This window comes from Streptomyces olivochromogenes (assembly GCF_001514115.1).
Classification (GTDB): Bacteria; Actinomycetota; Actinomycetes; order Streptomycetales; family Streptomycetaceae; genus Streptomyces; species Streptomyces olivochromogenes.
Genome location: NZ_KQ948468.1, coordinates 1 through 55,723 on the forward strand (window position 1 = coordinate 1; position 55,723 = coordinate 55,723).

At 69.9% G+C, this 55,723-nt stretch carries 52 protein-coding genes and 2 pseudogenes (1 of these 54 cut by a window edge); 24 read left to right on the forward strand and 30 right to left on the reverse strand.

Going from position 1 to position 55,723, the window contains the following annotated elements; all coding sequences use genetic code 11:
• The 3 genes and pseudogenes from AQJ27_RS57530 to AQJ27_RS36800 form a co-directional block, all read right to left on the reverse strand.
• Positions 1-197, reverse strand: a pseudogene (locus AQJ27_RS57530) (hypothetical protein); the annotation flags it as partial.
• Positions 113-955 (reverse strand): M20/M25/M40 family metallo-hydrolase, encoded by an 843-nt coding sequence (locus tag AQJ27_RS60925; RefSeq protein ID WP_079065515.1) that lies wholly within the window; start codon positions 953-955, stop codon positions 113-115. The gene AQJ27_RS60925 and the pseudogene AQJ27_RS57530, both read right to left, overlap by 85 nt.
• Before the next feature lie 296 nt (positions 956-1,251).
• The gene (locus AQJ27_RS36800; RefSeq protein WP_067378579.1) at positions 1,252-1,998 is read right to left on the reverse strand and encodes a 2OG-Fe dioxygenase family protein; all 747 of its coding nucleotides are present in this window, start codon (positions 1,996-1,998) and stop codon (positions 1,252-1,254) included.
• 97 nt (positions 1,999-2,095) lie between these two features.
• Between AQJ27_RS36800 and AQJ27_RS60930 the strand changes: the two genes are divergently transcribed.
• Entirely contained in the window at positions 2,096-2,458 is a 363-nt protein-coding gene (locus tag AQJ27_RS60930) for a response regulator transcription factor (protein WP_425275253.1), read from the forward strand.
• Positions 2,459-2,546: 88 nt separating this feature from the next.
• Here the strand turns inward: AQJ27_RS60930 and AQJ27_RS36805 are convergent, their stop codons facing one another.
• From AQJ27_RS36805 to AQJ27_RS56630, 10 genes are all read right to left on the reverse strand, one after another.
• Positions 2,547-3,833, reverse strand: coding sequence for an ATP-grasp domain-containing protein (locus AQJ27_RS36805; protein ID WP_067378583.1), 1,287 nt, complete (start codon positions 3,831-3,833; stop codon positions 2,547-2,549).
• Positions 3,834-4,070: 237 nt separating this feature from the next.
• On the reverse strand, positions 4,071-5,903 hold the full coding sequence (locus tag AQJ27_RS36810; RefSeq protein ID WP_067378585.1) for an AfsR/SARP family transcriptional regulator: 1,833 nt from the start codon (positions 5,901-5,903) through the stop codon (positions 4,071-4,073).
• A 111-nt stretch (positions 5,904-6,014) separates the two neighbouring features.
• Positions 6,015-7,040 carry an isopenicillin N synthase family dioxygenase gene (locus AQJ27_RS36815; protein ID WP_067378588.1) on the reverse strand — a complete coding sequence of 342 codons (1,026 nt, stop codon included), beginning with the start codon at positions 7,038-7,040 and terminating at the stop codon, positions 6,015-6,017.
• Positions 7,037-7,726, reverse strand: coding sequence for a 7-cyano-7-deazaguanine synthase (locus AQJ27_RS36820; RefSeq protein ID WP_067378590.1), 690 nt, complete (start codon positions 7,724-7,726; stop codon positions 7,037-7,039). Before AQJ27_RS36820 ends, AQJ27_RS36815 begins: the two co-directional genes overlap by 4 nt.
• A gap of 102 nt (positions 7,727-7,828) precedes the next feature.
• Complete coding sequence (locus tag AQJ27_RS36825) at positions 7,829-8,809, reverse strand: aspartyl/asparaginyl beta-hydroxylase domain-containing protein (RefSeq protein WP_067378593.1); 981 nt, start codon at positions 8,807-8,809, stop codon at positions 7,829-7,831.
• Between the two features lie 970 nt (positions 8,810-9,779).
• Complete coding sequence (gene folE, locus AQJ27_RS36830; RefSeq protein ID WP_067378596.1) at positions 9,780-10,370, reverse strand: GTP cyclohydrolase I; 591 nt, start codon at positions 10,368-10,370, stop codon at positions 9,780-9,782.
• 37 nt (positions 10,371-10,407) lie between these two features.
• The gene (locus AQJ27_RS36835) at positions 10,408-10,770 is read right to left on the reverse strand and encodes a 6-pyruvoyl trahydropterin synthase family protein (RefSeq protein WP_067378598.1); all 363 of its coding nucleotides are present in this window, start codon (positions 10,768-10,770) and stop codon (positions 10,408-10,410) included.
• Positions 10,771-10,807: 37 nt separating this feature from the next.
• Positions 10,808-11,521: a 7-carboxy-7-deazaguanine synthase QueE gene (locus AQJ27_RS36840; RefSeq protein ID WP_067378600.1), complete on the reverse strand. Its 714-nt coding sequence runs from the start codon at positions 11,519-11,521 to the stop codon at positions 10,808-10,810.
• A gap of 13 nt (positions 11,522-11,534) precedes the next feature.
• On the reverse strand, positions 11,535-12,317 hold the full coding sequence (locus AQJ27_RS36845; protein ID WP_067378603.1) for a class I SAM-dependent methyltransferase: 783 nt from the start codon (positions 12,315-12,317) through the stop codon (positions 11,535-11,537).
• Entirely contained in the window at positions 12,314-12,508 is a 195-nt protein-coding gene (locus AQJ27_RS56630; protein WP_159064474.1) for a hypothetical protein, read from the reverse strand. Before AQJ27_RS56630 ends, AQJ27_RS36845 begins: the two co-directional genes overlap by 4 nt.
• Before the next feature lie 250 nt (positions 12,509-12,758).
• On the opposite strand from AQJ27_RS56630, the gene AQJ27_RS56635 reads away from it, so the two are divergent.
• A complete protein-coding gene (locus tag AQJ27_RS56635) occupies positions 12,759-12,914 on the forward strand; it encodes a hypothetical protein (protein WP_159064475.1) in 156 nt (51 codons plus the stop codon).
• 22 nt (positions 12,915-12,936) lie between these two features.
• Here AQJ27_RS56635 and AQJ27_RS36850 read toward each other — a convergent pair whose 3' ends face one another.
• From AQJ27_RS36850 to AQJ27_RS36870, 5 genes and pseudogenes are all read right to left on the reverse strand, one after another.
• Positions 12,937-15,852 carry an AfsR/SARP family transcriptional regulator gene (locus tag AQJ27_RS36850; RefSeq protein ID WP_067379103.1) on the reverse strand — a complete coding sequence of 972 codons (2,916 nt, stop codon included), beginning with the start codon at positions 15,850-15,852 and terminating at the stop codon, positions 12,937-12,939.
• A gap of 741 nt (positions 15,853-16,593) precedes the next feature.
• Positions 16,594-16,917: pseudogene (locus tag AQJ27_RS36855) on the reverse strand (DDE-type integrase/transposase/recombinase); the annotation flags it as partial.
• Between the two features lie 409 nt (positions 16,918-17,326).
• Positions 17,327-18,052: an SDR family NAD(P)-dependent oxidoreductase gene (locus tag AQJ27_RS36860; RefSeq protein WP_067378607.1), complete on the reverse strand. Its 726-nt coding sequence runs from the start codon at positions 18,050-18,052 to the stop codon at positions 17,327-17,329.
• A 479-nt stretch (positions 18,053-18,531) separates the two neighbouring features.
• Entirely contained in the window at positions 18,532-18,762 is a 231-nt protein-coding gene (locus AQJ27_RS36865) for a hypothetical protein (RefSeq protein ID WP_067378610.1), read from the reverse strand.
• Positions 18,763-18,883: 121 nt separating this feature from the next.
• On the reverse strand, positions 18,884-19,489 hold the full coding sequence (locus AQJ27_RS36870) for a TetR/AcrR family transcriptional regulator (protein ID WP_067378613.1): 606 nt from the start codon (positions 19,487-19,489) through the stop codon (positions 18,884-18,886).
• A 124-nt stretch (positions 19,490-19,613) separates the two neighbouring features.
• Here AQJ27_RS36870 and AQJ27_RS36875 point away from each other — a divergent pair, with 124 nt between their 5' ends.
• The 4 genes from AQJ27_RS36875 (at position 19,614) to AQJ27_RS36890 (ending at position 24,178) form a co-directional block, all read left to right on the forward strand.
• On the forward strand, positions 19,614-20,072 hold the full coding sequence (locus tag AQJ27_RS36875; RefSeq protein ID WP_067378616.1) for a cupin domain-containing protein: 459 nt from the start codon (positions 19,614-19,616) through the stop codon (positions 20,070-20,072).
• A 46-nt stretch (positions 20,073-20,118) separates the two neighbouring features.
• Positions 20,119-20,928 (forward strand): alpha/beta fold hydrolase, encoded by an 810-nt coding sequence (locus AQJ27_RS36880; RefSeq protein WP_067378620.1) that lies wholly within the window; start codon positions 20,119-20,121, stop codon positions 20,926-20,928.
• A gap of 34 nt (positions 20,929-20,962) precedes the next feature.
• Complete coding sequence (locus AQJ27_RS36885; RefSeq protein WP_067378623.1) at positions 20,963-22,381, forward strand: DHA2 family efflux MFS transporter permease subunit; 1,419 nt, start codon at positions 20,963-20,965, stop codon at positions 22,379-22,381.
• Between the two features lie 231 nt (positions 22,382-22,612).
• Complete coding sequence (locus AQJ27_RS36890; protein ID WP_159064476.1) at positions 22,613-24,178, forward strand: protein kinase domain-containing protein; 1,566 nt, start codon at positions 22,613-22,615, stop codon at positions 24,176-24,178.
• Positions 24,179-24,743: 565 nt separating this feature from the next.
• Here the strand turns inward: AQJ27_RS36890 and AQJ27_RS36895 are convergent.
• Together AQJ27_RS36895 and AQJ27_RS36900 are read right to left on the reverse strand one after the other, a co-directional pair.
• Positions 24,744-26,204, reverse strand: a complete 1,461-nt coding sequence (locus tag AQJ27_RS36895; RefSeq protein ID WP_079065519.1) for a HupE/UreJ family protein — start codon at positions 26,202-26,204, stop codon at positions 24,744-24,746.
• Positions 26,201-27,370 (reverse strand): DUF3500 domain-containing protein, encoded by a 1,170-nt coding sequence (locus tag AQJ27_RS36900; RefSeq protein ID WP_235613713.1) that lies wholly within the window; start codon positions 27,368-27,370, stop codon positions 26,201-26,203. The genes AQJ27_RS36895 and AQJ27_RS36900 overlap by 4 nt, the downstream gene beginning before the upstream one ends.
• 840 nt (positions 27,371-28,210) lie before the next feature.
• Between AQJ27_RS36900 and AQJ27_RS36905 the strand changes: the two genes are divergently transcribed.
• Together AQJ27_RS36905 and AQJ27_RS36910 are read left to right on the forward strand one after the other, a co-directional pair.
• On the forward strand, positions 28,211-28,585 hold the full coding sequence (locus tag AQJ27_RS36905; RefSeq protein WP_067378635.1) for a DUF779 domain-containing protein: 375 nt from the start codon (positions 28,211-28,213) through the stop codon (positions 28,583-28,585).
• 75 nt (positions 28,586-28,660) lie between these two features.
• Positions 28,661-29,935, forward strand: coding sequence for a phosphodiester glycosidase family protein (locus tag AQJ27_RS36910; RefSeq protein WP_079065520.1), 1,275 nt, complete (start codon positions 28,661-28,663; stop codon positions 29,933-29,935).
• Positions 29,936-29,962: 27 nt separating this feature from the next.
• Here AQJ27_RS36910 and AQJ27_RS36915 read toward each other — a convergent pair whose 3' ends face one another.
• The 6 genes from AQJ27_RS36915 to AQJ27_RS36940 form a co-directional block, all read right to left on the reverse strand.
• Positions 29,963-30,157 carry a hypothetical protein gene (locus AQJ27_RS36915; RefSeq protein WP_054228939.1) on the reverse strand — a complete coding sequence of 65 codons (195 nt, stop codon included), beginning with the start codon at positions 30,155-30,157 and terminating at the stop codon, positions 29,963-29,965.
• 147 nt (positions 30,158-30,304) lie between these two features.
• Positions 30,305-31,162 (reverse strand): phosphatidylinositol-specific phospholipase C/glycerophosphodiester phosphodiesterase family protein, encoded by an 858-nt coding sequence (locus AQJ27_RS36920; RefSeq protein WP_067378639.1) that lies wholly within the window; start codon positions 31,160-31,162, stop codon positions 30,305-30,307.
• 175 nt (positions 31,163-31,337) lie between these two features.
• Entirely contained in the window at positions 31,338-32,450 is a 1,113-nt protein-coding gene (locus AQJ27_RS36925; protein ID WP_244313881.1) for an acyl-CoA dehydrogenase family protein, read from the reverse strand.
• Positions 32,447-33,628, reverse strand: coding sequence for an acyl-CoA dehydrogenase family protein (locus tag AQJ27_RS36930; RefSeq protein ID WP_067378642.1), 1,182 nt, complete (start codon positions 33,626-33,628; stop codon positions 32,447-32,449). Before AQJ27_RS36930 ends, AQJ27_RS36925 begins: the two co-directional genes overlap by 4 nt.
• Positions 33,625-34,602 (reverse strand): NADPH:quinone oxidoreductase family protein, encoded by a 978-nt coding sequence (locus AQJ27_RS36935; protein WP_067378645.1) that lies wholly within the window; start codon positions 34,600-34,602, stop codon positions 33,625-33,627. Before AQJ27_RS36935 ends, AQJ27_RS36930 begins: the two co-directional genes overlap by 4 nt.
• A gap of 94 nt (positions 34,603-34,696) precedes the next feature.
• Positions 34,697-35,281 (reverse strand): helix-turn-helix domain-containing protein, encoded by a 585-nt coding sequence (locus tag AQJ27_RS36940; RefSeq protein ID WP_067379113.1) that lies wholly within the window; start codon positions 35,279-35,281, stop codon positions 34,697-34,699.
• A gap of 99 nt (positions 35,282-35,380) precedes the next feature.
• Between AQJ27_RS36940 and AQJ27_RS36945 the strand changes: the two genes are divergently transcribed.
• From AQJ27_RS36945 to AQJ27_RS36965, 5 genes are read left to right on the forward strand one after another with little or no spacing between them, the layout of a single operon-like run.
• Entirely contained in the window at positions 35,381-36,331 is a 951-nt protein-coding gene (locus tag AQJ27_RS36945; RefSeq protein ID WP_067379114.1) for an NAD(P)/FAD-dependent oxidoreductase, read from the forward strand.
• A 44-nt stretch (positions 36,332-36,375) separates the two neighbouring features.
• A complete protein-coding gene (locus AQJ27_RS36950; protein ID WP_067378648.1) occupies positions 36,376-37,914 on the forward strand; it encodes an ATP-dependent DNA ligase in 1,539 nt (512 codons plus the stop codon).
• Positions 37,911-38,378, forward strand: coding sequence for an NUDIX hydrolase (locus AQJ27_RS36955; RefSeq protein WP_067378651.1), 468 nt, complete (start codon positions 37,911-37,913; stop codon positions 38,376-38,378). The genes AQJ27_RS36950 and AQJ27_RS36955 overlap by 4 nt, the downstream gene beginning before the upstream one ends.
• A 53-nt stretch (positions 38,379-38,431) precedes the next feature.
• Positions 38,432-39,826 (forward strand): NADP-dependent succinic semialdehyde dehydrogenase, encoded by a 1,395-nt coding sequence (locus tag AQJ27_RS36960; protein ID WP_067378654.1) that lies wholly within the window; start codon positions 38,432-38,434, stop codon positions 39,824-39,826.
• Positions 39,827-39,850: 24 nt separating this feature from the next.
• Positions 39,851-40,090, forward strand: coding sequence for a DUF6213 family protein (locus AQJ27_RS36965; protein ID WP_054228947.1), 240 nt, complete (start codon positions 39,851-39,853; stop codon positions 40,088-40,090).
• Positions 40,091-40,132: 42 nt separating this feature from the next.
• Here the strand turns inward: AQJ27_RS36965 and AQJ27_RS36970 are convergent, their stop codons facing one another.
• The gene (locus tag AQJ27_RS36970) at positions 40,133-40,807 is read right to left on the reverse strand and encodes a transcriptional regulator (RefSeq protein WP_067378657.1); all 675 of its coding nucleotides are present in this window, start codon (positions 40,805-40,807) and stop codon (positions 40,133-40,135) included.
• Between the two features lie 213 nt (positions 40,808-41,020).
• On the opposite strand from AQJ27_RS36970, the gene AQJ27_RS36975 reads away from it, so the two are divergent.
• The 3 genes from AQJ27_RS36975 to AQJ27_RS36985 are packed head-to-tail and all read left to right on the forward strand — an operon-like array spanning position 41,021 to position 43,832.
• On the forward strand, positions 41,021-42,085 hold the full coding sequence (locus tag AQJ27_RS36975; protein ID WP_067378660.1) for a type III polyketide synthase: 1,065 nt from the start codon (positions 41,021-41,023) through the stop codon (positions 42,083-42,085).
• 5 nt (positions 42,086-42,090) lie between these two features.
• Positions 42,091-43,305 (forward strand): cytochrome P450, encoded by a 1,215-nt coding sequence (locus tag AQJ27_RS36980; RefSeq protein ID WP_067379117.1) that lies wholly within the window; start codon positions 42,091-42,093, stop codon positions 43,303-43,305.
• A 5-nt stretch (positions 43,306-43,310) separates the two neighbouring features.
• A complete protein-coding gene (locus AQJ27_RS36985) occupies positions 43,311-43,832 on the forward strand; it encodes a cupin domain-containing protein (RefSeq protein WP_067378663.1) in 522 nt (173 codons plus the stop codon).
• 16 nt (positions 43,833-43,848) lie between these two features.
• Here AQJ27_RS36985 and AQJ27_RS36990 read toward each other — a convergent pair whose 3' ends face one another.
• Positions 43,849-45,078, reverse strand: coding sequence for an acyl-CoA dehydrogenase family protein (locus AQJ27_RS36990; protein WP_067378666.1), 1,230 nt, complete (start codon positions 45,076-45,078; stop codon positions 43,849-43,851).
• A gap of 169 nt (positions 45,079-45,247) precedes the next feature.
• Between AQJ27_RS36990 and AQJ27_RS36995 the strand changes: the two genes are divergently transcribed.
• The gene (locus tag AQJ27_RS36995) at positions 45,248-45,892 is read left to right on the forward strand and encodes a TetR/AcrR family transcriptional regulator (protein WP_054228952.1); all 645 of its coding nucleotides are present in this window, start codon (positions 45,248-45,250) and stop codon (positions 45,890-45,892) included.
• Positions 45,893-46,036: 144 nt separating this feature from the next.
• On the opposite strand, the gene def is transcribed toward AQJ27_RS36995, so the two are convergent.
• Positions 46,037-46,576 carry a peptide deformylase gene (gene def / locus AQJ27_RS37000; protein WP_067378669.1) on the reverse strand — a complete coding sequence of 180 codons (540 nt, stop codon included), beginning with the start codon at positions 46,574-46,576 and terminating at the stop codon, positions 46,037-46,039.
• Positions 46,577-46,730: 154 nt separating this feature from the next.
• On the opposite strand from def, the gene AQJ27_RS37005 reads away from it, so the two are divergent.
• From AQJ27_RS37005 to AQJ27_RS57535, 7 genes are all read left to right on the forward strand, one after another.
• Complete coding sequence (locus tag AQJ27_RS37005; protein WP_054228954.1) at positions 46,731-47,969, forward strand: MurT ligase domain-containing protein; 1,239 nt, start codon at positions 46,731-46,733, stop codon at positions 47,967-47,969.
• Between the two features lie 22 nt (positions 47,970-47,991).
• Complete coding sequence (locus tag AQJ27_RS37010; RefSeq protein WP_054228955.1) at positions 47,992-48,720, forward strand: type 1 glutamine amidotransferase; 729 nt, start codon at positions 47,992-47,994, stop codon at positions 48,718-48,720.
• A 259-nt stretch (positions 48,721-48,979) separates the two neighbouring features.
• A complete protein-coding gene (locus AQJ27_RS37015; protein ID WP_054228956.1) occupies positions 48,980-50,005 on the forward strand; it encodes a 6-phosphofructokinase in 1,026 nt (341 codons plus the stop codon).
• A gap of 103 nt (positions 50,006-50,108) precedes the next feature.
• On the forward strand, positions 50,109-51,062 hold the full coding sequence (locus AQJ27_RS37020) for a cytochrome c oxidase assembly protein (RefSeq protein ID WP_067378672.1): 954 nt from the start codon (positions 50,109-50,111) through the stop codon (positions 51,060-51,062).
• 86 nt (positions 51,063-51,148) lie between these two features.
• Positions 51,149-52,747, forward strand: coding sequence for a PASTA domain-containing protein (locus AQJ27_RS37025; protein ID WP_067378674.1), 1,599 nt, complete (start codon positions 51,149-51,151; stop codon positions 52,745-52,747).
• Positions 52,748-52,783: 36 nt separating this feature from the next.
• Positions 52,784-54,949, forward strand: coding sequence for a serine/threonine-protein kinase (locus AQJ27_RS37030; RefSeq protein ID WP_201264395.1), 2,166 nt, complete (start codon positions 52,784-52,786; stop codon positions 54,947-54,949).
• A 95-nt stretch (positions 54,950-55,044) separates the two neighbouring features.
• On the forward strand, positions 55,045-55,203 hold the full coding sequence (locus AQJ27_RS57535) for a hypothetical protein (protein WP_167552139.1): 159 nt from the start codon (positions 55,045-55,047) through the stop codon (positions 55,201-55,203).
• Between the two features lie 16 nt (positions 55,204-55,219).
• On the opposite strand, the gene AQJ27_RS37035 is transcribed toward AQJ27_RS57535, so the two are convergent.
• Positions 55,220-55,723: the end of a sensor histidine kinase gene (locus AQJ27_RS37035; protein ID WP_067378680.1), read on the reverse strand. 702 nt of this gene lie beyond the right edge of the window; 504 of the gene's 1,206 nt are visible here — the last part of the coding sequence; its start codon lies beyond the right edge, outside the window; the stop codon is at positions 55,220-55,222.

Sequence of the window (55,723 nt, forward strand, 5' to 3'; positions counted from 1 at the left end):
AAGACCTGTCGGAGAAAGGAGAAGGGCTGTTCATCGTCCACTTCGAGCGGGCCGTCCAGGGGCAGCACGAGGTGCCGCGTGTCGACCTGTTCGAAGTCGACCTCGCGGCGGGTCAGTTCCCGCAGGATCGGCCGCTCCTCCAGGCGGATCCGCGAGGTGAGGACGGCCGGCGGCCGCTTGTGGTCGGCCGGGGGCACGAGGTGCCTCCAGTTCTGCCCGGGCCGCTGGCGCGGGCGGGTTCGGCGCGGGCGAACTCGCCCAGGGCGGGCTCGCTTACCGCCGAGGCCTGCCGCGGCAGCGGCGAGGCCGGCACGTCGACGGCGGCCCGGAATTCGGTACGCCCCAGGCGAGGCCGACCACGATCCGATCGGCGGTGCCCAGCTTGAGCTTGGGCACCGGCCGTGCGCCGTTCTCGCGGATCGCGGCGCTCAGCGCGCGGACCACGGTCGGTACGCACCGAGCGCACCGCCGGCATGTGCTCCGACACCGTGACCCGGTGCTCGCCGGTGGGCAGCTCGCGCAGGAACTGCCCTCGCTGGTCCGCCTCGGCGGCGACATCCACGAGGCCATCGTCGAGGTGGCCTGCCAGCTGCCCGTCAGCTTCGACGTCGACCGCCTGGTCGAACAGGGCCGGGCCGCCGTGCCGCAAGTTCCAGCGTGCGAAGCGCTCCTGGGCGGTGGCCCACGGCTCGGCGGCGACCTCGACCGCGCCCGCGGCGGGTGAGCTGGTGTGCGCCGCGGACACGCTGACGCCGACGCTGAAGCGCAGGTTGCCCTTGTGGCCGACGCCCACGCAGGACGAGCCGCCGGGTTCCCCGATCATCACGGCGTCCGGCCGCATCCGGTCGACCAGGTAGCGGGAGCCCGCCGAGTGGCGTTCCTCGTCGACGGCGCCGACCACGACGACGCGGGCCTGCGGGTCGGATCGGGCGAACCGCGCGGCCGCGCAGATCATGGCCGCCCGCGAGCCCTTGGCGTCGACCGCGGCCCCGGCCGTGCTGGACGCCGTCGGCGAGCCGCACCGTCGGCCCGCCCGGCACGGTGTCGGCGTGGCCGAGCAGCAGGAGCTCGGGTCCGTCCGGGCCGCCGGCCTCGCCGCGCAGGTTGCCGGCCCCGTCGATCGAGGTCCGGAAGCCGAGTGCGGACATACGTCAGGCCAGAAAGCCGGTGAGGGCGCACTCGGAGCCCGGCACCGACGGGATGCGCACCATGGCGTGCGGCAGCTCCGCCTCGTTCGCCCGGTCCTTGGGCTCAGGTCACCGGGTTGAAGTCGATCTGGAGCATGTCACGCACGCCCGAGGCGCCCTCGGAGACGGTCGGCGAGACCTCGTGGGTGATCATGTTGTCGTCGAAGAATATGGAGTCGAGCGGCTGGAGCAGGGTGGTCTGCACGATGTCGCTGCCGTCGTTGGGGTGGACGGTGGACAGGCCGCCGGTGACGCCGTCGCGGCGCATCAGGTGCAAGCCGACGCAGGAATGGCCGTCGCGGTGGCGACCCTCGGGGGTGGGCAGGCCATCGGCGCCGGCGCGGGCGACGACGCGGACCAGGTGAACCCCGACCTTCCACGAGGTGTTGCCGTTGACCGCGGTCGCCATCCGGGCGTCGAAACCGACCAGGGCGCGCAAACCGGCGCTGAGCAGGACGTCCTCGGCGACCGGCTCGAAGACCCGGTCCTTGCCCTGCCAGAGCGGGATGGAGTCCTGGCGGAAGACGGCGTTGGGCAGGACCTCGAAGGTGACGGTGTCACCGTCGACGTCGACGCGCAGCCGACCGTAGCGGCGCTCGCGGTAGACGTCGACGCCGTCGACCTGAGTGTCGACCGGCAGATTCTCCCAGGCGCCGCGGAGTTCCTCGAGGTCGGCGTCGCTGATCAGCCCGGCGAGCTCCTGCTTGCGCATGACGACGAAGCCGGTGCGGCGGACCTGCTCCGAGAAGGTGGGCACGCCGTCACGGAGCTGCTGTCCGGTGGTCGGCGTGCTGCTGATGATGTCGGTCATGGTGTTTCCCCTCTGCACGGGTGTCCCGGCGGGGCCGGCGTTTCCGGCCGGGCCGGGTGCAGTTGATGTCGGATGCGGTTGATGTCGGATGCGACCGATGGTCCGGTCACGCCCGGTGACGACGGTCGCCGAATTGGCCGTCTCGGGTCTGATCACCCGAGAGATCGCCGATCGACTGCACATTTCAGTACGAACGGTGTCCGGCCACCTGTACCGGATGTTCGACAAGATCGAAGTGACGTCGCACGCCCCGCTGCCGGCTGCACTCACGCCTGGCGGCGGCCGGGGCGGGCATCCTGACCGGATCTCGGCACCAGGGAATCCCCAGGACTCCCCTGACTTGAGTTCTGACGTGCCGCTGGGTCGCATGGAACGCCTGCCGTCCGGCGGACACGCTCCCGGCCGGCACCCCGTCCAAAGGCCCTCAAGCAGCTCAACGCCCACCACAGGATGCCCGTGAGCACCAGGCCCTCGGAGCGGGCCGTGCCGAGAAGCCACGTTCGGTGGTCAGGTAGATCGCCAGAGGCGTTGTGTGTCGTGGCGTGTGCTCAGTCCTGCTCCTCGTACTCGACGTGCAGCGTCCGGGCGAGGTGGTCGAGGTAAGCCACGGCCTCCGCATCCGACTTGTGGTGGGAGAGCACGACCGCCGGGTTTCCGGACCAGTCCGGGTAGGGAAGCAGCTGTGCGCCGGGGCCCGCGGTCTGCACGACGTAGTCCACCTGCGGGTCGGTACGCACCGCGTCCAGGCCGCGTATCCGCTTGACCCGTCCGCCGCTGCCGATCGGCACCAGATAGGCCGCCGCGTGGCCGGCCGGTGCCGGCTCCTCACGCCAGCAGAGCGGCTCCCGGCCGAGGTGGATGCGCAGCGCCTCGGCGGCCAGGTCGATCCCGCTGCTGACGTGGACGAGGTGGTGCATATTGCCCCCGCCGCCGAGGCGCGCGGTCATCTCCAGCAGCACCGGCCGCACCCCGCCGACCAGCCGCAGTTCGGTGTGCGTGGTGCCTTCCGTGACGCCGAAGGCGTGGTGGGCACCGATCACCTCCGCCTCGATCGCGGCGAGTATCTCGGCGGGCAGTTGGGCGGGGGCCCGCAACGTGGTCTCCTCGAAGTAGGGCCCCGTCAATTCCCCCTTCCAGCTGATGGCACAGACCCGTGCCTGCCCGCGGTACACGAGGGATTCGGCGGAGATCTCCGGCCCGTCCAGGTACTCCTCGACCAGCACACTGGTTTCTGAGTCCGATCCGTTTTCTGAGTCCGATCCGTCGGCGGCGCCCAGGTGGGTTTCGACGAGCTTCCAGGTGCGGGCCACGGCCTGCTCCAGGCTGTCCCTGTCGTCCGCACGGATCACACCGAAGCTGGAGTGGCCGTTCGCTGGTTTGACCACGACGGGGAACCGCAAGGTCAGCGCGTCGGTCCAGCTGTCCGGATCCTTGATGACCACGAAGCCGGGCACGCCCAGACCCGCTTCCAGCAGGCGTTGGCGCATGCTGCGCTTGTCGCGCACCACGGCCGCCGCCTCCTCGGTCAGCCCGGTGAGGCCCAGCTCCCGAGCGGCGCGCGCCACGAACGGTATGACCCTTTCGTTGCCCGACATGATGCCGCCGAAGGGCTCCCGCCGGTAGCGGTCGGCGAGCGCGGACAACGCACCGTCCGGGTTTGCGTCGATGTCCAGTGGCAGCAGTTCGACCACCGCTTTGGCCCGCCCGGCGGCCTCAGTGGTGTCGTCCCCCCTGGGGATGAGGATCAGGTCGATACCGGCCCGCTCGGCGGCCTCGAACACCCAGGGAAATGTGGACAATTGACCGGCGAGGACGAGTTTCGGGCGCTGTGGCATGACGGTTCTCCAAGGTTCGGTTGCTTGGGCGGGTTCGGGCAAGGCGCGCCGGCCGGTACGGTCCTGCGTGAGATCACCCCGGTGATCGGTGTCCCCACTGCTGAAAGCTTCGCCTCTGAGCTGGGCGTTCGACGTCGACTCGCTGGAGCGGCCGCCGCGCACCACCCGCTGGAGACGGGCGATACGGCGGGCAAGGTCGTCCTGGAGCCGTGATCGTCAGGCCTGGAGCCGTGACCGTCAGGCGGAGCACATGACCGGCGCGTTGCTCTGCCGCGCCGCGAACGGGCGTATCCCAGGCTCCCATTCGTAGGAGAACCGGCCGTTCACGCACGGGTGCTGCGCGCGCAGCAGGTAGCTCTCCGACAGTTCCTCCAGCAGGTCCTCGGCCTGCTGATCGCTGATCCCCAGGGCCGCGGCGGCAAGCGCCGGCGTGAGCCGATCGGGGACGCCGGGAGACAACAGCGCGTACGCCAGGGACCGCGACTCGGCGGGCAGCGTCGCGAGCGTCCGGTCCAATCCGGCCCGCACGCCCAGCGGATCGCTGTCGGCGCCGCCGGACGCGAGGACCCAGGCAGTGGCCTGCCGGGCCGTCCAGTGCGGGCGGCGGCGCAACTGCGAAGCGACCGCGAAGAGCGCGCCCGGCAGCCCCCGGCACAACCCGGCCAGCCGTCGCAGCCCCTCCGGGTCCATGGTGGCCCGGTGGCTCGGCACGGAGGATGCCAGCAGGTGCAGACAGTCGTCGAAGGGCAGTCCCGCCAGTTCGACGTGGACCGCCGACGATGACACGAACAGCCGCCGTCGGCTGCCGATCACCACGCCGCAGCCGCCGCCGGACGGCAGCAGCGGCGTCAAGTCCCGTACGTCGCACACGTCGTCGAGCACCACCAGGACGCGTAGGTCGGCGGTCCAGCTACGGAACAGCAGGCTCAGGTCGGTCGTGCCCAGTCGCAACTGCTCCTCCGTCGCGCCGAGTCCGCGCAGGAACGAGCGGAGGATCTCGGCGGGCCGCACCCGCCGGCCGGCGCCGTCGCGCAGGCGCGCGTAGAGCCGTCCGTCCGGGTAGTGACCGCTCACCTGATGCGCGGCGTGCAGGCACAGCTCGCTCTTCCCCGTGCCGGGAGCGCCCCCCACGATCACGAGTGGCCGCTCCGTCCGCGCCCGGCCGGCCAGCACCCCGGTGAGGCGCGCCAGTTGGTCGGCGCGTCCGGTCAGACGTTCGCGCGGGGCGGGCAGATGGCAGGGCGCCCGGGTGGCGGCGGTCACGGCCGTGAGCCGCCCGGCGGGGCGCAGCAGTTCCTCGTCCGACATGAGCATGGCCGTGTGCAGGGCCTGGAGTTCGGGGGAAGGGTCGAGACCCAGCTCGGTGGCTATCCGCTCGCGTGCCCGCTGGTAGACCTGGAGCGCCTCCACCCGCCGGTCCATGCGGTAGAGAGCCGTCATCAGATTGCGCTGGGCCCACTCGTTCGTGGGTTCCCGCCCGGCCATCGAGGTGAGTTCGCCGAGCACCTCGTGGTGTCGGCCGAGGTGGAGGTCGGCTTCGATCCGCAGGTGGTGTGCGCTCGTACGCAACTCCTTCAGGCGGACCGCCTCGGCCTGCAGCGCGGGCCCCTTGCGCACGTCCACCAGGGCATCGTCCCGCCACAGCTGCAGCGCCGCGGCGGCCGTGTCACGGGCCCGTGCGAAGTCCTCGTCACGGAACTCCGCGCGGGCACGGGCGAGCAGCGGCTCGCACCGGAAGACGTCCACGTGGTCGGCCGGCAGCGACAGCTGGTAGCCGCCGTCGACCGTGCCCAGCAGCGGGCCGGCCGCCCGTACCGCGCCGCCGCTCCTCGGATTGCCGAGGGAGAACCGCTTCCTGAGCTGGTACACATACGTCTGCAGAGCGGTGTGCGCGCTGGTCGGCGGGTCGGCGTCCCACAGCTCGTCCATGAGTTGCTCGAAGCGCACCACCCGGCCCGCGTTCAGCACGAGCAGTGCCAGTGTCTGACGTACTTTCTGGGCGGCCGGCGCCAGGTCGACGCGGTGATCGTCCCCGTAGGCCTGGAGCGGCCCGAGAAGGTTGATTCTCATGAAATTCGCCCTGCCTCATGTTCGTTCGGTCCCCGTCAGACCGGCCAGCGACGCCACCGCCAGGCCCGACCACTCGGGCCGGGCGGTGAGGATGTGCTCGGCCGCCCGGTGTCAGGAACTCCTGGACCCGGCACCCGCGGCCAGGCTCGGGTGGTGTCGGGCAACGATGTCGGGGAAGGAGCGGATCAGCCCTTTCATGACGTTGTCGCCGTAGAGGGCGAACAACGGGTTGCCGGCGACGTCGATGACTCCGCCGGCGCCCTCGACGTATGGGCTGGGCAATGGCTGCATCGTGGCGTCCAGCCGAGGGTTGTAGAAGAAGGGAATGGAGTAACGGTTGACCCCCGGGGCGGGCCGGACCACCCGGTGGAGGGTGGCACGCACGTAGCCCCTCGTCGCCACCTCCAGCAGCTCTCCCAGATTGACCACGAACGCCCCCGGGATCACCGGCACATCGGCGAACTTGCCGTCCTCGACCGCGACCTGGAGGCCGCCGTTGCCGTCCTGGACGAGCAGGGTGAGCAGCCCGAGGTCGTTGTGAATGCCGGTCCCCTGGCCCTCGCCCACGTCCTCGCTCGCCTGCGCGGGACCGGGGTAGTGCAGGAGTTTGAGGTGGATCTGCGGATCCGGATCGACCACATCGTCCAGGAACCCGGCGGGGGCGTCGAGCGACTCGAGCAGCAGCCGCAGCAGTCGATGTGACAGATCGGTCAGCCGGGTGATCCATGACTCGATGGCCGGGCGCAGCTCGGGCATCGCCGCGGGCCACTGGTTCCGGCCGATCAGGCACCGGTAGGCGGGATCGCCGGGCTCGGGCTGCCGCTCGGGCTGCTCCGGCCCGATATCCAGTTGCCGGCGCTGGTCGGGCACACCCCGGGTGTGTTCGCGGCCGAGTTCGGAGTAGCCGCGGAACAGCGGCGAGTCAAGGATGTTCAGCGCGAGCCGATCGGCCTCGGGCAGGGCGAAGAACCGGCGGGTGAGCTCGAGCATGTCGTCGGCGTCCTCGACGCCGTGGCCGACGAGCTGGAAGAAGCCGATCTCGTGCACGGCCTTGCGCAACCGGTTCAGGAACTCTGCCCGGGCTTCTTCCGAACCGGCGGCGTCACGGAGGTCGAGCACGGGAAAGGGGTCGGTCATCGCAGCTCCTTCGAATCGCTGGTCTGGTAGGTCGTCGGGTCGGTCACGCCGGCGTCCCGGAATGCTTCCTGCCGCTCCCTGCAGGCGGCGCACCGTCCGCACTGGAGCGCATCGCCGCGAAAGCAGCTCCAGGTCTCGGTCCAGGGGACGCCGAGTTCCTCACCGAGCGACACCACGTCGCTCTTGCGCAGCCTGACCAGCGGCGCTGTCAGGGTCAGGTCGGGGTGCGCGTATCCGCGGGTCGCGATCCGCTCCATGGCGAGGAAGGAATCGATGAACGCGGCATTGCTGTCGGGCGCGGCCTGCAGGTCGTCGACCACCCCGACGGCCACCGCTTCCGCCTTCTCGGCCACGGCGACCGCGAAGGCGACGGACAGCAGAAGGGCATTGCGGTTGGGCACGACGTTCGGGCTCTCGCCGGACGACCCGCTCTTGTGATCCGGCACGTCAACGGTCGGGTCGGTGAGCGAGGAGCCGCTCAGGAGCTTGCCGACGGGGCTGAGATCGACGACGTCGTGCGGCACCCCGAGCGATCGAGCCGCCTTCACGGCGAACTCATGCTCGACGAGATGACGTTGGCCGTAGTTCACGGACAACAGGTGGAGTGTGTGTCCTTGCGCCTGGAGGTGGTAGGCCATGGTGACCGAGTCCAGGCCACCGGACACGATTGCGACAGTTTTCGGCATGCGCCGCCTTCCGGCAGACGGAAATGGAGGGAGGATCAGTACTTGGGGATCAGGGCCCCGGTGTGCTGTGCGCCGAAACAGCGGCGGACGTGCGGGCGTCCGTCACGACGCCGGCGTGGCCGGGACGAGCAGCTGGGTCGATCGGTGGCCCTTGCGGTAGGTCAGTTCGACTTCGGGCCGCGGACCGTCCAGCCTCGTGGTGACGGTTCGCTCCTCGCTCCACCCGACCAAGCGGTACTCGTGTCCGCCGAGGGCCACCAGCGGGAAGAGGTGGTCCTGGGGAGATCGCATGGCAAGGCCCGTGCCGGTGTCGACGATGCTGAAGGTGGCCTGCGGCTGCGGGCCGGTGAGCGACCCGAACACCTCTATCTCCAGCAGGTGCGCCGGCGCGTCGAACGAACACCGCGCAGCTTCCCGCTCTCGGTCGGTCGTGGCCACGGCCGGACGGTTGTAGAGCACATCCGAGCCGTTGAAGTAGTCGGCCCAGTCAGCCGGGAACAGCTGTGCGAGCTCCGGTGTGACGAGCACGTCCACGACGAGATGCACCCGATGCTCGGGACCGAGGTTCTGGATCTGGTGCTTGCGGCTGAAGTCGCCGAACCAGAACTCACCGGGCTGCCAGCGATGAATCCCCCCGTCAAGGTCCAGCGAGGCTTCCTCGTGGGTGATGACCGGGATGTGCAGCCGGGCCATACCCCAGTCCGGGGCGAACTTGGGATCGGAATGGCGGTATCCGACGACGCCGGGTCCGAGATCCATGAATCGGGCCGCGTAGAGGGGTCCGGGAATCGAGCGCAGGACCTCCCGCACGTACGGCATGTGGTCCAGCCACTCGGTGTCGGCGAACTCCGCACTGCCAGGGCCCCCTGGGTCGGTACGTGTCTTGTCACCACCGGGGCTGCGCACCGAGAGGCAGCGCCAGTCCTGTTCGGCCCACCTGGACACTCGCCCGTTCTCGTACGAGCTCTGCTCGTCCCACAGGTGGTCGCGCGCGGTCATGAGGTCGGCCACCAGCCGGTCGGCGTCCAGCACGGGGAGCAGCCGAACCGCTTCCGCAGGCGTCGAAGAATCATCTACGTTCATCGTTGTCCTTTCATGTCGACCGGACCGGATTCGTATGTGTGTCGAAGAGAACGGCCTCGGTTCGTGGCTCTCCGAGCTCTCCGAGCTCTCCGATGCGGATGCAGCCGATAGCTGTCACGATCACCGGCACGGCGAGCAAGTGGGCCCAGTACGGAGGTGATCGATGCGCCGGAGGATGTCCCGACGGCGAAGCCGGCGGGGACGGCGCTCGTGCCCCGGCTCTGGATCTCGTTGACGCGTCCGGTCGGTGCGGGATGCACCGACGGCAAGGAACAGAGCCGAGAAGATCGCACCGATCACAGCGCCTGCGAGCGGGCAGACGACGAGCGCAGCGCAGACGACAAGAGCAGCAAGGGGAGACCAGGACGTAGCCGTTGGGGCCACGGCCGTTCCGACAAGGAATGCCGCGAGTAGCCACGGCGTGGTGATACGCATGCGGATCGCGGGCGTAAGAGCTCCAGAACCCATCGCTGCGACGATGCCGGCGGTCGACAGTCCTGCCGGACAAGAATCCAGTACAACCCCGCCGGGATGCTTTGCCATCGGCCGTCCGCGTCGGGCACGGCCGATGATCCAGCGATCGCGCGACCGCGCGATCCGAGCAACACGACGAGAACCAGGCCTGTCATACCGGCGAGATAGCCGGCCAGGCAGCGCCCAAGCACTCGACTCCGTCGGCCGCGATCGACCAGTCCGCCCCGCAGCGGTCCGGAGATCGCGCTCGTGAGCGGCATCGCGCACGTCCCGAGCGCCGCGCCGGACGCGGAGTACCCGGGCGACGCGAACAGGAGGACAGCGATCGAGAACATCGCGGCGGGGTACTTCGACCGCGGCAAGACCGCGACGGTCCCGCGGGCACCTGGCAGGGCCAGGAGTTCGCGATGGCCCTGCAGCGCTCCCGAGCCGTGCGATCCCGTCGCCGCACCACCTGGATCGCTCACTGCTTTCACTTTCGGGGTCGAATGGCTCGTCACGCCCGGAGCAAGTCGAACAGCTCGGCCCGGAGCCCGGAGTCCGTGCTGAACTCCCCGCGATATGCGGTCGATGTCATCTGCGCGGCAGCCTTGATGCCGCGCATCGACATGCAAAGGTGCTCGCCCTTCGCTATGACCGCGACGTCCGGGGTGCCGCTCAGGGTGCTGATCTCGAGCGCGATCTGGTCCACGAGGCGCTCCTGGACCTGCAGCCTGTGCGCGTACTGATGGGCGACCCTGGCGAACTTCGACAAGCCGAGCAGTTGCCCCGTCGGGCGGTACGCGATCGTCACGGAGCAGTTGAACGGCAGGAGGTGATGCTCGCACAGCGACCAGACCTGAATGTCTGAGACGACCACGAGCTGGCTCGTGCCGATGGACTCGAAAAGCGTGCCCAGCGAACCCGGGTCGTAGTTGATGAACTCTCGCCACCAGCGAGCGAACCGCGCAGGTGTGTCGCGCAGTCCGTCGCGATTCGGGTCCTCGCCGATCTCCGCCAACAGTTGGCGGGCGATCTCGACCAGTGGGTCCTCGGTCGTCCTCGACGCCGCCGAGTCACCATCGAGGTCCAATTCTGTCACCGACATGCGGTCACCTTTCGTTCGGGCTTCGGAGTTACTGACCTCACGGCCGGTACTCGGCCCAGGTCTTGGGAGTTTCTGAGATACGAACGCAGGTCAATTCGGGGAACTCCATCGACCAGGTCTTGTAGACCCACGCTGCCATGTTCTCAGCCGTCGGATTTTCGTCCATCACATCGTTCAGATGCCGATGATCAAGATGATTGTCGAGCCACACCTTGAACGCGGACAATTCTCCGTAGTCTCGAACGAAGCCCACGGGCGACAGATCCTTGTCGTCGGCTCCGAGCTCCAACTCGATCACGTAGTTGTGCCCGTGCATTCGGGCACATTGGTGCTCAGGAGCAAGGCCGGTGAGCTGATGACTGGCCGAGAATTCAAATTTCTTCGAGATTCGAAATGTCATCGATCCGAGTTCCGTTCTTCTTTGCGTGTGCCGTTGTTCACACGCCGCGTTTTTCGTCCCACAACAAGGTGTGCAACCTGGTCGTCAGATTCCAGCCGCGCTTTACCACCGCGTCGGCCAACTCGCTCATGTGTTTTGTGACATCGTCGGCCGTACGCCCGATCGGCATGATCCATACCGAGGGCAGGTCGAAGGTGGCAACCAGCTGGGCCACTTCGTCGAGATCTCGGGTGTTCTGGCAGACGAACTTGAACGTGCTACCCGGAAGTGCCGAAAGACTGGCGAGTGCGGCAGGGACGATCCTGCGCTGCAGGGCGTCGCCCGAGTGCGACAGCTTCGGCGAGACGTTGAACCTGACGCCGGCGGCGATGAGTTCGGGGTGCGCGGCGTGCGTCCCGTTGGTCTCGATCTCGATCTCTTTACCGCGTCCGGTCAGTGCTGTCACCAGAGGAATCAGTCGCTCTTGCTGACCCAGGGGCTCACCGCCGGAAATGACGATCAGCTCGGTGTCGAATGCGAGCAACTCCGCGAGGACATCATCGACCGGGCGACGGTGCAGCTCCTTGCGCGGATCGTGGGCGACCCCGCTCTCACCGGCTCCGGTCCAGTCCCACGTGTATGGCGTATCGCACCACGAGCACGACAGGTTGCACCCGCCGAGTCGCAGGAACGCGCACCTGCGTCCGAGGGACCGGCCCTCGCCCTGGACGGTCGGACCGAAGATTTCGTTGACTACGAGATCCTGCTCCATGGCGCACCGTTTCCTATGAGTGGGAGGGCTCGACGGCTGCCGGCTTCTGCGCCTGCACGATGAACCAATGCCGGCTCAGCCGGACGCCCTGATCGACGGTCACCGCGGCGACATATCGATCGAATGCCTCCTTGTCCGCCGCCGGATCGTAGTTGTCGACGATCGGCACTTGGTGCAGAAAAGTGTCGAGATCGGCCGCCGAGTGGTAGAACTCCTCGAACCGGAACGCCTGGTTTCTTGTCACGATGAAGCCTGCATCGGAGAGCTCTTGAGCAATCTCCTCCGACAAGGGCGTGCCGTTCCAGCTGTCGAAGTTCTGGCCGCGACCGAACGTTTCCTTCAGCTCGCGCGCGTCCTGCTCCCCGATCCCCATGTACATCACGACCCCACCGGGGCGCAGCACCCGCTCGAACTCACCGGCGATCAGCGGACCGCGGCGGGAAGTGACCACATCGGCGTACCCATCGGGCAGCCCCGTGTGGGCGGCGTCGCACAGCTCGAACGTGACGTGCGACAGACCTGCCTCCGCTCGATACCGCGCGGCGCATTCCAGCATCGACGGCGACAGATCTATCCCGGTCACGGCGCCGTACGCACGAGAGATGCGCAACAAACTACGCCCGTCGGCGCAGCCGACATCCAGCAGTCGGGCGTGCGGCGCTCCCAGTGCGGTCGCCAGTTCATCGAAGACGGTGTCCGGGCGGCCGTCGGCGAATACGTCGGTGCTCCGCGCATCGCTGAAGTAGCCGCCGAACCGCTCGGCCACCCGGGAGTAGAACTCCGCGTCCATCGTCATCCGTGCACCTTCCCCTGAGCCACGGTCAAAGAGAGGCCCTGGAGCGCACGCACCGGTTCCTTTCTCTTCCGTGGGAACTCGCTGACAAGGTCTACCGCTGCTGTCGCAGGGGTCTTTGTACTGCGCTGCGATTCGGTTTCCGGGACGCCGAACGCGGCGGGCGTCACCGCGTCCCGGGTCACTACGGTCATTCGGACCACTCCTTGAGGGCCGTCCCCCTGAAGGGGCGCCGAGGTCGGCAGGACCCAATCTCCGGTGTCGCCCTATCGGCCCGGCATCACGGCCCATCCACGGCGCGACGGGGCCGGGATAAGGCGGTGATAGCGCGAGCATGCGGCCGCGATGGGCACCTGGTTCACACTGGATTTCAGCAACGCCCGGACGGATTGCGAAACGGGTTGCGAAAACGCCCGGACGGGTTGCGAAGCGAGGAGAACCGAGATGGCCATCAAGAAGTCCATCAAGAAGTTACTGGCCGCCGCGGGGGCCGTCGTCGTGTTGGCCCTGGCCTCTGCAGGACATCAGCACGGCGTGGAGCAGCGCCCCGCCGGCGTGACGCTGACCAACGAAACACCCCGCAACACGCCGTGGACGTGACGGACCAGCATGCCTCCTGGTATCAGCAGACCGACGTCATCGGTCTGCCCAGGATGGCAACGATGTCGGCCCGTACGGCAGCGGCCCCGCTGTGGTCCAGGATCCGCTCCCGAATCCTGGCCGATTGCGAGTAGTACTGGACGGCCTGTTCCACGCGACGCAGGTGGGCATAGACCCGGCCGAGGTCGTGCAGCACATACCCCTCTCCGACCAGGTCGCCGCTCGCCCCGACCATGGCGAGGACCTCGAGCAGGGTCCGTTCCGCCGCCTCGTACCGCTGCTCGTACATCAGCATCTGGCCCAGCCGCCGCAGTGCGAGGGCTTGGCCACGGTCGAAACCGGCTGACCGGCAGATCCCGAGAGCCTCGTCGAGATACGAACGGGTTCGCGCGAAGTCCGCTCGCCGCATCGTGATCTGTGCCATCTCGCCCAGCACGTACGCCCGGCCGATGACGTCCTGCGCCCGCGCGAAGTTGCGCTCGGCGATCTCGTAGAGGGCCAGCGCCCGATCGTCGTCACCGTGGTGCCGCTCGATGCGCGCCAGGTCACGCAGGCACAGCGCTTGGCCACTCAGCTCCCCCATCCGCTCGAAGATCTCCAAAGCGGTGCTGAGGTAAGGGCGTGCTGCCTCATGCTCGCCCCGGTACAGGTGCAGGGTCCCCAACGAGCCGAGTACCGCCGCCTGGCCCCGTTCGTTGCCGGCCTCCTGTACCGCGGTCAGCGCTATCTGATGTGTGCGCTCCCAGAGCTCGGGATAGCCACGGGCCTCGAAGAGCGTCACCAGAGTCGTGGCCAGCTCCCAGCACAACTCGTCCAGCCCGGACCGGGCCGCCAACTCGACCGCGTTCAAAAGGTTGGTCTGCTCGCTCTCCAGCCACCCGAGCGGGTCGCGAAGGCATCGCCGGACATGCTCCTCCGGCGGATGCCACCGTTCGCCCCGGCCCGCCACGATGGTGTACGCACCGCCGTAGATCTCTTTGTGCGCCCTCTCCGCGAGCGCCATCCAGCCACCGACCATACGCCGGACCGCTCCGGCGCGTTCTGCCTCGGGAATCTCCGCGGGCAGCCGTTCGTGCACGAACATCCGTACGATCTGCGGCAGTCCGCATCGGAACTCCCCGCCCTGGTCCATGGCGGTGCTGTCGAGGAGCCGCATGTCGATGAGCGGCTCCAGCAGGTCAGCGGGGTGCGGTGTGCGGTCGTCGATGAGGGCGCCACCCAACCAGCTCGGAATCTCCGTCCCCTCGGCCAGGCTGATCAGGCACAACAGGCGACGGTCGGCCGCCGCCAGGCCGTCGTAGCTGAGCGAAAGGCTTGCCCGGATGGACAGTTCACCGTGTGCCAGCTCGTCCAACCGGCGGTGCTCGTTCTCGAGCCGGTGCCACATGGAGGTCAGTGACCAGTGCGGGCGCGCGGCCAGGCGCGCGCCGATGATGCGCAGCGCGAGGGGCAACCCTCCCACCAAGCGTATGAGGGCCCGCGCCGCCTCCCGCTCGTTCTCCACGCGGTGCTCTCCGATGATCCGCCCCAGGAACTGGATGGCCTGTTCCGGGCTCAGCGGCTCCAAGTCGAACCGGCGTGTGCCCGGCAACGCCGTGAGCTGGCCGCGGCTGGTGACCAGCACCCCGCTGCTGCCGGTTCCGGGCAGCAGCGGCATCACCTGCGACTCGCTCACCGCGTCGTCCAGCAACACCAGGATCCGGCGATCGGCCAGCAGACTGCGGTACATCTCCGCGCGCTCGTCGAGCGCATCGGGTATGGCCTGGCCCGGTACGCCCAGCGCTCGGAGGAACCGCCCCAACGCCTGGGCGGGGCCCACCGGTTGTCCGCCCGGCCCTCGGAGGTCGCAGTAGAGCTGTCCGTCCGGGAAGTACTCGGTTGCGAGTCGGTGCGCCACGTGCCTGGCCAACGTGCTTTTGCCGACACCAGGTCGACCAAGCACCAGGACCACGTTCAGCAGCCCCTTCTCCTGCCCCTCGGTGACGGCGTCGCAGACCGCTGAAACGATCCTGTCGTCGGCTACGAGGTCGCCGATGTCGGCGGGAAGTTGCCTTGGGGTGACGACCGGGTCGGGCTCGGCACTGCGCTCTTGAACCGCCTCGGAGAGCGGCGTCGCCGCGAGAGAACGCGGTTCGGCCGGTTCGGCGAGTGCCAGGTCGGCGTCGTGGGTCAGGATTGCCTGCGCCAGGTCGCGCAGTTCCCTTCCCGGGTCCAGGCCCAGTTCCTCGGTGAGCATCGCGCGGCCCTGGTGGTAGGTGTCCAGCGCCTCCGCCTGCCGGCCCGAGCGATATAAGGCCACCATGAGATGCCCCCGCAGCCGCTCGCGCAGCGGGTGGTTGGCGACAAGGTGCTGCAGTTCGCCGACCAGGTGCTCGTGACGGCCGAGCTCCAACTCCAGCCGCATGCAGGTCTCCACCGCTTCCAGGCGGCTCTCGTCCAACTGCGCCGCCGTGCCGGCCAGCCCTTCACTGGGTACACCGGCCAGGCACCGGCCCCGCCACAGGCCTATCGCCGGGCGGAGCGTGTCCACCGCAGGCGCCTTCAGACCATCACGGGCCAGGGCATGCGCCTCTGATACCAGGCGACGGAAGTTGCCGACGTCGGTCGCATCCTCCGGCGCGCTCAGCATGTACCCACGAGCGCGGGTCTCGATGGTGGCGTCGACTCCCCCGTCCGACAGCGCCTTGCGGAGCCGGGAGACGCAGATCTGCACCTGGGTGCGTGCGGTCTTGGGCGGATCGTGAGCCCAGATGACATCCACCAGATAGCTCGTCTCCACCACCCGGTTCAGTTCCATTATCAGAGCCCCGAGAACGATCTCCTGTCGCCCCGGTGCCACATACACGGCACCCCGCTCGCCTCTCACCTCAAGCGGCCCTAGCACCCGGAAAGAAGCCGCCGCAACGCCACTGCCGTCGTAGCCTACCGAGGCTGTCATGTACACCCTGTTTCTGTGGTACCCGCCAGGCCATGTGATCTGGCTCTCGCAATTGAGCAGCGGAACTCACGCCGACCTGGCTACTCAGTCGCAACCGTTGGCCAACGCAAGTGCTGCCCCAATCAGGTACATGCACGCCTGACACTAAAGGTTCCATGACTGGTCATGGATATGGCGAGGCCGCTTGGGGCGACGTGCCGTGCTTCTCGGGGCACTTTTCATGGCACATTCGGCCAGGCCATTGACCAGTACGGTGGATTGGCCGCGTGGGCGATACGCTTCGACGGACAGTCGCGAGGTCAGGACATCCCCGCACCTGGGATGCGTGTCCGCCCCGTCCGGGCCCTCTTTGAGGGTCTCCCGCGCAGCCGCCTCAGCGCGACCACGAGCGCCCGGTGCACCCGCCGGCGCGAACCGGTGCGCGACAGCGACCCCACGAGGCCGGCACCGGCACCCGTGACAACTGTCACGCGGCCTGAACATCAGCGCCTCAAGCAAGCGTCGCAGCAGCGAACGTGTGGGACCGGGCGGCGATGAACAGCACTGGAGCGGAGGCGAACGGGGCCATCGAGGCGTTGTCCCTGGACACCATCATCCCGGGCGCCGTACCGCGCGGGTTCGACGCCTTATTACGCCAGCGGGAGAGGCAGATCGGCGACGGCTTCCCACAACCGACCTACGGCCCGGCCACGATCGGTGACTTCCGGGTCAGGGCCCGCGCCACCAGGGTGAGCGACGTGGGCCCTTGTGCGAGCGGTGCTCCACCGAGGGCATCACCGTGCGGTGGGCGGCGCTGTCACTGCGGAACTCGTCGGTGACGATCATCCTCGGCCCCGACCGGGTCTTCTTCAGCGGTTTCCGGATGAAGCGCCTGGCCGCGGCCTCGTCGCGCCGGTTCCGCAGCAGGACGTCGAGCACGTTCCCGTCCTGGTCGACGGCCCGCCACAGGTGCTTCTGCACTCCGTTGTTCTTGACGAAGACCTCGTCGAGATGCCGTTTGTCGCCCGGCCTCGGACGGCGCCCGCCCAGGGGCGCGGCGTAGGCGGGACCGAACCGGCGCGTCCACCCCGACCAGACGGATAATCACGTCATCGGAGAAAGCCCTCCTCACCCTGACCTGACAACGTCCCAAGAGCTTGTGCGAAGGAGTGGCTGCCGACCTCACTGACTGTGACAACGGCGCGGCCGTGGGTGGGAGTTCGGCACCCCGCAGACGGATCGATGAGCTGCGGGGTGTCCCCGTCGGCGCTCGGCCGGCGGCTCCCGGCCGAGCCCGAGTCGGCGTCGGTGGATTCCTCCGCTCCCCGAACGAAACAGCCGACGCCTACAGCGACGCCCCGAGTTCAGCGCCGCTCTCTTGTTCGAGGACTCTGCTCACGCGCCCACTGCGGCGAGAGACAGCGTCCGAAGGCGCTCGGCCGCGTTCGGGTCAAGTGCGAACGGAGCTACGCCGCCTGAGGAGGTTCCCACTGCCTCAGGTGTCAGTACCCCCGCCTCGTTGCAGTCCTCGAAGTAGCGACCGCATGCCCTCCACCTGGGGAGAGGTCGCGACCAGCACGCTCGTCGCGGCGCCTTGGGCGGTCGTCTTGAACCGGAACGGCGCGCCGCGGATCTCCCCGGGCTCCCCGGCCTCCGCGAGGGTGCGCAGATGCGCGGCCTGTTCCGGGTCCATGTGGCGAGACAGGTTCGTGTCCATGATCACGCCGGGGTGGACGGCGTCGGCGGTGATCCCGTCGGCTGCCCAGTGGCTGGTCGCTCCGACAGCGAAGAGGACGTTGGCGGTCTTCGACTGCCCATAGGCCGGCGACGGGTCGTACGGGCGGGAGCTGAAGTCGACGTCGTCGAACTCGACCGGCGAGGCGTGGTGGCCGTGGGAACTCAGCGACACGAAGCGCGCGTTGTCGGCTGCCGCGAGCACGTCGTGGAGGCCGAGCGCGAGCGCGAAGTGGCCGAGATGGTTGGCCGCGAACTGCTCCTCCCAGCCGTCCGGCGTGAGATCGAGCGTCGGCAGCGCCATCACTCCGGCGTTGTTGACCAGGATGTGCAGCGGCGCGGCTCGGTTGCTCGTGAAGGCGGCGATCGACGCCTGGTCGACGAGGTCGAGTCGTCGTACATGGACGGCGTCGTTGCCGGTCGCCTTGCGGATGTCGGTCGCGGTGCGCTCGCCGGCGTCCGTGTTGCCGACCGCCCACCTGAACACATGAGGGAGGCTCTGCGTGGTGGTGGAATATGAGCCTACTGCCCTTGACCACGTCGCCGATAATAACGCGGCATCGAATCGCGTCCAGCTCATCCGCTTTCCTTTCATATTAACGAGATCTTCGCGTTCGCATAGATGAAGTATCGTGCCGCGAGCTCAAGTAAGAGCTTTCCCGTGCCCTCGACAATCAGCCGACCGGCAGCACGCCAACCCGACCCGCCCGCCATGGAGACTCTCCGGTACAGCAGTGTCAAGTAGTTAATCGGACCCCTGACCCCGTCGGCGTTGCTGTACGGAGAATTGGCGCGCAGATCACAACTCTCCCGCTGCAATTTCGGCAAGTAGCCGGCCGAGAAAGCCGTCACGTGTTTTCGAGCGCAGCGCTGAGTGGCTTTTACGGACCCCCTGTTCCGTCCGGAAGAGAGAATTTCTGGAATCCGACCCTGCCGTGGAAGTGATCGTCGTCGGACATCGGGAGGTCACGGGCGGGCTCCGTGCGGGGGTGCCTCGTCCTGGGTGCCGCCAGTGAGGTCGGCGAGGCGGCGCCACTCGGCGTGCGGCGGGGCCTCGTTTCCCTCTCCGCTGATGATCTGCAGGGCCAGGTGGTCGGCGCCAGCGGTGTGGAACTCGGCCGGTCGAGTGCTGATCGCGTCGTCGGCGCCCCAGGCGACGAGCGCGTCGACCAGACGGTCCGCAGAGGCATGAAGCACGCGATGCTGGAGGTCAACCGGGACGGCAGTGCTCCTTACCAGTGCACTGCGACCGAAGGTGGAGCCGTCACCGGCGCACAGTGACCGAAGAGAGCCGAGCGATTCCGACCGCGCCCCACCACTACGCGATCGCGCGCACGGCGGCGGCGGTCAGGGTGGCCGCGGTCCGCACGGCGCTGGTGATGGCCTCGTCGGGGTCGAGCCCGCACAGATCGGTGAGGGTGAAGAGCGCCTCGGCGCTCACGACCACCGCGAGGTCCCGCTTGAGCTGGGCGAAACCGTCCGGATCCCTCGCGCCGAGCGTGTCCTCCAGAGGGAGGAGCGCATGGTCGATGAGCCCGAAGCGAACGCCCGGTCGCGTGGGCACCGTCTCGGGCCGGGTGATGGTGGCGGCGATCATCGCGCGTACCGAACCCTGGCGGGCGAGGATGCCGCGGAGGAGGAACTCGCAGGCGAAGGAGACGCGTTCGACGGGGTCGGCGGAGTCCGCGACCGGCGCGAGCGCCTCGGCGGGGGGCGGCCAGACGCCGGCCAGGGCCTCGCTGATCAGCGACGGCAGGTCGGGGAAGTACCGATAGGCGGTGGCCTCGGAGACGAGGGCCGCGCGGGCGACCGCGGGCATGGTCACCTCGGCGCCCGTGCCGGTCAGATCCCGGGCGGCCGCCACGATCGCCGTTCGCGTGCGCTGCTTCTGGTTGGTGCGGCCGGTACCCGCCTGCGCCGTCATCGTGGGACTCCTCCTGTTGACTCACCCGCATTTTAGCAGCCGCCCCTCGTCGTGAGAGTTGACTTGCATTATGGCACCTGACTCCTCTAATGTCATGAGAGTCAACTCTCACGAAGGAGAAGCAATGAGCACGGTTTCCGTGGTCGGCCCGGACGACGGCGAGACCATCCAGCTGGGCCCGACACAGATGCGCATCCTCGAGGACGGCAGCACCACCGGGCACCGTCTGGGAATCGGAGAGATCACCATCGCCCCACACACCCAGGGGCCGCCCCAGCACCGTCACGCCCAGCACGACGAGGGCTTCTACGTCGTCTCCGGCACCGTGCACTTCACCATCGGGGAGACGACCCACGTGGCCCCGGCCGGCACGCTCGCCATGATCCCGCCCGGCGCCCCGCACACCTTCGCCAACCTCGGCGACACGCCCGCGGTGATGCTCAACACCTTCACGCCCGACCTGTACGTGCAGTACTTCCGCGACCTGCGGAACATGATCGCGGGCGGTCAGGAACTGACCCCGGAGTCGACCGTCGCGGTGATGAGCCGCTACGCCACCGTCCCCGCGACCGACTTCGCCTGACGGCAACCCCCTTCCCTCCCGACACAGTCCACTTGAGGAGCACCGAATGACCCGCAGCACCCACACGCTCACGCTCGACCAGGGCACCCTCGACGTCACCGTCGACCTCTTCGGGCAGCAGGGGCACCCCTTCCTGCTGCTGCACGGAGGCGGCGGCCCGGGGACCGTCACCCCGTTCGCCGGCCTGCTGGCCGAGCAGCGTCCGGCCAGGGTGTTCACCCCCGTCCACCCCGGTTTCGACGGCACGGCCCGCCCCGAGTGGCTGACCGACGTCACGACCCTGGCCCAGGTCTACGCCCAACTGCTCGACGTACTCGACCTGCGGGACGTCGCCGTTGTCGGCAACTCGATCGGCGGCTGGATCGCCGCCGAACTCGCGGCCCTGGGCAGCGACCGGATCAGCAGCGTCACCCTCGTCAACGCGGTCGGCATCCCCGTCCCCGGCCACCCGATAGCCGACACCTTCTCGCTGACGCCCGTCGAGCTGTCCCGTCTCTCCTTCCACGACCCCTCGAAGTTCCGCTTCGATCCCAGCAAGCTGACCGAGGCGCAGCGCGCGGTCATGGCCGCCAACCGTGGCACCCTGCAGCTCTATTCGGGTCCGCACGCCATGGCCGACCCCACTCTGACCGACCGCCTCGCCAAGATCACCCACCCGACCCTGGTCGCATGGGGCGCAAGCGACCAGGTCGTGGACGCCGACTACGGACGCGCGTACGCGCAGGCCATCCCCGACGCGGAGTTCCGTCTGCTGGAAGGCACCGGCCACATGCCCCAGACCGAGACGCCCGAGCAGTTGCTCCCGGTGCTCTGGGACTTCGCCGAGGCCCACGCCACCGACCGGCCGCAGCACTGACCCCGGGAATCCGACCCCGGGAAAGGGGACCGACGTGTCTCAACCCGACCGCGGCAGACCCTCGTTGATCCTGGCCGTCTGCTGCCTGAGCGTGCTCCTGGTCAGCCTCGACACCACCATTCTCAACGTCGCCCTGCCCTCGATACAGGAAGACCTGCACAGCTCCGTGTCGGGCCTGCAGTGGACCCTCGACGCCTACACCATCGTGCTGGCCTCGCTGCTCATCCTGGCCGGCTCCACGGCCGACCGCGTCGGGAGACGGCGCGTCTTCCTCCTCGGGCTCGTGTTGTTCACCGGCGGATCGGCGCTGTGCAGCCTGGCACCGTCGCTGGACTGGCTGATCGTGTTCCGCATGGCGCAGGCGGTGGGCGGCTCCATGCTCACCCCGGTCGCCATGGCCATCCTCGCCAACGCCTTCCCCGGGCCGCGGGAGCGCGCAAGGGCCATCGGCGTGTGGGGCGGGGTGGTGGGCGTCAGCATGGCGGCCGGGCCGATCCTCGGCGGCGTACTGGTCCAGACGGCCGGGTGGCGGTCGGTGTTCTGGCTGAACGTGCCGATCGGGCTGGCCGCGCTCCTGCTCACCGCGCTGTTCGTCCCTGAGTCACGCGCGCCACGGCCCCGCAGGGTGGACCCGGTGGGCCAACTGCTAGTGATCACCGCGCTCGGCACACTGACGTACGCCATCATCGAGGCACCGGGCCGGGGCTGGGCCTCCCCCGCCATCGTGATCTGCCTGATCACCGCGGCCGGCGCGCTGGCCGCCTTCGTCCCCTACGAGAAGAGACGCGACGAACCGCTGGTCGACCCGCGCCTCTTCCGCAGCGCGCCCTTCAGCGGGGCGACGGTGATGGCGGTGTGCGCCTTCACCGCACTCGGCGGCTTCCTGTTCGCCAACACCCTCTACCTGCAACAGGTGTTGGGGCTCAGCGCGCTGAGTACCGGGGTGCACCTGTTGCCGATGGCGGTGCTGTCGCTGGTGTGCCCGCCACTGGCCGGGCGGATCGTGGGCAGCCGCGGCCCACGCGTCCCGCTGCTGCTCGCCGGAGCCGGCATCACCGCCGGCGGCCTTCTGGCCGTCCCCGCCACCCGATCCGCCGACCGTTCGGACATCCTGCTCTACGCGGCGTACGCACTGTTCGGACTGGGCTTCGGCTTCGTCAACGCGCCCATCACCCACACGGCGGTCTCGGGCCTGCCGCGCGCCCAGGCCGGGGTGGCCGCCGCGATCGCCGCGACCAGCCGCCAGGTCGGCGCCGCGCTCGGCATCGCGGTGACCGGCGCCGTGATCGCCGCCGGGGTACGCCCGGCCGCCTGGTGGATCATCGCCGGCTGCGGTCTGGCCATCCTCGCCCTGGGCATCCTGACCACCGGCCCCTGGGCAGCCCGCACGGCCGAAGGAAACGATCCGTCCGAACGCGTCCGCGTACCGCGCAATCTCCTGGACGCCCGTTGACACCCCCTGTACAGATCATCACGGTCAGCGGCCTTCCCACCGCGGCCTCGACGGAGAGACAGCCGGACACCCGAAGAGCATGGGCCGTCAAAACCCTTTCTTCACACGCGAGTTGACGTCATACGGTCACGATTCGCTCCGCTATGCTCAGCCCCGAACGAACGAGCAAGCGAACGAACGACGACCGATCGAACAACGGCCGGCGGGCGCCCAGTCCACCGGGAAGGAAACGTGAGAGAGCGCGTGATACCCGGAGATGGCGATCACCAGGCGGCGACGCGTTCGGAACACGGCTCAGGGCGGCTGATCGCCGGTCGGTATCTGCTTCACGACGTTCTCGGCAGGGGCGGGATGGGCACGGTCTGGCGCGCCCACGACCAGCTGCTGGACCGCCCGGTCGCGGCCAAGGAACTGCACATCCTCACCCAGGGCGACGAGGAGCAGCGCGTACGGGTGCGTCGCGCGGTCCGTGAGGCGCGCGCGGTCGCCCGGGTGTCGCATCCCCATGTGGTGGGTGTCCACGACCTGGTCGAGTCCGAGGACCGGCTCTGGATCGTCATGGAACTCGTCGAGGGGCCCTCGCTGGCCCACCGGATCGCCGCGAGTGGGCCGCTGACGCCGCAGCACACCGCCGCCTTGGCTGTCCAACTGCTCGACGCGCTGGAGGCCGTGCACACGGCCGGCACCCTGCACCGTGATGTCAAGCCCGCCAACGTCCTGCTGCGCCGCGACGACAACGCCGTCCTCACCGACTTCGGTATCGCGGCCCTGGACGACGGCGAGTTCCTGACGACCACCGGTGAACTGATCGGCTCCCTCGAGTACATGGCACCCGAGCGGGTGATGGGATCGCCGGTCGGCCCGGCCTCCGACCTGTGGTCCCTGGGCGCGACCCTCGCCACGGTCTGCGGCGGGCAGTCCCCGTTCCGCAGACCGGCACGGCCCGCGACGCTGCACGCGGTGGCGTACGAGGAAGCCGTCCTGTCGGAGCGGCTCGGCCCACTGCGCCCGGTCGTCGAGGCACTGCTGCGCAAGTCCCCCGACGAGCGGCCTTCGGCGGCCACCGCGCGTTCCGCGCTGCGGCGCGTCGCGGCGGGAGAGGCGGACGCCGGGCCCCTGCCGTCACCGACCGTACGCGTGTTCCAGCCTTCTGCCGCGTTGACCGACGCGGACACCGTGACCAGCGGCCAGGGGCCACTCGTCCCGGCCGGGGAGCCCGTACCGACGGCCCTGCACACCACGTCGCTCAGGCCCGCGCCCCGGCAGTCGTCCCGCCCGAGGGGCCCGAAGCGGCTGTGGTGGGCACTGGCCGGTACGGCGGTGCTCGCGGCGGGCGTCGGCGGCAGTCTCTTCCTCACCGGGGTGCTGCCGCTCAAGAAGGACCCCACGACGGCGACCACCAGTCAGGTCGTCCGGTCGACAAGCGGCTGGCAGTCGGTGACCGGACTGACCGTCCAGCAGGGAGACCGGGTCACCGTACGGTTCGTCTCCGGAGAATGGACGGTCGACTACCGGAACAAACCCGTGACCGGGCCGACCGGCTACGACGCGCTCACGGACCAGTCACTGGACGGGGCGAAGAGCTGCAAGATCAAGCCTGCGGCGCCGTTCGGCACCCTGCTGGCACGCCTCTCCGACAGCCAGGACGCCCCCATCCACACCGTCGGGCGGAAACTGGCCTTCCGGGCAGCTCAGAACGGCCCCCTGCAACTGGGGATCAACGACGCCGCCGGGTCCTGCTCCGAGGACAACAGAGGCACGCTGACCGTAGAGGTGAGCGTCACACACCAGCCTTGACGGGCGGCTGCTGAGCACCGAGCGCATGAATCCCGTCGTTGAGCCCGTCAATCTCTTCTCCTGCGGGTCGACCTCGGCCTGCAGCCGGTCAGCGTTCTCCGTGCGCCCCGTCACAGCTCCAGGCTGCGTCGAGGGAGGCGTTCGAAGTCTCAACTCACCAGCTCAAGAGCCTAGTTGGCTCCCCGTCCTGCCGCACTCGACCTCCCTCACGCCCTGGTCGACCTGGTATACCTCCGCAGGCACGACCTGGCGCCCTCGCCCGACTCGGTGTCGGCTTCGCGTCTCCGCTGCCTCGTGGCTCATCGGCGCGGCGGGCGAGGGCGAGGCAAACACCACATCGTGGTGCAGGGGAACACCACCGCCACCCCCGGGCCGGCGAGCACGACGGCCGACTGCGCAGCCCTCTGCCCACTGACATTGCCGCATACCCGGTACCGGCGGCGGGACGGGGCTCAGCCTCTCAACTGCTCGGGGCGGCCCCGGATCGCCGGTACCAGCTCGACCACAGCACTGAGCGCCGCGGCATCGCCGCCCTCGCCATGGACGCCTGGCATCGCGCCAAAAACTATCCACCAGCAGATCTCGAGTCGCCCAGCACATGACCGGCGTGTTCGCGCGGGTTGCGTGAGAGCTCCGATCCAGGCCCGGCCTCCGGCCGCGGCTCTGGCCGTAGGCGGACACCATCGCCCCGTTCGGACAGCGCGCGTCGGCGGGTGGCCAGTGTCCAGCCGACGGCGGCGACCGCGGCCAGCACGAGGGTGGCCAGCATCAGCGTGGTATGGGCTCCGGCACTGTCGGCCGCCTGGGCCAGCGGGTTGGGCGCACCGAGCCGGTCGACCAGCCAGCCGAGGGCCGCCGTGCCGGTGAGCAGCGCGCCGCCCACCCGCAGCGTGGGCTGTACCCGCATCCGCGCGATCACCAGCAGCGAGGGCAGGGCGAGGCAGACCAGCAGAAGCTGCACCAGTTCGATGCCCAGGTTGAAGCCGAGGAGACTGAACACGAGCTGTCCGGTCGCCAGATGCATCTCGGCGAGCACGAAGGAGAACGCCATGCCGTGGCCGAGGCCGAAGACGCCGGCCACGACCGCTTCGCGGTCCGGGAACAGGGGGCGGATCGCGTGTACGGCGCCGACGAGGATGCTGGCGGCGATGAACGCCTCGACCGGCCAGCTGGGTATCTCCAGGCGGCTGAGGGCGGTGGCGACCAGCGCCAGGGAGTGGCCGGCGGTGAAAGCGAGCGTGATGCGGCCGATGCGCCCGAGCGCGGCGCGGGCGCCGACCAGGCCGTGCCAGCGTCCCCCGGTGGCGCGCAGCGGTGCGGGCAGGAGCAGGATGAGCAGGAACAGCAGATGGTCGGTGCCGGTGAGGATGTGGTTGCCGCCGAGTTCCAGCATGGCGACGAAGCCGCGCCAAGCGCTCCCCTTGCCGAGGTCGACGGTCAGCGGCTGGACGCTCATGTGCCGGACGTCGAGACGGATGGTGCCGACCTGGGTGGCGCCCTCGCCGCTGACGCGGCCTGCGGCCCAGTCCTGTCGTACCGACACCAGCGTCACGTGGGTGACGACCTGATGGACGATCACGTCGTAGTTCAGGGTGAAGTGCCGTACGTCACCGCCGGCCGGCGGGGTGAGCACGGCCTTGGCGACCAGCTCGCGGTACGGGCCGGTGGAGGTCTGCTGGGTGCGGCTGAGGCTCAGCGCGCCGATGCTGACCTGCCAGGCTTTGCCCTTGAGGGACGTCGGGCGGATGTGGCGGCCGAGGTAGGCGCGGACGGCCGTGGCCTTGGCGGGCAGGGCCGACGGTTCGGTGTCGGTCAGATCGATCCCGCTGGCCGTGGCGAGGTCGCCGACCGGCAGTTCCAGCCGCGCGGTGACGGAGGCCTTGTACACGTCGAGCTGGACCACTGAGTGCGGCATCGGGTGCGCGGCGGCCGGCGACGCTCCGAGCAGGAGCGCCGCCGCTACCACGATCGCGATCCCGGCCACCCGGCGAAGTGCTGTGGTCAGCCAAGTTCGCGGTCGGGTCATGAGAAGGTGAACTCGCTGCCGTAGTCGCGGGTGTGGTCGCGGTACACGGTGTGGTAGTGGATCTGGTTCCGGTACACCACGCCGTTCTGGCAGACGAACTCGACCCACACGCCGGGACCGTCGATGCGCACGTAGTCGCCCTGAGTGTCCAGGCCGGTGCCGCCGGAGTAGGCGACGTAGGTCTCGTTCAGCTCATGCTCGTACGTCTTCATGAGCTTCTTCGCGGTGGCGTCGTCCACGTTGGCGACCCAGGGGTGGATCGCCTTCTGCACCAGTTGCTTCTGCTTGGGCGACAGCGAGCTGACCTTGATGCCTTCCTTGGTCTCCGGGAACTGGCCGTCCTCGCCCGGGCCGAGGAGCACGTCGCTGAACGACGCGGACAGCTTGGCGGTGGCCAGCTGCTCCGTGCTCAGGCTGCCGGTCAGCGCGAGCAGGCCGTTGCGCTGCTTCTCCAGGGGCGAGTACGTGGTGCCGTCGTCGTCGGTCCAGGTGGTCGGCTCGACCCCGATGAAGAAGGGGCTGGCGCCTGCCACCTTGCCCTTCTTGTAGGTCTCGTTCACGGCGAGGTGGTGGCCGCCGAAGTGCAGCTGCCAGGTACCGTCCGCCGAGGGGGTGCCCAGGAACGCCAGGAAGTAGACCCCGCTGCCGTAGCCGCCGAGACCGCCTCCTCCTGGGCCACCGGACGGCGGCGTGCCCGTCGGGACGTCGGTGGCCGTCGAGCTCGGGGCCGCCGTGGCGGACGGGTCCGCCGAGGCCGTGCTCGACGCGCCGCCCGAGGGCGCCGGCCCCGCGGAGCTGGTGCTCTGCGCCGAGTTGAGCACGTCGTCGGCCTTGATGATCTGCGTGATCTGGTCGTACCCGGTGCCCTTGCCGGTGCCCGTGGCCAGCTTCACCACCTTCATGGCGGCGGCCAGTTGAGTGTCCGTCAGGGAGCTGAGCTGGATGCCGGGCCGGCAGGACGAGCCGCACGGCAGGTTCGACCAGGCTGTCGCGTTCGCCTGAGAGAAGTCCAGCAGTACCTTCGCCTGCTGGTCGGCGTCCAGCGTGTTCAGGAACGCGTTGGCCGCACTGACCACGGCACCGACGCCGGTTGCATGCTTGTCGACCGGGCGCTTGACGCCTGCGGCCGATTTGGCTGCCGGCACATCCGTCGATGCATTTGCCACCGCATATCCGCCGCCGACCAGCACAATTGCCGCGACGGCGCCGGCTGCGCCCCGCCAAGTCCGTCGTATGCGTACTCGACGGGTTCTTTCTCTACTCACGAACCACTCCTTCAATACTGGAATGACATCCCGGTCACGCGGACGGCATGAATCAGCAGAGTTCGAGAACACTGCATTCCTACGTATACCGGACATTTCCGCATGCCCTCAGGTCACTGTCGGCGCCTACGGGCAGGGGTGAAGCCGCGACGGGCACCTGATCGACCGCCCGTGCGATTGTTGACAATAGTATCGACACTCTCACCGAAATCTCAATGCATCACCAGGCGAAAAAAACATTCTTGAGTCGCACTGCAACGTGACGTAAATTCACGGAATTCGCTTATGGATTTGACAGGCTGCTCTTATGGCGTGAATAGAGTTTCCTGCTATTTCGGATAACCCCTTCCGCAACGGCACGGGAGCCTCGTGCGTCGCGGACACCGACCCGGACCCGCCGACCGGACCGCCGCGCGCCCGTCCTTGAGCGCGCCATGGTCGCTGTCGGAAGCTTCGTGCCGCTCGCCGTGACCGGGCGTGGTCGGGTCCCTCGCGGTGCCGCTCGCGTGGCCTGATCGGGATCCGGACGGCCGGCATGACTCAGCCCGACGTCAGGGCCGACCGCGCCACGCAACCTGGGTGCAACCCAACCTGGTGTTGGCTGAACACCACAGGCCAGGAGTGAGCGGACACTGCGACCGGCGATTCAGCCGCAAAGCGAGATCCGGACCGGTTCCGGGCCAACCAACCGTCGCGCGAAGCGGTGGCATCCGTCTCCGCGCATCAAGGCAGGGACACGCCATGGACCAGCAGGAGACGACGAACGCCGCCCCGCGCGTGGAGCTGACGCCCTCGGCCGCCGAGTTGCTGCGGCGGCTGCGGGCAGTCCACGGACCGTTGATGTTCCACCAGTCCGGCGGCTGCTGCGACGGCAGTGCGCCCATGTGCTACCCGGAGGGCGAGTTCCGCACCGGCGGCTCCGACGTGCTGCTCGCCGAGCTGGAGGTCGAGGGGCTGGACGAGCCGGTGACGTTCTGGATGTCGAAGAGCCAGTACGAGCTGTGGAGCCACACGCGACTGATCGTCGACGTCGTGGCGGGCCGCGGCAGCGGTTTCTCCCTGGAAGCACCCGAAGGAGTGCGTTTTCTCATCCGTTCCCGCGTCGTAGATGCCTAGGTCCTGCGGAGGTCGTCACGGTCTGCTGCAATCCCCCTGAGTCCCAAGACAGTTGACGAGACCTCAGGGGGCACCGTGACACCTCGCGACGGACGACTCAGAACAGCACTGACGGTTCTCACGGCATGGAGCGCGCTGGCCGGTGCGGCCCTGGTGGGGGCGGCACCGGCCAGCGGCGTGGAAGGCGCCCGCACCTGGAGCGGCACGCTCGCGGACGCGAAGGCCCGCGTCGGCAAGGCCGTCGCCCCGGGCATCACGTACAGGGAGTTCAACCTCCCGGCCGCCCAGGGCGTGGCGCGCGCACACGTACTGAGCGTCGATCTGAGCAACCGTCATGTGCGCGTCGATCTCCTCCACTCCGGGGCCGTGGCCTCCCGGGCGGCCGTCTCCCGGCTGGCCGAGGCGCAGGGCGCCGTCGCCGGCGTCAACGGTGACTTCTTCGACATCTCCGAGGCCCAGCATCCGGGGGTCGAGGCCACGGGCGCGACCGTGGGTCCGGCGATCGCGAACGGCCTCACCCTGAAGGCGGCGGTCCCGGACGGTCAGCGCTTCGGCCCCGCCCTGCCGCCCGGCACGACCACGAAGAACGTGCTCGGCGTGGGCCTGGACGGCCGGGCCCGGCTGGACAGTCTGGCCCTCGACGGTTCCGTGCGCAGCTCCCGTGGGCGGTGGGCGCTCGGCGGGCTCAACCAGTATGCGCTGCCGCAGGGTTCCATCGGCGCGTTCACCTCGGCCTGGGGCGGTGTCTCCCGGAAGCGGGCCGTCTGCGGCACCGACATCGACCGCGCCGCGCCCTGCAGCGGGGACACCTACGAGGTGACGGTCCGCCGCGGCAGGGTCGTGTCGACGGCCACCACACCCGGCGGCGGTGCCATCGCGTCCGGCACCACCGTGCTGGTGGGGCGCGAGGCGGGCGCGCGGCGGTTGCGCGAGCTGGCGATGGGGCAGGCGGTCCGCGTTCAGCACTGGCTCGTCGCGGCCGGCACCCGGATCCGGTACCGCTTCGCGCTCGGCGGCTATCCGGTCCTCACCCACGGGCAGCCGCTGCCCGGTCTGAACAACACCACCTCGGCCGTACGGACCGCCGTGGGCATCGCGAACAAGGGGCGGCGCCTGCTTCTGCTCGCCCTCGACGGCGCGGCCGCCTACCGCGGCGGACTGACCATCGCCGAAGTGGCGCACACCATGAAGACGTTGGGCTCCGTCGACGCGTTCAGTCTGGACGGCGGCGGCTCCACGACCATGGTGGCGCGGATGCCGGGAGCGGGCTCGGTGAGCGTTCTCAACCACCCCTCCGGCGGCGCCGAACGCCCAGTCCCCAACGGCATCGGCGTGTTCTCACACAGCTGACCCGGCTGACACATCTGAAGCCGAACATCAGGGGCGCAGGCTGCTCACGATGTCCGCCGTCGCGGTGAGCCCGTTCTGAATGGTCGGCGCCATGCTGGTGGTCGACAGATAGAAGCCGAGCAGTACGCAGACCACCGCGTGCGAGGGTTTCAGCGCGCCGTTGCGCAGGAAGACCACCGCGAGGATCAGGAGCAGTACCACCACAGAGATGGAAATGGCCATCGTCAACCTCCTCCGCCACGTCGACACCGCGGCTTTCGGCCGCAAGTGTCGCGTAGCGGAGGGTTCGTCCGGGCGGCTGACGTGTCCTCCGAACGTGTGGTGTCTACGCCCACTCGCACACCAGCGCGTGCACTTGCTGGTGCGCGTCTACTCGTGCGCGTCGAGGAAGGCTTCGAGCCCGGCGAGGTCGTCGGTGTTGAAGTAGTCGAGGCCGGCGGCCAGCAGTTCGCCCCACAGGGCCTCGCGCGCCGGGCCCGCCAGGTCGGGCGTGGCCCAGAACCGCACCTTCTGGTGCCGCCGGTGCGCCGCCTCGATGATGCCGCGCAGCTTCGCACGCTCGGCGTCGGGGAACGGGCCGTCACCGAGCCAGGTGAAGTTGAGCGTCCAGTTGTCCGAGATCAGCGGGATGAAGGCGGCGGGGGCCGCGCTGCCGAGGTCGGTGAGCCTGCCGTCGTAGAAGGCGCGCCGCACGCTCTGCGCCTCCATGGGCGTACGGGCGGCGCGGTCGCCGGAGATCACCGCGGTGATCGGCCCCGGACGCACCCGGCCGTGCGCGTAGGTGGTGAACAGGTGCGGGTAGCGGCTCAGATGGCGGTCGAGTTCGAGGTACGTCGACGAGCCCTCGGTCTTGATGTCGATGAGGAGTTGCACGGGCCGTCGGTATCCCCGGTAGACCGAGCCGTGGTTGGCCTTCACGCGGGCGGCGAGGGGCGCGAGGTAGAGGGATTCGAGGGTGCGGGTCGGGTCGAGGTCGACCGGGTCGTGGGCGACGAGGAGTTGGTCGCCGACGAGGTAGATGTCGGCCTCGACGCTGCCGAAGCGGTGGTCGAGGGCGTCGAACAGGGGGCGCGGGTGCTCGTAGTCGTTGTGCGCGTGGGCACGCCACAGGGGGCGTGTGCGGTGCTTCTCCTCCCCCGCCAGTGCTCGCGAGGCGGGCAGGGCGACCGAGCCCGCCAGGGCGGCGCCGAGGGTGGTGAGGGCTCTGCGACGGGTGGTGAGGGCCATGCTCTGCCTCCCTTGAGGGGTGCGCTACGGACCTCAGCGAGTATGCGGTCTCCGGGGGCCCAACAAACCTTGGGGTGAGGGGAGTTGGCCGGACTGCCGCTGTCCGTTCACTTCACCCGCGGTGCGCACACCGAGAGGCCCGCCCCTGGTGGGGCGGGCCTCTGGCGGAGGTACGTCAGGGGGCTTGCAGGTCCACCAGTTCGGCCAGCGCCGCGCGATGGGCTCCCGCCGTGCCGTACGCGATCGAGTCCGCCTTGGCCCGCTTCAGGTAGAGGTGAACCGGGTGCTCCCAGGTCATCCCGATGCCCCCGTGCAGCTGGAGGGCCTCCTCGGCGGTGTGGACGGCGACGGACGCCGCGTACGCCTGGGCGACGGCGACGGACACGTCGGTGTCCGCGCTGCCGGTCGCGAGCGCGTCGGCGGCACCGCGGGCGGCGGCACGCGTGTTGACGACCTCCAGCCACAGCTGCGCGAGCCGGTGCTTGAGCGCCTGGAATCCGCCGACGGGCCGGTTGAACTGCTTGCGTTCCTTGAGGTGGCGGACCGTCTCGGTCAAGCACCAGTCGGCGAGGCCGAGTTGCTCGGAGGCAAGCAGTCCTGCACCGCTGCGCAGGGCCCGTCGTACGGCGGGTTCGGCGGCGCCGAGGCGACGTGCGCGCACCCCGTCGAGGGTGACCGTGGCGAGCCGCCGGGTGAGGTCGAGGGACACCTGCGGGGTGAGGGTCACGGCGTCCCCGTCAACCGCGTACAGCCCGCCGTCGTCCGCCGGAACCAGCAGCACGTCGGCCACCGCCGCGTCCGCGATCCCCGTCAGCTCCCCGTGCAGAAGGCCGTCCTCGTTCCGTACGGTCTTGTGGGCGCCGCCGGGTGCCACGGACAGGGCGACGGCGAGCGCGCCGATCGTCCGGCCCGACGCCAGCGCGGTCAGCAGCCCGGCGGCCTCCTCGCCCTCGCAGGCCAGCAGGGCCTCGGTGGCGACGACGGCGCTGGTCAGATACGGCACCGGCGCGACCGCACGCCCCAGTTCCTCCAGCACCACGGCGACTTCGCGGTGGGTGGCGCCCTGGCCGCCCAGCGACTCGGGTACGAGCAGGCCCGCCAGGCCCATCCCGTCCGAGAGCGCCTTCCACAGTTCGGGGTCGTGCGGGGTGTCCGTCTCGGTGCGGGTGATGACGCCCGCCACGTCGCAGTGGTCGGAGAGGAGGTCGCGGACGGCGGCGCGCAGCGCCTCTTCCTCCTCCGAGTACAGCAGATCGGGCTGGGTGCTCTGTGTTGTCGTCATCATCATCGGGTCAGGTCCTTCCACGCGACGTCCTTGTCGGTGCGCGGCTCGGACGGCAGGCCCAGCACGCGTTCGGCGACGATGTTCAGCAGGACCTCGCTGGTCCCGCCCTCGATGCTGTTGCCCTTGGAGCGCAGATAGCGGTAGCCGGCCTCGCGGCCGGTGAAGTCGACCAGTTCCGGCCGACGCATCGTCCAGTCGTCGTACAGCAGGCCTTCCTCGCCGAGGAGTTCGACCTCGAGGCCGCTGATCTCCTGGTTGAGGCGGGCGAATCCGAGCTTCATCCCGGAGCCCTCGTGGCCGGGCTGGCCCGCGACGAGCTGCTGGCGCAGCCGTTCACCGGAGAGCCGGGCGACCTCGGCCTCCACCCACAGCTTCAGCAGCCGCTGGTGCAGATCGTGGGTGCGCAGTTCGGGACGCTCGCGCCAGGTCCTGGAGACCGGGCCGATCATGCCGCCCTCGCGCGGGATACGCATACCGCCGATGGAGACGCGCTCGTTCATGAGCGTGGTCTGCGCGACCCGCCAGCCGTCGCCGACCTCACCCAACCGGTGCGCGTCGGGAATGCGGACGTCGGTGAGGAAGACCTCGTTGAACTCGGCCTCGCCGGTGATCTGGCGCAGCGGCCGCACCTCGACGCCGGGGTCGGTCATGTCGCAGATGAAGTACGTGATGCCGCGGTGCTTGGGCACGTCCGGGTCGGTGCGGGCGATGAGGATGGCCCAGCGGGCGAGGTGGGCGCTGGAGGTCCACACCTTCTGCCCGTTGACCACCCAGTTGTCGCCCTCCCGGACGGCACGCGTACCGAGCGCGGCCAGGTCGGACCCGGCGCCGGGCTCGCTGAAGAGCTGGCACCAGACCTCCTCGCCGACCCACAACGGCCTGAGGAAGTCCCGCTTCTGCTCCTCGGTGCCGAAGCCGAGGATGGTCGGCGCGGCCATGCCGAGGCCGATGCCGATGCGCCGCGGGTCGTTGTCGGGGGCGCCGGCGGCCTCCAGTTCGGCGTCCACGACGGCCTGGAGGGTGCGCGGAGCGCCGAGACCGCCGAGGCCCTCGGGGTAGTGCACCCAGGCGAGTCCCGCGTCGAAACGGGCCTTGAGGAAGTCGACCCGGTCCGTGGTCGCGGGCGGGTGCGCCGCCAGCAACTCCTTCGTACGGGTGCGCAGTTCGGCTGCGTCGGTCATGCGGCGGCTCCGTTCTCGAGAGAGGGCACCACGACGACCCGCCCGGTGGTGACACCGTCGCCGACCCGCTGCACGGCGGCCGCACCGCCGCCCAGCGGCACGCGCTCGCTGACCAGCGGCTTGATGGCACCGCGCGCGGCCAGCTCGGTGAGCTGCTCGTGGCAGTGCTGGATCAGCTTGGGGTTCTTGGTGCCGTACAGGCCCCAGTGCAGGCCGAGGATCGCGTAGTTCTTCACCAGGGCGTGGTTGAGCGCCGGGCTGGGGATCGAGCCGCTGGCGAAGCCCACGACGACGATCCGGCCCTCGAAGGCGACGACCTTGGTGGACTGGGTGTACGCCTCACCGCCGACGGGGTCGTAGATCACGTCGGCGCCCCGGCCGCCGGTGGCTTCCTTCACGGCGGCGATGACGTCCTGGGTACGCCGGTCGATGACGACGTCGCAGCCCAGCTCGCGCGCCACGGCCACCTTGTCGGCCCCGCCGACCACGCCGATGACGGTGGCGCCCGCCGCCTTGCCCAGCTGCACGGCCGCGCTGCCGACCCCTCCGGCGGCTGCGTGGACGAGCAGCGTCTCGCCGGCTTCGAGACGGGCCCGGCGGTGCAGACCGAACCACCCCGTCTGGTAGCCGATGTGCAGGGCGGCCGCCTCGGCGTCGTCGAGGGTGTCGGGCGCGGGCAGCAGGGCGGCGGCGTCCGCGACGGTGTACTCGGCGAAACCGCCGTGCGGCAGCGCGGGGTTGGCCAGTACGCGGCGCCCGTCCTCGGTCTCGCCGCAGATCTCCACACCGGGCGTGAACGGCAGTGGCGGCCTGACCTGGTAGTGCCCGCGGCACATCAGCACGTCCGGGAAGTTGATGTTCGCCGCGCGTACCTTGAGCAGGACCTGCCCCTCACCGGGCACCGGTCGCTCCACGTCCTGGAGCTGCATCACCTGACTCGGTTCGCCGAGCTGGTGTACTTGCCATGCCTGCATGCGGGGCCTCCACGGGACTGCTCTGTCTGACCGGGCTCGACCGCATACTAAGCGGTCGCTTGCCGATCAGGGAACAGTCATGTGCGTCACGCCCTCACGAGCGGGCCGGACGCGCCCTCACATGCATCCGCTCTCCCTGCGGCCCGAACAGGCTCAGGAACTCCACGGGCCCCTCCCCCGTCGACCCGAACCAGTGCGGCACCCGCGTGTCGAACTCGGCGGCCTCCCCCGGGCCGAGCACGACGTCGTGGTCGGCCAGCACGAGCCTCAGCCGACCCGACATCACGTACAGCCACTCATAGCCCTCGTGGGTCCGGGGTTCCGGTTCGAGCTTGCGCTGCGGTTCGAGCACCTTGTACGCCTGGAGTCCGCCGGGCTGCCGGGTGAGCGGCCAGTGGGTGCGGCCGCCGCGCACGATCGGCTGGGCGCGTACGCGCGGGTCGCGCACCTGGGGCGCGCCGACCAGCTCGTCCAGCGGTACCTCGTGGGCCCGGGCGATCGGCAGCAGGAGCTCCAGGCTGGGCTTGCGCAGCCCCGACTCCAGCCGCGACAGCGTGCTCACGGAGATGCCGGTCGCCTCGGACAGCCCGGCGAGTGTCGCGCCCCGCTCCTTGCGGATGCGCCGCAGCCTCGGCCCGACCTCGGCCAGCACCTCGTCCGTCTGTGCATCGTCATCCATGCCCTTGCTCATGCCCATATTGCAGATTCGGCAAAGCCATTTGTCAATGCGGCACCGGTCGGGCGACCGTCTGCGGTGGAGGTGGTCACCATGACCGACATGACCGAGAGGTACGAAGCCGTCGTCGTCGGCGGCGGCGCGGCCGGCCTGTCCGCCGCGCTGGTCCTCGGCCGGGCCCGGCGCCGCACGCTCGTCGTCGACGCGGGCGAGCCGCGCAACGCGCCCGCCGCGCATCTGCAGGGCTATCTGACCCGGGACGGCATGCCGCCCGCGGAGTTCCTCGCCGCGGGGCGCGAGGAGATCGCGCGGTACGGCGTCGAGCTGGTCCGGGACCGGGCGGTGGACGCGTCCCGGCAGGACGACGGCGAGTTCCGTGTGACGCTCGCGGCCGGACGGACCGTGCACGCGCGGCGGCTGATCCTCGCCACCGGGCTGGCGGACGAGCTCCCCGCGGTCACGGGGATCGCCGAGCGCTTCGGGCGGGACGTGCTGCACTGCCCGTACTGCCACGGCTGGGAGGTCCGCGACAGGTCCTTCGGGGTGCTGGCCACCACGCCGATGAGCGTCCACCAGGCGCTGATGGTCTCCCAGTGGTCGAAGGACGTCACCCTGTTCCTGCACAGGGTCGCCGAGGAGGAGCTGACGGGCGACGACACGCGACGGCTCGCCGCTGCCGGGGTCGTCGTGGTGGCCGGTGAGGTCGCGGGGCTCGTCGTCGAGGGCGACCGGCTCACGGGGGTCCGGCTCACGGACGGTACCGTCCACGACCGCTCGACGCTCTTCGTGGCGCCGCGCGCGGTCCCCCGCAACGACCTGTTCGAGCGGCTGGGCGCCGCACTGCGCGAGACCCCGTTCGGCACGTACCCGGTGGTCGACGAGACGGGCCTGACGACCGTGCCCGGCGTCTGGGCGGCGGGCAACGCGGTGGGCTTCGCCGAGCAGGTCGTGAACGCCGCGGGCGCGGGCTACCGGGCGGCGGCCACGCTCAACGGCGAGCTGCTCTTCGCCGACCTCGACGCCGCCCAGGACAGGTCCTGGCCCCGGAGCTGAACCGCCCGGGTGTGGACGGCGCCCCTCCGTAGCACCATGGCTCCATGCTGCTCGCCCGGCTCGCCCGTGTGTCCCAGGAGGTCGCCGCCACCTCGGCGCGGTCCCGGAAGACCGCCCTGCTCGCCGAGCTGTTCCGGGACGCCGACGCGGACGACGTGCCGATCGTGATCCCTTATCTGGCGGGCCGTCTCCCGCAGGGGCGGCTCGGCATCGGCTGGAAGCTGCTGAGCGGGCCGGTGCCGGCCGCGATCGAGCCGTCGCTCACGGTGCGGGACGTGGACGCCCGGCTGACGGAGGTCGGCGCGGTCACGGGCGCCGGCTCGCAGGCGGAGCGCAGACGGCTGATGGACGAGCTGCGGGCGGCGGCCACCGAGGACGAACAGCGGTTCCTGTCCGGGCTGCTCACCGGTGAGGTGCGGCAGGGCGCGCTGGACGCGGTCGCGGTCGAGGGGCTCGCCGAGGCGACCGGCGCGCCCGCCGCGGACGTACGGCGGGCGGTGATGCTCGCCGGATCGCTGCAGACGGTGGCGCAGGCGCTGCTGGCGGACGGCCCCGGGGCCCTGGACGACTTCCGGCTCACGGTGGGCCGCCCGGTACTGCCCATGCTCGCCCACAGCGCCACGTCCGTGTCCGAGGCCGTGGAGAAGCTGGGCGCGTGTGCCGTCGAGGAGAAGCTCGACGGCATCCGCGTACAGCTGCACCGCGACGGCGACGACGTACGGATCTACACCCGCACCCTCGACGACATCACCGACCGGCTGCCCGAACTCACCTCCGTCGCGATGGAGTTGAAGGGCACCCGGTTCATCCTGGACGGCGAGGTGATCGCGCTGGACGAGGACGGGCGGCCGCGCTCCTTCCAGGAGACGGCCGGGCGGGTGGGCTCGCGGGTGGATGTGGCCACGGCCGCGCGGAGCGTGCCGGTCTCCCCCGTCTTCTTCGACGCGCTCTCGGTCGACGGGCGGGATCTGCTGGATCTGCCGTTCGCCGAACGGCACGCGGAGCTGGCGCGGCTGGTGCCCGAGCCGATGCGGGTGCGGCGCGCCCTCGCCCACGGGCCCGAGGACATCCCCCCGGCACGACGATTCCTCGCCGAGACGTTGGAGCGCGGTCACGAAGGCGTGGTGGTGAAGGCTCTGGACGCCCCCTACAGCGCGGGCCGGCGCGGGGCGTCGTGGCTGAAGGTCAAACCCGTGCACACCCTCGACCTGGTGGTCCTGGCGGCCGAGTGGGGCCACGGACGGCGCACCGGCAAGCTCTCCAACCTGCACCTCGGGGCCCGCGCCGCGGACGGCTCCTTCGCGATGCTCGGCAAGACCTTCAAGGGCATGACGGACGCGATGCTGGCCTGGCAGACCGAGCGCCTCCAGGAGCTGGCCGTCGAGGACAGCGGCCACGTGGTCACCGTACGGCCCGAACTCGTCGTGGAGATCGCCTACGACGGTCTGCAGAAGTCCACCCGCTACCCGGCCGGGGTCACCCTCCGGTTCGCCCGCGTGGTGCGCTACCGCGAGGACAAGACGCCCGCGGAGGCCGACACGGTCGAGACCCTGCTCGCCGCACACCCGGAGGTGGCCCCGTGACGGGGAAGCGCAGTGCCGGACTGTTGCTGTACCGGCGCACCGACGACGGCCCGGAGGTGCTGCTCGGCCATATGGGCGGCCCGTTCTTCGCGCGGCGGGACGCCGGGGCGTGGACCGTGCCCAAGGGCGAGTACGAGCCCGACGAGACCGCCTGGGACGCGGCGCGCCGGGAGTTCCAGGAGGAACTGGGGCTGCCGCCGCCCGACGGCGAGGCCGTCCCGCTCGGCGAGGTCGAGCAGAAGAACGGCAAGGTCGTCACGGCCTGGGCGATCGAGGCGGACCTCGACCCGGCGACCGTGGTCCCGGGCACCTTCGAGATGGAGTGGCCGCCGAAGTCGGGGCGGCGCCAGGAGTTTCCCGAGCTGGACCGGGTGGAATGGTTCGGCCTGGACCGGGCCCGGGAGCTGATCGTGCCGGCGCAGGCGGCGTTTCTGGACCGGCTGGCGGAGCACTCGGACTTATAGAGACTTATGGAGAACTGCCCGCTCGAAGAACAGCCCGCTTCAGGAGGTCGGCCATGCCCATCGCGACGGTGAACCCGGCGAACGGCGAGACGCTCAAGACGTACGACGCGCTCGGCGCCGAGGAGATCGAGCGCAGGCTCGCCACGGCCGAGACCACGTTCCGCGACTATCGCACCACCTCCTTCGCCGAGCGTGCACGGCTGCTGCACAGGGCGGCCGACCTCCTCGACGAGGAACGGGACGACATCGGCCGGGTGATGACCACGGAGATGGGCAAGCCCGTCAAGCAGGCCCGCGCGGAGGCCGCCAAGTGCGCGAAGTCGATGCGCTGGTACGCCGACCACGCCGAGGAACTGCTCGCCGACGAGGAGCCCGCCGACTCCGACGTCAAGGACTCCGGCGCCTCCCGCGTCCTGGTGCGCTACCGGCCGCTGGGCCCGGTGCTGGCCGTCATGCCGTGGAACTTCCCGCTCTGGCAGGTGGTCCGGTTCGCCGCGCCCGCCCTGATGGCGGGCAACGTCGGCCTGCTCAAGCACGCCTCGAACGTGCCGCAGACCGCCCTCTACCTGGAGGACCTGTTCCGCCGGGCGGGCTTCCCCGAGGGCTGTTTCCAGACGCTGCTGATCGGCTCGGGCGCCGTGGAGGGCATCCTGCGCGATCCCCGGGTCAAGGCGGCGACGCTGACCGGGAGTGAACCGGCGGGGCGCGCCGTGGCCTCGGTCGCCGGGGACGAGGTCAAGAAGACGGTGCTGGAGCTGGGCGGCAGCGACCCGTTCGTCGTCATGCCCTCCGCCGACGTGGACCGGGCGGCGCGGACCGCGGTGACGGCCCGGGTGCAGAACAACGGGCAGTCGTGCATCGCGGCCAAGCGGTTCATCGTGCACACGGACGTGTTCGACGCCTTCGCCGAGCGCTTCACGGCGGGCATGAAGGCGCTGAAGGTCGGCGATCCGCTGGACGAGGACACCGACATCGGCCCGCTCTCCACCGAACAGGGCCGCGGTGACCTGGAGGAGCTCGTCGACGACGCGGTGGAGAACGGGGCGACCGTGCTGTGCGGCGGCGAGCGCCCGGAGGGCTTCACGGAGCACGGCTGGTACTACGCGCCGACCATCCTCACCGACATCACCCCCGAGATGCGCGTCCACCAGGAGGAGACCTTCGGGCCGGTCGCCACGCTCTACCGCGCCGCCGATCTGGACGAGGCGGTGGCGCTCGCGAACGACACGCCGTTCGGGCTGAGTTCGAACGTCTGGACGAACGACGAGGCAGAAGCGGACCGGTTCGTACGCGACCTGGAGGCAGGCGGCGTGTTCTTCAACGGGATGACCGCCTCCCACCCGGCGTTCCCGTTCGGCGGGGTCAAGCGGTCCGGCTACGGGCGTGAACTGTCGGGACACGGAATCCGCGAGTTCTGCAACATCACCACCGTATGGCACGGAGCGTAAGCGTTCCGCAGCTACGATCCCCCTGTGAACCGCGAAGTGACCCTGCCTCTGATCGTCGACGACCGCGGCACGTTGCAGGTGGCGGCCGCCGACGTCAGCAAACTGCTGCGCACGGTGGGCGGCCGGTGGCTGCACCTGGTGGAGGCCGGCCAGGACGGACTCGACGAGGACACGGTGGCGACGCTGACCATCGAACTCGCCAAGCTCGCCGACCGCATCGACGTGGCCTGCATCGCGCACAGCAGCGGGACGACGTCCGACTGACGGCGCGCGTCCGCCCGGTCCGCACGCCGGGCCGACGCGCCCTCAGGCCGTCCGCTGGTCGAGTTCCCACAGGGCGTGCCAGAACTTCGCCTCGTAGCTCTGCAGCAGTCGCCCGTACCGCAGGACCTCGGTCTCCCCGATCCGCCCCGCGTCCAGCCCCGCCTGTACAGCCGCGAGCGCCTTCCGCTCCAGCTCCGGGGCGGGAGCCGCGAAGAAGTCGAAGAAGCCGCACACCTCGCCGCCGAAGCCGTAGTGGCGGCGCAGGGCTTCGGCGATCGCCGCGCAATAGCCGCCCCACGTCGTGAAGTTGCCGCTCAGGGCGAGCACCACGTCGGCCGGTGAGCCGTTCAGGGCCAGCCAGGCGACGTACGCGGGATAGGCCTGGCAGTCCGCGAGCGGCTCGTAGGCCGCCACCCGCGCCTCGTCCACCCCGCAGGCGGCGGCGAACACATCCAACCTGCCCTGGGCCAGAGCCTCACCCTCCGCGAGCACGGCGAAGAAGGCGGCGCTCTGCGGATCGACGTCCGGACGCTCGACCAGATGCAGGAACGCACGGCGGTCCGCGGCGATCACATGGCGCTGTTCCAGGGCGAGGGCGGCGAGCGTGGAACGCTGCGCCGCGCCCCGGGCGATGAGGGGCAACAGCCGGTTGGCGTGGGGGTCCGGGGCGAGCTTCCCCGTGGTGTCCTCCAGCAGTTCCCTGGCCGTGCGCACCATGGCGTACTCCTTCGGTTCGGCCGTCCCGGGGCCTCTTCCCTCGTGCTCCTGCGCCCTCCCAAGAATCCCCGGAATGGAGTAACCCGACGAGAGATCCCCACGCTTCCGGGTGATCGTGGGTGGACCACCCCGGTGGGTGAACCACCCCCGTGGGTGAACCACTCTTCCGCCGGGGGACGAGAGTTCCCCGGAAGGCGAAAGAAGGCGCGCGTCATGGCGACTTTGTGCAGACCTTCGGTCTCCGTGCCGGAATACGTGATCACGATGGAGGAGACGCTGGAGCTGGCTCGCTCCCGTCACGAGGACCACCCACAGCTCCCGTTGGCACTCCGACTGATCGAGAACACCGGTGTCCAAACGCGGCACATCGTGCAGCCCATCGAGGAGACGCTGAAACACCCGGGCTTCGAAGAACGCAACAAGGTCTACGAGAGCGAGGCCAAAGCCCGCGTCCCCGCCGTCATACAGCGGGCGCTGGATGACGCCGAGCTGCTCACCACCGACATCGACATGATCATCTACGTCTCGTGCACCGGGTTCATGATGCCCTCGCTCACGGCCTGGCTGATCAACTCGATGGACTTCAGCAGCGACACCCGGCAGATACCCATAGCCCAGCTGGGCTGCGCGGCAGGCGGCGCCGCGATCAACCGTGCCCACGACTTCACCACGGCGTACCCCGACGCCAATGCGCTCATCGTGGCCTGCGAGTTCTGCTCGCTCTGCTACCAACCGACCGATCTCAGCGTCGGCTCGCTGCTCTGCAACGGCCTGTTCGGCGACGGCATCGCCGCCGCCGTCGTCCGCGGCAACGGCGGCACCGGCGTCCACCTGGAGCGCAACGGTTCCTACCTGGTCCCCAAGACCGAGGACTGGATCATGTACGACGTCCGCGCCACGGGGTTCCACTTCCTACTGGACAAGCGGGTTCCCGGGACGATGGAACCGCTCGCCCCCGCCCTCCACGCCCTCGCGCGACAGCACGACTGGGACGCCTCCGACCTGGACTTCTACATCATCCACGCGGGCGGCCCCCGGATCCTCGACGACCTCAGCAAGTTCCTCGAGGTCCCGCCGGAGGCCTTCCGGTTCAGCCGGGCCACCCTCACCGAGTACGGGAACATCGCCAGCGCCGTCGTCCTGGACGCGCTGCGCCGACTGTTCGACGAGGGCGGCGCCGAGCACGCCGCGCGCGGACTGCTCGCGGGCTTCGGCCCCGGCATCACCGCGGAAATGGCCCTGGGCCGCTGGCGCGACGGCAGCAACGAGACGGTGTGAACGAAATGACCGAGAAGACGATGCCCGGGCCACTGCCGCCTGTCCGGCACTGGCCCGCCCTCGACCTGAAGGGCGTGGACTTCGACCCGGTCCTGAGCGAGCTGATGCGCGAGGGACCGGTCACCCGGATCCAGCTGCCCAACGGCGAGGGCTGGGCCTGGCTGGTGACCCGACACGACGATGTGCGCATGGTCGCCAACGACCCACGGTTCGGCCGCGAGGCGGTGGTGGACCAGCCGGTCACCCGGCTCGCCCCGCACTTCATCCCGGCCCGCGGCGCGGTGGGCTTCCTGGACCCGCCCGACCACACCCGGCTGCGCCGCTCGGTGGCGGCGGCCTTCACGGCACGCGGGGTGGAACGGGTCCGCGACAAGGCCCGGCGCACGCTCGACGTGATGGTCGACGAGCTGCTGCGGATCGGACCGCCCGCGGATCTCACCGAGGCGGTCCTCAGCCCCTTCCCCATCGCGGTCATCTGCGAGCTGATGGGCGTCCCCGCCGACGACCGGCGGGGCATGCACACCTGGACGCAGCTGATCCTGTCCTCCGCGCACGGCGCCGAGGTCAGCGAAAAGGCCAAGGACGAGATGGGCGCCTACTTCAGGAAGCTCATCGGCGCCCGGAACGACAGCAGGGACGAGGACGTCACCTCGCTGCTGGGCGCCGCCGTGGGCCGGGACGAGATCGATCTGGAGGAGGCCGTCGGACTCGCCGTCCTCCTCCAGATCGGCGGCGAGGCGGTCACCAACAACAGCGGGCAGATGTTCTACCTGCTCCTGACCCGCCCGGCGCTGGCCGACCGGCTGCGCTCCGACCCTCGGATCCGCCCCCAGGCCATCGACGAGCTGCTGCGCTACATCCCGCACCGCAACATGGTCGGCCTGTCGCGGATCGCGAGGGAGGACGTCGAGATCAGGGGCGTACAGATCCGGGCCGGCGATCCGATCTACGTCTCGTACCTGGCCGCCAACCGCGACCCGGAGGTCTTCCCGGACCCGGAGCACATCGACTTCGGGCGCAGCCCCAATCCGCACGTGGCGTTCGGCTTCGGCCCGCACTACTGCCCGGGCGGGATGCTGGCCAGGCTGGAGTCGGAACTCCTGGTCGAGGCGCTTGTGGACCGGCTGCCGGGACTGCGGCTCGCCGTCCCCCCGAGTCAGGTCCCGTTCAGGAAAGGCGCGTTGATCCGTGGCCCCGAGGCTCTGCCCGTGACGTGGTGAGCGCGATGACCATGACCGAAGGACTCCTCGTACCACCGGGTCACGGCCGGATCGTGCAGACCCCCGCCCAGCACGTGACGTTCAAGGTGACCGGCTCGCACTCGCGCACCGCGTCCACCTTCGAGGTGCTGGTACCACCCGGGTTCGACGTGGGCGCCCATGTGCACACGCGCAGCGAGGAGCTGTTCTACGTGCTCGAAGGCGAGGTGGACGTGCTCGCCTTCGAGCCTCTGATCCGGACCCCCGACAACTGGCAGAAGTGGGAGTCGAGTTCGGGCAACCGGGTGGTACGGGCAACCCCGGGCACGCTCATCGTCGTGCCCCCGGGCTGTCCCCACGCCTTCTCCAACCCCACCGAGAGCCAGGCGAAGATGTTCTTCCAGGCCTCCCCGCCCCCGGACCACGAGCGCTACTTCGAGGAGCTGCTCGAGATCCTGAGGGACGGGGGCCCGCCGGACCACTCGGCCATCGAGGAACTGAGGGCGAGGTACGACATCGAGCAGCTCACCCCTCTGAAACTCCGGTGAGGGCAGCGCGCAACCGCTACCGAATCGGCATCCCGGAGAGCGTCCGCGCGATCACCAGCCGCTGGATCTCACTCGTACCTTCAAAAATGGTGTAAATGGCTGCATCCCGGTGCATCCGCTCCACCGGATACTCACGGGTGTAGCCATTTCCACCCAGGATCTGGATCGCCTGACCGGTGACCTTCTTCGCCGTCTCACTGGCGAACAACTTGGACATCGACCCCTCGGCCGCGGTGAACGGCTTCCCGTTGACCGCCATCCACGAAGCCCGCCACACCAGCAGACGCGCCGCATCGATCGACGTACGCATGTCGGCGAGCTGGAACGCGACACCCTGATTGTCGATGATCGGACGCCCGAACTGCTCACGCGTCATCGCATAGTCGAGGGCGACCTCGTACCCGGCGCGGGCCGTGCCCACCGCCATGGCCCCGACGGCCGGACGCGACGCCTCGAACGTGGCCATCGCGGCGTTCTTCACCCGCTCACCGCCACCCGCCTTCGCGCGCTCCCGGGCGCGGGCCAGGCGCTCGTCCAGCTTCGCCTTGCCTCCGAGCAGGCAGGAACCGGGGATGCGAACGTTGTCGAGGACGACCTCGGCGGTGTGCGAGGCACGAATGCCGTGCTTCTTGAACTTCTGGCCCTGGGAGAGGCCCGTCGTGTTCGGCGGCACGATGAAGGAGGCGTGCCCCTTGGAACCGAGGTCCGGGTCGACGACCGCGACGACGACATGGACATTGGCGATGCCACCGTTGGTCGCCCAGGTCTTGGTGCCGTTGAGCACCCACTCGTCCTTGGCCTCGTCATAGACGGCACGCGTGCGCATCGAGGCGACGTCGGAGCCGGCGTCGGGCTCGGAGGAGCAGAAGGCCGCGACCTTGACATCGTTGGCGTCGCCATACATCTGCGGGATCCAGGTGCCGATCTGCTCCTCGGTGCCGTTGGCGAGGACGCCCACGGCGGCGAGGCCGGTGCCGACGATCGACAGGGCGATGCCCGCGTCGCCCCAGAACAGCTCCTCCATGGCCATGGGGATGCCGAGACCGGTCGGGTCGAAGTACTGCTGGGCGTAGAAGTCCAGGGAGTAGATGCCGACCTTCGCGGCCTCCTGGATGACCGGCCAGGGAGTCTCCTCGCGCTCGTCCCACTCGGCGGCCGCGGGGCGGATCACATCGGCGGCGAACCCGTGGAGCCAGTCGCGGACCTCCCTCTGTTCGTCGTTGAGCTCCATGGTGAACTCGGCCATGTCCCCTCCAGCACTGCACTAAAGTGTTACTTGCGGTAACTGGAGTCTGTTACTGATCAGTAGTAAAAGTCAACTCCCACGTTCCGCTCGTCAGCCCGTTCGATACGCATGGGCCGATGAGTGTTACTTTGCGCAGGCGTCACCGAATCACCACGGGTGGGGAGAGATCATGGACACCACACAGCGGACCGATCAGCAGAGGTCCGCCGACCGCCGCCGGCGTGAGCTGCTGGAGGCCGCGGACAGAGTGGTGCTTCGCGACGGCCCCGGGGCCTCGATGAACGCCATCGCCGCCGAGGCGGGCATCACCAAGCCGATCCTGTACCGCCACTTCGGCGACAAGGGCGGACTCTACGCGGCCCTGGCCAAGCGGCACACCGACGCTCTCCTCGGAGCGCTGCGGGCCGCGTTGGACGCGCCCGCGGAGCGCCGGGAGCGGGTGGAGGCCACGCTCGACACGTATCTCGCGGCCATCGAGGCGCACCCTCAGGTCTACCGCTTCCTGATGCACCCCACGGAGGGCGCCTCGTCCGCCGACCAGGGCTTCGACCTGGGCAAGCACTCCGCGCCGCTGCTGCGCCGCATGGGCGAGGAGTTGGCCGAGGTCATCGAGGAACGGGTGGATCTCGGACCGGGCAGCCAGCAGCTGGCGCGGGTGTGGGGGCACGGGATCGTCGGCATGATGCATGCCGCCGGGGACTGGTGGCTCGGTGAACAGCCCTGCTCCCGGGCCGAGTTGGTACGGAGTCTGGCCGACCTGCTGTGGGGCCGGCTGGCCGCGGCCGGCGACCGTGTCGGGGGTCCTGGGTTCTGAGGTCGGGTGTCGGCTGCGGGTTGTTCGTGGCTGGTCGCGCAGTTCCCCGCGCCCCTCAAAGCGGGGCGCTCACGTCGGCGCCCCTCCAGGGGCGCGGGGAACTGCGCGCTCAGCCGAAGACAATCCGCAGCCGGCCCGCAATGCTCAGCGCCCCCAAGACGCCCGCGCCGCCTGCCTCATCACCCGGCGCCGACGCCACCCACTCAGCCGGTCCACGTACAGACCACCCTCCAGGTGGTCGTACTCGTGCTGCAGACACCGGGCGAACCACCCCGTGCCATGCACCGACACCGGCTCCCCGTCCACCGTGAACCCCTCGACGACGGCGTGGTCGTACCGCTCCGTCCCCGCTTCCAGGCCGGGCAGGGAGAGACAGCCCTCCGGCCCGCGCAGGACCACTCCGTCCGCCTCGACGAGACGGGGGTTCACCACGTGTCCCAGATGGCGGACGTCATCGTCGTCCGGGCAGTCGTACACGAAGACCCGCGAAGCGACGCCGACCTGGTTCGCGGCGAGGCCGACGCCCTGGGCGGCGTACATCGTCGCGAACATGTCCTCGACGAGTCGGGCGAGTTCGGGACCGAAGTCCGTGACGTCTTCACACGGTGTGTGCAGAACGGGGTCGCCGAGCAGAGTCACAGGCCGGACGCGCCCTCGGGTGCCGGGGATGGAACCGTGTCGCATGGCGGCAAGGGTACGGTCCTCATGGGCGCGCGAATGTCGCGCGGGCACCGTGGAGGTGCCGCGATTCGGGCACGTGAGTGGATCTCGATAGGCTGAGGTCCACACGGTGCCGGGGGCAGAGGCGCGGCGCGTACGCAAGGAGGATCGAGAAACGATGTCAGGCAACTCGGACCCGCTGACGCCGCGGGCCAAGCTGGCCGTGACGGCGGGCAAGGCGGCGGCGGCCGTCTCGCGGGCCGCCGGACGCGGCAGCGGATCGGTGATCGGCGGCCGGGTGGCACTCAAGCTCGACCCCGATCTGCTGGCCAGGCTCGCCACCCACCTGGACGTGATCCTGGTGTCGGCGACCAACGGCAAGACCACGACCACCCGGCTGATCGCGGAGGCGCTGCGCGCCGCGGGCCCGGTCGTGTCCAACGCGCTGGGCGCCAACATGCCGGCCGGTATCACCTCGGCTCTCGCCGGGGGTTCGGACGCGAAGTTCGCGGTCATCGAGGTCGACGAGAAGTACCTCGCGGGTGTCGCCCGCGACACCGACCCGAAGTGCATCGCCCTGCTCAACCTCTCCCGCGACCAGCTCGACCGGGCCGCCGAGACCCGGATGATGGCCGAGCACTGGCGCGAGGGCCTGGCCGGCTCCAAAGCCGTCGTGGTCGCCAACGCCGACGACCCGCTCGTCGTGTGGGCCGCTTCCTCCTCGCCGAACGTCATGTGGGTGGCGGCCGGTCAGATGTGGAAGGACGACGCCTGGTCCTGCCCGTCCTGCGGCGGTGTGATGCAGCGCCCCGGCGACGACTGGTTCTGCGGCGACTGCGGCTTCCGCCGTCCGACGCCGACCTGGGCGCTGTCCGGGGACCACGTCCTCGACCCGCACGGCTCCGCGTGGCCGATCCACCTCCAGCTGCCCGGCCGGGCCAACAAGGCGAACGCCGCCTCGTCTGCCGCCGTCGCCGCGGTCTTCGGGGTGCCCCCGCAGGTCGCCCTGGAGCGCATGTACCAGGTACAGGCGGTCGCCGGACGCTATGACGTGGTGCAGTTCATGCAGCGCGACCTGCGTCTGCTGCTCGCCAAGAACCCCGCGGGCTGGCTCGAGACGTTCTCCCTGATCGACCCTCCGCCGACCCCGGTCATCCTGTCCGTGAACGCGCGGGGCGCCGACGGTACCGACACCTCCTGGCTGTGGGACGTCGACTACACCCGTCTGACCGGGCACCCCATCTTCGTGCTCGGCGACCGCAAGCTCGACCTCGCCGTGCGTCTCGAGGTCGCCAACCAGTCCTTCCAGGTCTGCGAGAACCTCGACCAGGCGGTGCAGCTCGCCCCGCCCGGTCGCATCGAGGTCATCGCGAACTACACCGCATTCCAGGATTTGAGGCGTCGTGTCGGCAACTGAGCAGCCACGGAGGACCAAGAGAATGAGTGACAACAGCCTGCGCCTGGTGTGGATCTACCCGGACCTGCTGAGCACCTACGGCGACCAGGGCAACGCCCTCGTCGTGGAGCGCCGGGCCCGCCAGCGCGGTCTCGACGTCGCCCGTCTCGACGTACGCAGCGACCAGCCGATCCCGACCTCCGGCGACATCTACCTCATCGGCGGCGGCGAGGACCGGCCGCAGCGGCTCGCCGCGGAGCGCCTGCGCCGCGACGGCGGTCTGCACCGCGCGGTGGGCAACGGCGCGATCGTCTTCTCGGTCTGTGCCGGCTACCAGATCCTCGGCCACGAGTTCATCAACGACCTCGGGCAGCGCGAGCCCGGCCTCGGTCTGCTCGACGTGGTCTCGGTGCGCGGCGAGGGCGAGCGGTGCGTCGGCGACGTCCTCGGAGACATCGACCCGCGCCTCGGCCTGCCGCAGCTGACCGGCTTCGAGAACCACCAGGGCGTCACCCACCTCGGCCCCACCGCGCGTCCCTTCGCGCAGGTGCGGCTCGGCAAGGGCAACGGCACCGGCGACGGCACCGAGGGCGCGTACAACGACACGGTCTTCGGCACGTACATGCACGGGCCCGTGCTCGCCCGCAACCCGCAGATCGCGGACCTGCTGCTGAAGCTGGCGCTCGATGTGAACGCGCTGCCGCCGATCGACGACCGCTGGTACGAGGCGCTCCGGGGCGAGCGCATCTCCGCGGCGCAGCAGCCCGCCTGAACGGTCGGCCAACAACGGACAAACGGTACGGGATGTCCACGGGGCGCGCTTGAGGGATACCTCAAGCGCGCCCTAGGCGTATCCGGCACGGTGTACCCAGGTCGGGCCCGCCTGACCGGGTGTCCGCTCACTTGTGCGGCCGCGTCCACCAGGCGGACGCCCGCTACGGCACCACCCCGTCCCGCCGGTAGGGTGACCGGGATTCCAGCCGGACAGCGTGGTCCGGTACCCGGCCCACGTTGAGAAGGTATTTCGGGCTATGCGCATTGGTGTCCTCACGTCCGGCGGCGACTGCCCCGGCCTGAACGCCGTCATCCGGTCCGTCGTGCACCGTGCCGTCGTCGACCACGGCGACGAGGTCATCGGCTTCCGGGACGGCTGGAAGGGGCTTCTGGAGTGCGACTACCTGAAGCTCGACCTCGACGCGGTGAGCGGCATCCTGGCTCGCGGCGGCACGATCCTCGGCTCCTCCCGGGTCCAGCCCGCGCAGCTGCGTGACGGCGTGGAGCGGGCCAAGGGCCATGTCGAGGAGCTCGGCCTCGACGCGATCATCCCGATCGGCGGCGAGGGCACGCTGAAGGCGGCCCGGCTGCTCTCGGACAACGGCCTGCCGATCGTCGGCGTGCCGAAGACCATCGACAACGACATCGCCGTCACGGACGTGACCTTCGGCTTCGACACGGCCGTCGGCGTCGCGACCGAGGCCCTGGACCGGCTGAAGACCACCGCCGAGTCCCACCAGCGGGTGCTGATCGTGGAGGTCATGGGCCGCCACACCGGCTGGATCGCCCTGCACTCCGGCATGGCCGCGGGCGCGCACGCCATCGTCGTCCCGGAACGCCCCTTCGACATCGAGGAGTTGGCCGCGCGGGTCGGCGAGCGCTTCGAGGCGGGCAAGCGGTTCGCGATCGTCGTCGCCGCCGAGGGGGCGAAGCCTCGCCCGGGCACCATGGAGTTCGACGAGGGCGGCAAGGACGTCTACGGGCACGAGCGCTTCGCCGGCATCGCCCGGCAGCTCTCCCTGGAGCTGGAGGAGCGCCTCGGCAAGGAGGCCCGGCCGGTGATCCTCGGGCACGTCCAGCGCGGGGGGACGCCGACGGCGTACGACCGCGTGCTCGCCACGCGGTTCGGCTGGCACGCGGTGGAGGCCGCGCATCGCGGCGACTTCGGGAAGATGACCGCGCTGCGGGGGACCGACATCGTCATGGTGTCGCTCGCGGAGGCGGTGGAGAGCCTGAAGACGGTTCCCGAGGAGCGGTACGCGGAAGCGGAGTGCGTGCTCTGAGGGTTCGTTCGCGCTGCACTGACCCCGGTCACGGTTGTGGCCGGGGTCGGTCCTACTCTGGTTCGGACAGACAGCGCACAACGTACGAATCAGGAGCCGGCGGATGGATCACAGCGGGCACGGCATGACCATGGATCTGCCGCCGTTCACGCTGGGGCGGGGGCTCGAGTGGTCCGCGGACCCGTTCTTCCTCGTCGCCTGCCTGGTGGGACTCGGCCTGTACGGCTGGGGGGTCGTGCGGCTCGCGCGGCGCGGTGACAAGTGGTCGGCCGGGCGGACCATCGCCTTCGTGCTCGGCGTGCTGACCGTGATGCTCGTGATGTGCACCAAGCTGAACGACTACGGCATGGTCATGTTCAGCGTGCACATGGTGCAGCACATGGTGATCAGCATGCTCTCGCCGATCCTGATCCTGCTCGGAGCGCCGATCACCCTGGCGCTGCGCGCACTGCCGGTGGCCGCCACGCGAGGTAACAAGGGTCCGCGTGAACTGCTGCTGATGTTCCTGCACAGCCGCTACATGCGGATCATCACGCATCCGGCGTTCACGATCCCGCTGTTCATCGCGAGTCTGTACGCGCTGTACTTCTCCCCCATCTTCGACTTCCTGATGGGCTCCAAGGCCGGGCACATCGCGATGATGTGCCACTTCCTCGCCGTCGGCCTGGTCTTCTTCTGGCCGATCATGGGGGTCGACCCCGGACCGCACCGGCCGGGCTATCTGATGCGGATGCTGGAGCTGTTCGCGGGCATGCCGTTCCACGCGTTCTTCGGTATCGCGCTGATGATGGCGTCCGCGCCGATGGTGGAGACGTACAAGAACCCGCCCGCCTCGCTCGGCATCGACGCGCTCTCCGACCAGAGCGCCGCGGGCGGCATCGCCTGGGCGTTCAGCGAGATCCCCTCCGTCCTCGTGCTGATCGCGCTGCTCTTCCAGTGGTACGCCTCCGAGAAGCGGCAGGCCCGCCGCACGGACCGGGCCGCCGACCGCGACGGCGACAAGGAACTCGAGGCGTACAACGCCTATCTGGCCTCACTCAACGCACGCGGCCGCTGAATTAACTTTGCAATTCACCTTGCGTGAAGGGCTTTTCGGTTCAGTAGCATGGGGGGACAACGGGGGAAACCGCAGGGGGAGCGGTCATGTCAATTCGTGCGTCCATGCAAAGGGCGGGGATTTCCGCCGCCCGAAGGCTCGCTCTACTGCTGGTTTCGGTACTGATAGTCAGCGGGTGCAGCAAATCCGATCAGTTGTTCGTGGTACGGGCCGTGGCGGCGGGGGTCTCCTCGGTCTCCCCCTTCTTCAAGGAGGACCGGCAGCTCGGCACGGACATCCGCCTGCCCGAGGCCCGGCCCAGCGGTGGCGTGCAGGCCAGTAACAGCCCCGGGCTGTACGGCGGGGCCCCTGACGGCAGCAACGGAAGCGGTTCACCGGCACCGGCGCCCGACCCCAGTACCGGCACCGGCCCTGGCACCGGCGTGTGGGGCGGCACCACGAAACCCGGCACCTGCGCCGTGACGAAGTTGAAGAAATTCCTCACCGACCCCAAGAACTCGGCGAAGGCCCAGGAATGGGCGCGGGTCCTGCATATAAGCACCGATCAGATCCCGAGTTATATCGATCAACTCACACCCGTCGTACTGCGTCACGACACTCTCGTGACGAATCACGACTACAAGAACGGCAAGGCGGTTTCGTACGCCGCGCTGCTGCAGGCCGGAATCGCCATTCTGGTCGACCAACAGGGACTGCCCGCGGTGAAGTGCTCCTGCGGCAATCCGCTGCTCCCCTTCGAGGGAAAGGCCTCGAAGACCGACGTGCGGTTCAAGAACGGCAACAAGAAGTGGGCCGACTACCGGCAGGACCGCGTCGTGGTGGTCGAGCCGCCGCCCGGGGCGCAGGAGATCCACAAGCTCCAGCTCGTCGACGTGCACAACCCCGACCGGGGGATCGCCCGCCCGGTGGGCAGCGACGGCAGCCAGGACAAGTCCTTCGACACCCAGCAGAAGCACGCCGTGCCACCGGTCACCGGCATGACCTTCGCCGAGGCGACCCGGCGGCTGACCGACGCGGGGCTGGGAATGTCGTACGCCGGTGACAGCCTGCCGGCCGACGACGCCCAGGTGACGGCATCCCGGCCGACCGAGGGCAGCCAGGTCGTCTGGGGTACGTCGGTCATCCTGTCGGCGCGGTCCGACAGCCCGTCCGACAGTGGCGGTGGTCCGGTCACGCCGTCGGATTCCGGCACGAGCACGGGCGGCACGAACGGAACGCGCGGCACGAGCGGAACGGGCTCGGATCCCGGGACTACCCCGCCCACCCCGTCCGGGGGATCGTCCGGCCCCTCGTCCGGCGGCTCGTCATCGGACAGCGCCTCGCCGTCCGACGGTGGCACCGGGTCGGGTGTCCCTACGGATACGGCCACCTCCACCCCCACGAAATCCGCCACGCCCACGGACACCCCCACGGACACGAGCGGCGGAACGGGCGGCGGAACGACCTCGACCCCGTCGCACGCCTCTCCGACCGGCTCACCCGCGAGCAGTGCCCCGACCACCCCCACGGCCACTGCCCCGACCGTGCCGACGACCGAACCGACCTCGCACGAACCGACCTCGACCAGGCCCACCGTCAGCAGCGCGCCGCCGCCGAGTGAGCCCGTGTCGAGCACACCGCCCGCCCCGGTCGACCCGGGTACGAGCGACTCCGCTCTCGGTGGGCCCACCGAGAGCGCGGCCTGACCCGCGTACGACGACGCAGAGCCCGGGGGCAACCGGATGACAGCAGGATCAGCGCAGTCGGGAGTGGGCCGGATCATCGACGGCCGGTATCTGCTGCTGAAGCAGGTCGGCTCCGGCGGGATGGGCCACGTCTGGCTCGCCCACGACCAACGGCTCGACTGCGACGTGGCGCTCAAGGAGATCAGGTTCCGCGATGTCCGGGAAGGGAGCGAGGAGCACGAGTCGCGGATCGCGCGCGCCCGCGCCGAGGCCCGGCACGCGGCGGTGCTGCGCGGCCACCCGCACGTGGTGACGGTCCACGACGTCCTGGAGCACGACGGCCTGCCATGGATCGTGATGGAGTACGTGGCGGGCGCCGAGGACCTGCGGGCCTGGCTCGCCCGGCGCGGCCCGCTGGCCCCCGACGAGTGCGCCCGCGTCGGCCTCGCGGTGCTCGACGCGCTGACCGCCGGGCACGAGCGTGGCATCATGCACCGGGACGTCAAACCGGCCAACATCCTGCTCGCCCCGGACCGCGCGGGCACCCCCGGCGCGCGCATCCTCCTCACCGACTACGGCGTCTCGGTCCAGCCGGACTCCCCCGAGACCCGCTGGACCCGTACCTCAGTCCTGGTCGGCACGGCCGGCTATCTGGCACCGGAGCGGGCGCAGGGAGCGGATCCGACCGCGGCGTCCGACCTGTTCTCGCTGGGCTGCACGCTGTACTTCGGTGTGGAGGGCCACGGCCCCTTCGACCGCGACAGCCACATAGGGGCGCTCGCCGCGGTGGTCTCGGAGGAGGCGCCGCCGTCCCGGCGGGCCGGTGCGCTGGGGCCGGTCATCGACGCGCTGCTGGTCAAGGACCCCGGCCTGCGGATCTCCGCGGAACGGACGGCGGCGGCCCTGGCCCGGATCATCCTGCCCGAGCCCCATCCGCCGACCCAGGTCGACACCGGCTCGCAGCCCGCGTGGGCGGGGCTCGTCACCTCCGACGGTCCCGGCGGTCCGGCGCCACCGGGCCGGACCCCGGGCGGCCCGCCCAGGGACCACGACTACGCGCCGCCGCCGCCCGCACACGACCAGAGCCTGTCCCCCGCCCGGGGCCAGGGACTGGCCCCGGACCAGGGACTCGCCCAGGACCAGGGTTTCGCGGCGCCGGGTTCCTACGTCCCCACGGCCCAGGCGGCCTCTCCCGCGCCGGCGCACCACGCGGCGTACACGCCCATGGCGCAGGCAGCCGGCCCCCGTGCCGGTGCCCCGGCCGCGTACGCCCCTCGCCCGGGCCAGGGTTTCGGTCCGCCGACCCCGCACCCCCCGCAGCCCGGCGCGGGTTTCGGTCCGCCCCGTTACGTGGGGCCCGCCGCACCCGCCACAGATCCCGGCGGGGGGCGCCGCAGGCGGACGCTGCTCCTGCAGGTGACCGCGGCACTGCTCCTCGCGCTGTCGCTGACGGCGGGAGTGATCTGGGGCATGGCCCGGTACGGCGGGACGCGGACGCCCGTGGCCCCGTACGGCGCCCAGGTCGGACTCTCCGCACCGCTCAAGAAGGGCGACTGCGTACTGAGCGACCCGTCCCCCGCGCCGTCCTCGGGCACCCCGCGTCTGCAACTGGATCCGAGCTGCGGAGCGCTGCGCCCCGACGGGCAGGTGATGGAGCTGTACAAGGCCCGCTCCTACGAGGAGGCCGGCAGCGACGGACCGGACCAGTGCGCGGAGCGGACGAAGGCGACCGCCGACAAACTCGCCTGGCACGTCCAGAGCCTGGCCGTGGTGCCCACCCGCGAGGGCTTCGACGCCACCGGCGGGAACGTCGCATGTCTGCTGGTCGGCAAGCACGGTCCGGTGTACGGCAGGCTCGGCGGCCTCCGCCCGTACGGGATGCCGTTCGAGGACGCGACCCAGATGCAGCAGGGCGACTGCCTCGGCCATGCCCGCGGGGACGCGAGCGAGTACACCCACTACGAACTCGTCTCCTGCGACCAGGACCATGTGGGCAAGGTCTTCCGGATCACGCACCTCACCACCCTCACGCCCGGCAAGAAGCCCGATGTCGAGGCGGACGCGCAATGCGCGGCCGACGCCCCGCCGCAGCAGCTCGGCTATCCCGCCGACACCTATGTGAGTCATGGCCTGCGCAGCACAGGACTGTGGAGGAAGGGGTACTACCTGGTGGTCTGCGCCATCGAGCGTCTGGACAAGGCCCTCATGCACGGAGGCGAGTAGCACGCCCGGCCCTGGCGAACCACGTCCGTTCGGGTGAAAATGGGCGCAGGCCACGGCCCGCGTCGCGGACCCCGCCGGGAGAAGGGTGTACTGCGATGCCCGGTTCGACGAAAGCGATGGGGGTGCTCACCGTCGGCGGACTCGTCATGGTGACGGCCTACACGGTGGCGCTCGGCAGCAACGGCTGGCTGTGGTTCGGCTGGGTGGTGCTCGGTCTGCTCACGATCGGGATGGTGGCCTCGCGGGGCGCCTGACGCGCGGGGGTCACTGTCACTCCCTGGGCAGCGGTCCCGCCGGGTGCACCCCCGGCTGGTACTTCGGAAGCCGGGCGGTGATCTTCATGCCCGCTCCCACCGCGGTCTCGATGACGAGGCCGTACTCGTCCCCGTACACCTGGCGGAGCCGGTCGTCGACGTTGGACAGTCCGATGCCGCCGGAGGGGCTCACCTCCCCGGCGAGGATGCGGCGCAGCCGGTCGGGGTCCATTCCGGTGCCGTTGTCCTCGATCACGACCAGTGCCTCGGCGCCCGCGTCCTGGGCGGTGATGCTGATGTGGCTCTTGTCGGTCTTGCCTTCCAGTCCGTGTTTGACGGCGTTCTCCACGAGGGGCTGGAGGCAGAGGAAGGGCAGCGCGACCGGCAGCACCTCGGGGGCGATCTGCAGGGTGACCGAGAGGCGCTCGCCGAAGCGGGCTCTGACCAGCGCCAAGTAGTGGTCGATGGCGTGCAGTTCGTCGGCGAGGGTGGTGAAGTCGCCGTGCCTGCGGAACGAGTA

Excerpts from the sequence above, each read along its gene's own strand:
- AQJ27_RS36880 (WP_067378620.1), top strand. The coding sequence starts at position 20,119 with ATGACCCGCAGCACCCACACGCTCACGCTCGACCAGGGCACCCTCGAC.
- AQJ27_RS60930 (WP_425275253.1), top strand. The coding sequence starts at position 2,096 with ATGGTCCGGTCACGCCCGGTGACGACGGTCGCCGAATTGGCCGTCTCG.
- AQJ27_RS56630 (WP_159064474.1), bottom strand. The coding sequence starts at position 12,508 with ATGACCGTAGTGACCCGGGACGCGGTGACGCCCGCCGCGTTCGGCGTC.
- AQJ27_RS36960 (WP_067378654.1), top strand. The coding sequence starts at position 38,432 with ATGCCCATCGCGACGGTGAACCCGGCGAACGGCGAGACGCTCAAGACG.
- AQJ27_RS37030 (WP_201264395.1), top strand. The coding sequence starts at position 52,784 with ATGACAGCAGGATCAGCGCAGTCGGGAGTGGGCCGGATCATCGACGGC.
- AQJ27_RS36975 (WP_067378660.1), top strand. The coding sequence starts at position 41,021 with ATGGCGACTTTGTGCAGACCTTCGGTCTCCGTGCCGGAATACGTGATC.
- AQJ27_RS36980 (WP_067379117.1), top strand. The coding sequence starts at position 42,091 with ATGACCGAGAAGACGATGCCCGGGCCACTGCCGCCTGTCCGGCACTGG.
- AQJ27_RS60925 (WP_079065515.1), bottom strand. The coding sequence starts at position 955 with ATGATCTGCGCGGCCGCGCGGTTCGCCCGATCCGACCCGCAGGCCCGC.
- AQJ27_RS36940 (WP_067379113.1), bottom strand. The coding sequence starts at position 35,281 with ATGGATGACGATGCACAGACGGACGAGGTGCTGGCCGAGGTCGGGCCG.
- AQJ27_RS37020 (WP_067378672.1), top strand. The coding sequence starts at position 50,109 with ATGGATCACAGCGGGCACGGCATGACCATGGATCTGCCGCCGTTCACG.
- AQJ27_RS36825 (WP_067378593.1), bottom strand. The coding sequence starts at position 8,809 with ATGAACGTAGATGATTCTTCGACGCCTGCGGAAGCGGTTCGGCTGCTC.
- AQJ27_RS36950 (WP_067378648.1), top strand. The coding sequence starts at position 36,376 with ATGCTGCTCGCCCGGCTCGCCCGTGTGTCCCAGGAGGTCGCCGCCACC.
- AQJ27_RS36920 (WP_067378639.1), bottom strand. The coding sequence starts at position 31,162 with ATGGCCCTCACCACCCGTCGCAGAGCCCTCACCACCCTCGGCGCCGCC.
- AQJ27_RS36840 (WP_067378600.1), bottom strand. The coding sequence starts at position 11,521 with ATGGAGCAGGATCTCGTAGTCAACGAAATCTTCGGTCCGACCGTCCAG.
- def (WP_067378669.1), bottom strand. The coding sequence starts at position 46,576 with ATGCGACACGGTTCCATCCCCGGCACCCGAGGGCGCGTCCGGCCTGTG.
- AQJ27_RS36990 (WP_067378666.1), bottom strand. The coding sequence starts at position 45,078 with ATGGCCGAGTTCACCATGGAGCTCAACGACGAACAGAGGGAGGTCCGC.
- AQJ27_RS36945 (WP_067379114.1), top strand. The coding sequence starts at position 35,381 with ATGACCGAGAGGTACGAAGCCGTCGTCGTCGGCGGCGGCGCGGCCGGC.
- AQJ27_RS36925 (WP_244313881.1), bottom strand. The coding sequence starts at position 32,450 with ATGATGATGACGACAACACAGAGCACCCAGCCCGATCTGCTGTACTCG.
- AQJ27_RS36835 (WP_067378598.1), bottom strand. The coding sequence starts at position 10,770 with ATGACATTTCGAATCTCGAAGAAATTTGAATTCTCGGCCAGTCATCAG.
- AQJ27_RS36935 (WP_067378645.1), bottom strand. The coding sequence starts at position 34,602 with ATGCAGGCATGGCAAGTACACCAGCTCGGCGAACCGAGTCAGGTGATG.
- AQJ27_RS36875 (WP_067378616.1), top strand. The coding sequence starts at position 19,614 with ATGAGCACGGTTTCCGTGGTCGGCCCGGACGACGGCGAGACCATCCAG.
- AQJ27_RS56635 (WP_159064475.1), top strand. The coding sequence starts at position 12,759 with ATGGCCATCAAGAAGTCCATCAAGAAGTTACTGGCCGCCGCGGGGGCC.
- AQJ27_RS37005 (WP_054228954.1), top strand. The coding sequence starts at position 46,731 with ATGTCAGGCAACTCGGACCCGCTGACGCCGCGGGCCAAGCTGGCCGTG.
- AQJ27_RS36815 (WP_067378588.1), bottom strand. The coding sequence starts at position 7,040 with ATGACCGACCCCTTTCCCGTGCTCGACCTCCGTGACGCCGCCGGTTCG.
- AQJ27_RS37015 (WP_054228956.1), top strand. The coding sequence starts at position 48,980 with ATGCGCATTGGTGTCCTCACGTCCGGCGGCGACTGCCCCGGCCTGAAC.
- AQJ27_RS36845 (WP_067378603.1), bottom strand. The coding sequence starts at position 12,317 with ATGACGATGGACGCGGAGTTCTACTCCCGGGTGGCCGAGCGGTTCGGC.
- AQJ27_RS36915 (WP_054228939.1), bottom strand. The coding sequence starts at position 30,157 with ATGGCCATTTCCATCTCTGTGGTGGTACTGCTCCTGATCCTCGCGGTG.
- AQJ27_RS36970 (WP_067378657.1), bottom strand. The coding sequence starts at position 40,807 with ATGGTGCGCACGGCCAGGGAACTGCTGGAGGACACCACGGGGAAGCTC.
- AQJ27_RS36870 (WP_067378613.1), bottom strand. The coding sequence starts at position 19,489 with ATGACGGCGCAGGCGGGTACCGGCCGCACCAACCAGAAGCAGCGCACG.
- AQJ27_RS36930 (WP_067378642.1), bottom strand. The coding sequence starts at position 33,628 with ATGACCGACGCAGCCGAACTGCGCACCCGTACGAAGGAGTTGCTGGCG.
- AQJ27_RS57535 (WP_167552139.1), top strand. The coding sequence starts at position 55,045 with ATGCCCGGTTCGACGAAAGCGATGGGGGTGCTCACCGTCGGCGGACTC.
- AQJ27_RS36985 (WP_067378663.1), top strand. The coding sequence starts at position 43,311 with ATGACCATGACCGAAGGACTCCTCGTACCACCGGGTCACGGCCGGATC.
- AQJ27_RS36800 (WP_067378579.1), bottom strand. The coding sequence starts at position 1,998 with ATGACCGACATCATCAGCAGCACGCCGACCACCGGACAGCAGCTCCGT.
- AQJ27_RS37025 (WP_067378674.1), top strand. The coding sequence starts at position 51,149 with ATGTCAATTCGTGCGTCCATGCAAAGGGCGGGGATTTCCGCCGCCCGA.
- AQJ27_RS36850 (WP_067379103.1), bottom strand. The coding sequence starts at position 15,852 with ATGACAGCCTCGGTAGGCTACGACGGCAGTGGCGTTGCGGCGGCTTCT.
- folE (WP_067378596.1), bottom strand. The coding sequence starts at position 10,370 with ATGTCGGTGACAGAATTGGACCTCGATGGTGACTCGGCGGCGTCGAGG.
- AQJ27_RS36810 (WP_067378585.1), bottom strand. The coding sequence starts at position 5,903 with ATGAGAATCAACCTTCTCGGGCCGCTCCAGGCCTACGGGGACGATCAC.
- AQJ27_RS36895 (WP_079065519.1), bottom strand. The coding sequence starts at position 26,204 with ATGACCCGACCGCGAACTTGGCTGACCACAGCACTTCGCCGGGTGGCC.
- AQJ27_RS36995 (WP_054228952.1), top strand. The coding sequence starts at position 45,248 with ATGGACACCACACAGCGGACCGATCAGCAGAGGTCCGCCGACCGCCGC.
- AQJ27_RS37010 (WP_054228955.1), top strand. The coding sequence starts at position 47,992 with ATGAGTGACAACAGCCTGCGCCTGGTGTGGATCTACCCGGACCTGCTG.
- AQJ27_RS36805 (WP_067378583.1), bottom strand. The coding sequence starts at position 3,833 with ATGCCACAGCGCCCGAAACTCGTCCTCGCCGGTCAATTGTCCACATTT.
- AQJ27_RS36820 (WP_067378590.1), bottom strand. The coding sequence starts at position 7,726 with ATGCCGAAAACTGTCGCAATCGTGTCCGGTGGCCTGGACTCGGTCACC.
- AQJ27_RS36905 (WP_067378635.1), top strand. The coding sequence starts at position 28,211 with ATGGACCAGCAGGAGACGACGAACGCCGCCCCGCGCGTGGAGCTGACG.